Raw genomic sequence first — 57,671 nt, 5'->3', positions numbered from 1 at the left:
GTCGGCGCCCCGCCTGCTGTTGTTCAGCCATCCACTGGCCTGGCTCACTTGGCATCAGGCTGCCCTCCGCATGAGGGTGCACTGGCCTTCACGACACGCCTCGCACACCGGGCAGAAGTCCGCGCCCAACTGCCGGGCCTCGTCCAGAAGGGTACCCTGGGCCATCGAAAGGTTCGGCGCATCCATGGCCGATAGTGGGTTCGCTGACAGAGTGAGGGGCGGCAAGCCGCCAACGGTGACAGGCCGGCTGCTGAAAATGCCGCCCGCCTGGATAATCAGGTGCTCGCCCCCAGCCTTGAGGCTCAATTGTGCGCCCGCATCGATGACCAGGCTGGCGCCGGCCTTGAGGACGATTTGCTGCCCGGCCTGGATAACCAAGGACTGACCGATATGCGTCTGGCTGTCTCCCTGCACCTCCAGCCGATCGTTCGTGCCAAGCATGACAGTGCGGTCTCCGGTGATGTGTCGCTGCTCGCCACTTTCCAAGTGAACCGTGCTTAAACCGCGGATGATTTCCCGCCGCTCTCCCGCCACCTCAAGGCGACTGTCATGGCCGACCTGCTGTTCCAGGTCCCGTTGGGCGCGCAGATAGATGAGTTCCTCGCCGTGGCGGTCCTCGAGGTGCAGTTCGTTGGTCCCCCTGCCCCCCGGCACACTGCGGCTGCGCAACACGCTGCGTGTCTTGTGTTGCGGTAAAGGATAAGCCGGCCTGTGCAACGCATTGGGCAGGCAGCCGTTGATCAACGGCTGGTCCGGGTCGCCTTCCAGAAAGGTTACCAGCACCTCCATGCCCACCCGCGGAATCAGCATGGCGCCGAAGCCATCACCCGCCCAACCGGATGCTACGCGTACCCAGCAACTGCTGTTGTCATCCGTGGGGTCGAGGCGGTCCCAATGAAAACGTACCCTCACTCGGCCGTAGGCGTCGCAGTGCACCTCCTCGCCTGCTGGCCCCGTCACGATGGCGGTTTGGCTGCCATTGAGGGTAGGTTTTGGGTGTCTAAGGGGGGGGCGATGCACGGCGCGCCAGGGAGTTGCGCTAAACCGGTTGCGATAGCCATGGAATGTGCCCGCCACAGGCGCCGCTTCCTCCAGCACCTGCGGTTGATACCCCTCGTGATGCACCGACGTTAGCAACCACAGGTCGTTGCAGGTGGGGTCCGGGTGGTCACACAGCTCAAGAAAATGGCCGCTGCCCAGCACCGGTTGATCACTTTTACCCACGGCACGCTGGCGGTCGCGCTGATGCCGCTCCAGGCCCCTGTGCGCCAATTGCCGACCTCGCGCATGGTCGCTGAAACCAGCCGGGTAATGGTAGTCCTCAAGGCGCTGCGTCGATGCAGGCCCGGCCTTGTCTTCCAGGCGCAGCGACGGATGCTCGAAGTCATGATCACGGCGCACCGTCAGCTGGGTACGGGTCTCCAGACGCACGCCGAACTGCCGGATAGCTCTTGTTTTGGTCCGCTCGTGCGTCGAACAAAATCGCTGTGCAGCCAGGCGCCGAAACACCGTCTGGTCATCACCAAACACCAGCACGTGATTATCCGGGTCATGGCGAAAGTGGTAGTGAATCCCCTCCTCCTCGCACAACCGCTGGATAAAGTGCAGGTCGGTTTCCGCGTACTGAACGCAGAACGAACGGGGTGGGTAGGCCGCGGGGCCCAGTTCGAAGGCATAGGCGTCCGCCAGAATGCCGTGGTACTCAAGGACCGCCGCAATAATCTGCGGCACACTGCGTTGTTGGAAGATCCGCTGGTTGTGTCGATGGGCAAGGTACGCCAGGCGTGGTGCCAGGGTGAGACGATAGCGAGTGAGCCGAACGCCGGGCCCCTCACGGCCGATAGCGTAGATATGCCCATGCAGCCCCGCATCGGATTCGCCAAAGTCAAGGTAAGCCGGCTGGTGAAGCAGCGCCTCCAGATCCAGAGAGGGATTTTCGCTGACTAAATGCACGGTAATGAAGTAAGGCTGATCAAGGACTTCTCGGCCTTTGAAAGCGAGTACCTGAAAGTCATTGTTTATTTCTGGAAGTATCAACTTGAAACGTGGCGCGGCAGATATTTCAACCATCCCTAAGTTACCCGTCATCCATTATTTGACTGAAAGGCCTCCCCCCATCGGGCATTGATTGAACTGCCGGGAAAAAGCGCCTGAACCCAATAAATCTTAGCGACTTCAGGCGGAATTTGACCCCTTAAAAATAAAAAAGACGTTTCGCACAACGTGGTAGGACGCGTCTTTTACAAAATAATAAATTCGCAGAATTAAATAGCGCTCAACAACAAGAAACTTCTTACACCAACTCTAACCATACAACTAAACGATAAAGAAACGGCTGACACGTATTCAAGATATCAGCCACTTCTACTACTTTAGGCTTGCACGCATGCAGTCCCGAACAGACTGACGCTCAGCAGCGTTTCGGCCTCGCACTGTAAATGCACCGGCACTGTGCCACCCGGCATGACCACGGCCACCTCGCCGGCGTCAACCCAACTCGCGCGCCATGCCGCACAGGCAACTGCACTGGCGCTGGTACCCGAGGACGCGGTAGGTCCTTCTCCTCGCTCAAACACCCGTGCGATGACCCGATTGCCTGAAGAATGTACGGCCCATTGCAGGTTGACCCCAGCCGAACAAGGTTGGCCGCGCCCGCCTGGCGGCGCAAAGGCAATGGCCCGTAACGGCTCAAACAGTGCGGGCTGGTGCATCGACTGATTGTCCGGCAAGGCCTGGACATGCTCGACGAGCGTCACACAATGAGGATTGCCCACACGGACAAACTGGCTAACAGCCCATTGCGGATCGATCGCCGCCAGTGCAGCCACATGGCTGAAATCACGTTGCCCCAGCGTTACGGCATCAACACCGGTAGCGGCTACCGCTGCTGGCCCGAACTCCGGTTGCCCCAAGGCCAACCAGAAACCAGCAACCTGTTCAAAGGTCGCCGGCTGCGAATAGGTCGCCACCGGCGAGGCTGCATCGTGCTTGTCGTGATGCACGTGCAACTCACATCCCTGGGCCATCAAACCTTGATCCGTCAGCGCCTGGGAAAAAATCGTCAACCCGTTACCACTGCGTTCGGCGAGCGTGCCATCGGTATTGACGATCAACACGTCAAACGGCGGCGCAGACTGGAACGGCCCCACCAGCAAACCATCGCAGCGGTGCGCCTTGGCATTGCCCGCACGCGGTAACGTACCCCACTCACACTCCGAAGCGATCGCTGAGGCTGTCCATTCTTTTCGAGTGCTGGCAGCCAGGTTGGCAGACTCAGGCACTGCAATGCCTCTGCTGCGTAGATAGCCGGGGCTGACCACACCGTAAATATTGCCCCGCGCGTCATAGAACAGCGTCATAGCGATGCCTTCACAAGAATATTCATCGGCGTATTTCTCCGGTTGCTCACACACTTGGCAGCAGCGTATTACAGAAAGGCTGCGCAGTGGGCAGTGGACTGGAAGGTGGTAATCCAACGCAAAAACCTGGGGTTCATCCGTTCTCACGCAGATTACGCACCTTCCAGACCACCGCCGAAGAATCCGATAGCTTCTGTGTGGTCGCCACCGTCGAGGACGTTCCGCTCCTGTAACAATAAACCTGCACCTGGGTGTCAGGCCCTCGCTTGAAGGGAACCCGGCTCGCTCGACAGGGCCTGATGTGCAAGGATGTCGCGCCGGACATCGTTCGTTGAACGCAAAACCAAGGATTTTTCATGACTGCCATCCCCACCCCTGCGCCCGTGGTTCCCGGGCGGCTGGAACAAATGTCGACTCGTATCGCCTTTTTCATCGCCGGCTTCGGTATCGCAGCCTGGGCGCCGCTGGTGCCTTACGCCAAAGCACGCGCCAATCTGAATGAAGGTACGCTGGGCCTATTGCTGTTGTGCCTGGGCGTCGGATCGATCATCGCGATGCCGATGGCGGGTGCACTGGCCTCTCGCTTCGGCTGCCGACGGGTACTGACGGCCGGCACGATCATGATCTGCCTGGCACTGCCGATGCTCGCCACGGTCAGTTCGATCCCCTTGCTGATAGCCGGGCTGTTCCTGTTTGGAGCGGGCCTGGGCACTGTGGATTCGACCGTCAACCTGCAGGCCGTCATCGTTGAACGCGCCAGCGGCAAAACCATGATGTCGGGCTTCCACGGTTTGTTCAGCCTTGGCGGCATCGTTGGCGCAGCGGGGGTTGCCGGGTTACTGGGGCTGGGCTTGTCGCCGTTCCAGGCGACCCTGGTGGTGATCGTCATCATGGCGCTTGCGTTGCTAAAGGCCGGGCCTCATCTGCTGCCCTACGGCAGCGAAAGCTCTGGCCCGGCATTTGCCGTGCCACACGGTGTGGTGTTGTTTATCGGCTGCCTGTGTTTCATCGTGTTCCTGGCCGAAGGCGCCGTGCTGGATTGGAGCGCGGTGTTCCTCAGTGCAGAACGCGGTCTTGATGAAGCCTACGCCGGCCTGGGTTACGCGGCGTTTGCCTTGACCATGACCGCAGGGCGCCTGACCGGTGATTCGATTGTCCGCCGCCTGGGCGCCACCCGCGTGATCGTCATCGGCGGCGCGCTGGCCACTGCTGGCATGTTGCTCGCCACGTTATTGCCGGCCTGGGAAACGGCGCTGCTGGGGTATGCCCTGGTGGGTGCCGGCTGCTCGAATATCGTGCCGGTGCTGTACACCGCCGTCGGTAAACAAAAGGTCATGCCGGAACATATCGCCGTACCGGCCATCACCACGCTGGGGTATGCCGGTATTCTCGCCGGGCCTGCAGTTATCGGGTTTATCGCCCACGGCAGCAGCCTGAGCACGGCCTTTGTGCTGATTGCGTTGCTGCTGGCCGGGGTGGCCATCAGCGGTAAAATTCTCAAGGTGTAAAAGGCTCAACCTACAAAGCCAGGGGTTATCTGGCTTTGTAGGCTTCGTATTGTTCCAGCCAGCGTTCCAGGCTTTTGTTGCAAAGCCAGCCCTCGTGCCTGGGGCGCCCCAGCAAACGCATGTTGTTGGCACGTTCCAGCGAACGCAGCAGGCCTGGGCGCTCAATGATGTTCTTGGCGGTGTAGACGCAGTGTTCACTGTACTTTTTCCTCGGTAGCCCAGTCGCGGGCTCCAACAGCGGTCGGCCTTGCGAATCGAGGTCGTCAGGGTCACTCATCACGGTTTTGAGTTGGGTTATTTCCAGGTATTCAAACGTTTCAAAAAATACCGTGCGATCTTTGTGTATATCCCGCAATTGTTTGAAATAGCCTTGCAAAGCCTTTACGACCTCGGCGTTGCCCTGATCATGAAAAGGGTCCTGACTGAAGGCGGCAGGGGAGCTGTTACCCAGCAACGCCGCAGCGGCTGCGTTCAGGCTGTCACGGGTGATGTACCCCGCACCGTCGATGATTGCGTCGTTCAGCAGCGGGCGGTTGAGAATTTCCCTGACCAGCAGGATCATACGGTCGCGCACCTTACTCTCCACTCAAGGTTTGAGCTGCGATCTGGCGCAACGATGCCTGCGTCAAACGGCCTTCCTTTAAAAACCCGTGCAGCTCGCCAAAGTGTTTCTCCAACTCGCCCGCCAGTTGGCTATCGGTGGAGTTCGGACCCGGCGGTGTGGTGTTGGCGCGAGCCGTGGGCGCATTTTGCAGGGCCTGCTGGCGCAACGAAGACAAGCCTCCACGCCACAGCATGGGCCGCTGCGACGGCAAATCTCGCGTTGCAAATGGCTCATCGCCAGGCGAATGAAAAACGCGGGGCGATAAAACCCGACATACCTCTGGCCCGCCCACGCCGATTGGCTGCGCGCGCAGTAATGCACCCTCAATCTTCATGCTTCATCTCTCGCCTTTTGCAGATCCGTGCTTGCCTGAAAGTCAGTACCAGGGGCCCCGAATCATCGATTCACCCTCTGGGTAGCAAGCAACCGATATGTGGTTAGCGCCACGCGATAGTTCCGGGTGGCAGGAGAATCCCAATAACAGCATGTAACACTGGATCACCCAGGTGTTTGCCCTCGCCAACTGGCGGTGAGGCTGTTGAGCAGCGCGGCCCAACGGAAAGTGGGTTGCCTCAAACAGTGAGTGTCAGGACGGTTGGCAGGCTCTGGCGCAAGCAGCCCGCGGGCAAAATCATCTGCAACGGGCGCCTGGAATTTTTGCTGCCCCACGAACGCTTTCATGCGCAGCGTTTCGGCGGCGTACACCGTTGACAGGGCCGTGCTGTTGCCCTCCTCGCCTGGCAATGTCGAGCGGGCATCCCCACGCCAGCCATTAACGGTGCACCGGCCCTCGGTCGGGCCGGATTGAAACGAAGGTGAAGTCATGTCTGGCCCCTGGCTCGGCGTCTGAAAACGACCAGTACGATCAACGTCGCTGGTTACAACCTGTGTGGCGAATGCGCGCAAACAGTTCCTGCCAAGGCTCAGGCAGCTCGGTAAGTCCATGGAAAAAAGCCAAAAAAAATCGCCGCCCTTGAGCTGCGATTTTTCTTACACACGACCGATCAGAAACCAACGCTCGCCTGCACGAAGAACGTACGCGGCTGACCGAGGTACAACCCGGCGTTATTGTCACTGGAGCGCGTGTAGTGCTGCTGGTCGAAGAGGTTCTTCACGCCCACACCCAGTTTCAGGTTCGACAGTTGCGCACCGAAGTCATACCCACTGCGCACGTTGACCGAGACATAACCGGGGATATCGCCGTACTGGCCGTCGGCGGTACCCTGGGTGATGTAGGTGGTGCCGGTACCCGGCGCACGTTGACCGGACTGGGCATAGACGTCCAGGTTATGGGTCCAGTGGTTGATGTCGTAGCGCAGGCCCGCCGTCAACACTTCACGGGAATAGAGCGGCAGGTCGCGACCCTTGAACGGCACATCACCCTCGGCGGTAGCCTTGGTGTAGGTGAAACCCGCGTTGGCAGTCAAGCCGTCCAGACGTGGGTCCAGGTTCGACAGGTCGTAGTGAGCCGAGGTTTCGATACCCTGGTGCTTGGTGGCACCGAGGTTGGTCCAACCCACGTCGTTGCTCACATATTGCAGCTCATCCGAGAAATCGATGTAGAACAGCGTCACTTCGCCGCCCCAGACGCTGTCGTTATAGCGTGTGCCGATCTCGTAGGTCTTGGCCTTTTCCGGGTTCAGGCCGTCGGCCGTCTGGTTGACGCGACCGCCCTGCCCGATCTGCGCGTACTGCAGGCTGCCGAAGGAGGTTTCGTAGTTGGCAAAGACTTTCCAGGCATCGGAAATGTGGTACATCACGCTCAACGCCGGCAACGGCTCGTTACTATTGATCTTGCGATTTTTTTCCACGGTGCGCACACCGTTCAAGGCGACCACCGGGCGGTCATGCCAATTGGTTTCTATGTTTTCGAAGCGAATGCCCGGCGTGACGGTCCACTTGCCGATATCGATTTTGTTGTCGATATAAAACGCGTTGGCCACGGTACCGCCGGTGCGATCCTGGTAAACATGGCCGTCATTTTGACCGCCCGGTGTCGGCACGTTGTTGACCAGATTGAGGCTGCTGGCCTGTTCATGCATGCCTTCTTTGAGGTAGCGATAACCGACGCTGACTTCCTGGGTGCTTGGCCCTGCGTCGAACACATGGGACACCCGTGGCTCGATGCCGAAGGTGTAGTAGCTGCGCGGGTAGGAACCGATGGTCTTGAGGTCGCGGTTGGCGATGTTGCTGCCACGGAAGCTGTCGATGTAATAGGTCAGCACTTCGGCCTGGGTACGGTCGTCGATCTGGCGGATGTACTTGAAGGATACGTCCTTGCGACGGCCGCTGAAATTGTCCCAATCGCGCACCGATTGATACGGGTTGGCGTCAAACTGCTTCTGGGTCAGGCCGCCGGGCATATCGGCATTGGCATTGTAATAGTGGAGGTTCAGCGAGAAATCGTCTTGATCGGTCGGCGCCCAGTGGGTCTTGAGGATCACGTCGTCGATGTCGTTGGCGTTATTGCTGTTGCGGTAGCCGTTGCCATTCACCCCGGTATACAGCAAGGCCACACCCATGCCGTTATCGGCGGTACCGCCGACAAAAGCATTGTCGACGTGTTTCCAGCCGCCGTGGGCGGAGGTTTCCAGGGTGGTGCCGACTTCACCCAAGGCTTGCTCCGGAATAGCGCGGGTCACGAAGTTGATCACGCCGCCCACGTTCTGCGGCCCATAACGCACGGAACCGGCGCCGCGTACCACGTCGATGCTGTCCAGGTTACCGGCAGAAATCGGCGCCATCGACAGTTGCGGCTGCCCATACGGGGCGAACGCCGCCGGTACGCCATCAATCAATACGGTGGAGCGTGGTGACAGACGTGAGGTCAGGCCACGCACGCCGACGTTGAGGGAAATATCGCTGCCACCGGTGCCGTTGGCCTCTTGCACCTGCACGCCAGGGACGCGGCGCAGCACATCACTGATATTCATCGCCCCCTGCTCCACCATGGCTTCACGGCGGATCACGGTACGTGCGCCCGGATGGTTCTGCACCACTTGGGCATTGGCATCGCCCAGCCAGTCGCCGACCACTTTGATATCCGTGACGCCCAGCTCCAGCGGCGAACCGGTTTCACCCGTGCCGCCGCGCAGTGGGCGAAGGGTCACGGAACCGGCATCGATCTGGTAATCCAGGCCGCTGCCCTGGAGCAATTGGCGCAGGGCCTGTTCGGGCGACAGGTTGCCGTCCACTGCAGGCGCTTGTTTGCCCGCGACCATGTCAGGGCTGAAGAACACTTGCAGGGAAGTCTGCTGGCCCAGCTGACTCAGCGCAGCGCCCAGCGGTTGGGAGCGAATATGGATGCCTTCTGCCGCATAGGCCGCAGGCAGCGCGGAACTAACGGCAAGCGCCAGCGCCAGGGGCGCCCAGCGGGAGAATTTATTGTTGTTCACGACAAGTTTTTTCACGTCGAACCTAGTCCTGTGATCGCAAGAGTGTGCGGCTGTTAATGCAAACCAGTTGCAGTTGCAGAAGAAGACGAAGAACTCGAAAAAAACCTGAATGTCAGCGTGAAATAATTTCCTGGCTGCCGTCCGGCAAGGCGCGTACGGCCACTGGAAGGATATGCGGCAGCGCTTTGAGCAGCGCGTCCGTGTCGCTGGATTTGAACACGCTGGTCAGCCGCAGATTGCTCACCGCCGCCGTGTTGACCCGCAACGGCTGCTCGCGATAGCGCGATACTTCCCGCGCCACTTCGCCGAGGGTGGCGTTGTTGAACACCAACTTGCCCGTGCGCCAGGCTGTCAGTTCATCGGCATTCACCGCATACGCCGTAACGACTTGCCCGGCAGAATCGACATGGGTGCCGAGCCCTGCCGTGAGCATCACGACTTGATCCGACGCTCGCCCCCGCACTTTGACCGTGCCGGCCTCGACCACCACGCGGGTCTGGTCGTCATCGCGGCGCACATCAAAACGCGTGCCGGTGACCGTGACCTGCCCCGCCCCGGCGGCCACGACAAACGGGCGGCTGGTGTCGTGCTCGACGCTGAACATAGCTTCGCCCTGTTTGATGTCTACGCCGCGTCGGCCCTTTTCATAGTGCACCGCCACCACGCTGCGGCTGTTCAGGTCCATCACTGAACCGTCGGGCAATGCCACTTGGCGATGCTCGCCCAAGCGCGTGCTGAACTCAGCGCTATAGGGTTTGGGATGATCAAGCCCGCTGAACAGGCCAAGCCCCAAGGCGATGGCTACCACACTGGCAGCCACGGCGTAACGCACAATGGCGTGACGTATGGGGCGTTCGACCGGGGCCTCGCACAGCGCTTGCAAACGCGCCGTGGGCACAAGGTCGGCGGCGCTCCACAGGCCTTGCAGCACTTCAAATTCGTATTGATGCTCAGGCCGCTCGGCACACCACGCATCAAAACGCTGTCGTTCTTCGGGGCTCAACTCGGCGTCTTGCAGGCGTACAAACCATTGCGCGGCTTCGTCGCGAGCACGGCTATCCATCGTGGAAGATCCTGTTTCAAAACGGGCAGAGTTCATGGGGCCATGGCGTCCAGGCGGTCGCGCAGATGCCGCAAGGTGCGGATCATATACTTTTCCACCATGTTTTTAGACAGGCCCAGGCGTACGGCGATTTCCTGCTGGGTGAGGCCCTCGATTTTCTGCCAGATAAATACCTTGCGACAGTTAAGCGGCAACTCGGCCAAGGCCCGCTCGATGGAGTCGGCCAATTGGATCGCGTGCATGACATGCTCCGGGTCGCCGCTGTGGGGCGAACGCTGATCAATGGCGTCCAACGCCAGCGCCTCTCGCCGGTCTTCGCGGCGGTATGCGTCCACCGCGATGTTGCGCGCCGTTTGATGCAGATAGGCGCGCGGTTGCTCAACGTCGCTCGAACGCGACTCAAGCACCTTCACGAAGGTGTCGTGCGCCAGGTCTTCGGCCTGCTGACGGTTTCTCAGACGGCGTGCCCAGGTTCCGATCAACTCTTCGTAATGCTCGAAAAAGCCTGTTCTGCGGGGCGGCTGAGGAATCATCGCGTGAGCACTGGAAGGCGGGGCGTGAATAGTAATATTTCCTATTAAGCGGAGCAATTGCTTCCCGTCGCCCACCGTATTGCGTTGCAACTAAAGATGACCGGCCACCTGTTTGAGTCGGCTCAGCTTCTCTCGGCTGCCACACACACTCATCTGGCACCATTTGCGTTGTTTACTTTTGGAGAGGTCGAGAAATATCCAATCGCAATCGGTACAACTGCAGCTCCTCAACGTGTGAAGCTGGCTCGATACCAGCAGTTGCGTCGCGTCTGTGGCCAGGCGCGCTATCAGCATCGACGTCAACTCTTGCGCAGAGCTGCAGGTGCGCCAGCCCCACGCGGGCACCCCGTCGATGGAGCGCAACACTCGCCACCCCGTGCCCTGCTGGTAGTGCAGATTGATCTGCTGTAATGCCTCATCGGTGACACTTTGGCGTAATGACAGCGTATGGAAGACGCCGTACAGAAGCTCTCGCAAAGCAATAATGGCGTCCAGGTCTGGCTGGAAGGAAATAGCCGAGTCAACCACCATAGGTGTGTAGTCAGCGTACTCTTGCTCAGAGAGCAAAGAGGCGTGTAATGCCCATTCCATGAAGAACTTGAAACTGGTGAGTCGTTCTTCCCGAACCTTGAGTGCGGAGTGCGGCCTGCGACCATTAGTGGTATTGATGAAGTCCAATACCCGGGCCCCGCCGATCAGCCGGATTGATTTTGCAGTGCCCGTGAAATGTGTCATTCCAACTCCCGAAAGAACCTGCATGCTCCGCCCTGGCAGAGAATACCTCGTTTCCTGGAGTCGAAGTCACTGCCCCGCGGCTAGAAGACCAATGGCTGAACGGGGTCCTGCGCACGCGCCATCCAGTCAAGAATAATCCCGACCGATTGTTCAACCGAAATCACGTCAGTCGGCAAATGCACTTCAGGAAACAACGGAGTGTCGTAGTTCGAATCAATCCCCGTAAAGTTCTTGAGCAGCCCCGACCGCGCCTTTTTATACAAACCTTTAGGGTCTCGCTGTTCGACAGTTGCCAGTGGAGCGTCCACGTGAACTTCGACAAAACGCTCGTTGCCAATAATCGAGCGGGCGTAATGCCGACTGGCCGATGACGGCGAGATCAGCGCGACGATGACGATAAGTCCCGCCTCCACCATCAAACCCGCCACCTCCGCGACCCGCCGAATGTTTTCATCCCGGTCGCTGTCGGTGAACCCCAAGTCACGACACAGCCCACTGCGTACCGAGTCGCCATCAAGGATGCAGGTAAACCGGCCTTGGGCCCGTAAGGCAATATCCAGCGCATTGGCAATGGTCGACTTCCCGGAGGCCGAGAGCCCCGTCATCCAAATGACCCTGGGTTTGTGCTTCATTCGCGACTGTTCGGCACGCACGTGATTGAACGCAGACGCATGCAAATTCTGTTGCGGTTCTTGCGCAAAATAGCTCATGGCCGTTCTCCCTCCGTCAGCGAAACAGACTGTTTGCCCAACATGAACACCATCACGCATTGCAAAAACAGAAGCAGTGAAACCACCCAATAGACTGTTGAGAACGAGCCTGTCAGGTCTTTGGACAGCCCGCCCAGGAAGTTACCGCACACGCCACCCAGGCCAATCAGCACATTGGCAATGCCAAATGCCTGCGTCAGTCGGTTGACCGGAACGATTTGTCCGATATAGCTGGGGACCAGCCCAAAGATGGGGTAGAACGCCAGCGCAAACAAAAAAGCCGCCAAATAGAACAACGCGATAACGTTAAAACTGAACACCAGCATGGCTGCCAGACCCGCACTCAGAAAGCACATGGCCAAGGCCGTCCTGGCACCCACTTTGTCCGCAATCCACCCCACCAAAAAGCCCGACGCCATCCCCACAGCGCCGATCGTCGTCCAGATAAACCCTGCGTCCTGTACCGAAACGCCTAATTCATCGCGAAGGTAAGGTGCCAGGTAAGTCTGAAACGGCAGCAGTGCCATCCCATTGAGAAAGGCGATGCCCCAGATCAGGTACAACGAACGGCTCAGCCAAGGCGTCTGGCCATCGAACGACCGCGAGCGCTTACCTGAAAAACCAGCCGCCTGGTCAGCCCCCATGTTACGCAACAGAAACCAGGCCACGAAACAGAGGCCCAATGACACAAGACCGGCCGTCAGCCAGATCGAGCGCCAGCCACCCTGCAAGGTGAGAAATGACACCAGTAACCCGTTGATAAACACGCCGTAGCTGGTGCCACTGGAGATCAACCCCATGACCCGGGAGCGATTACCTGGGCTAAAACCCTTGGTGACGATTTCTGCCAGCGGGATGTAAACCGAAGCGGAGCACCCTCCCAGCAATATCAACAACCCACCCGACAACCAAATATTGTCGCTGACGCTCAAGCCCAGCAGGGCCAGAGACGTCACCACGGTGGACACCAGGCTGATTTTCCAACCTTCGAAAAAACGACTGATGTAACTGGTGACTGAAGAAAACAGCAGGAAACCTATTTGTGCGCCCCCGGTGATCAAGCCCACAGTGGTGTAGCCAAAGCCGATATCTCGGCGCATATCAACGACCAGGTTGGCGAACAAATAAACGCCGAACCCGTAGGTACTGGCCACAAACCCTGTCAGTACGACTGCCAACACCACGCTGTCCAGCACGCGAGGATTATTCTGTACGAGTGTGCTCATCATGACGCCCTCAAACGGCGCGGGCAGTGTGGATGACAAAATCACAATTCATCCCGTCGAAGACAGGCTGAAAATCGCCGTATTCCTTATGGGCAGAGAAGCCGCTGACCCGAATCTCGTCGGCCAGATCCGCAGGCAATAACGGATACACTTTCAGGCTGTAGCGTTGTTTATCGTCAAAGTCGTAAATGAACTCGCACACCTGTGCATCGACCCTGCCCAGGCTGACCGACGCGCTCGCACCGCAGTAATAATAATTGCCGCTGGATTTGAACTTGCCCGCGCGAATAGCACGGAAATTACGCTGATCAACAATCAACACACCGCCTGGCTTGAGCAAGGCCCTGAACGTGCGCAGCACGCTTATACGGTCGCTGGCCTCAAACACGTGGCACAGTGAACTGCCCAGACACACCACGGCATCGAACGTGCCCAGCACGTCCGGGTCGAGCTCAAGCCACTCTTTGTGGTGGGATTCAATTGCCAATTTACGCTCAAGAAAGTTTTGTCGGGCTTTGTTCAGCATCGTGCCGCTACCGTCCGTAGCGACCACCTCGAAACCTGCCTGCTTGAGTTGCACGGCATGAAAACCACTGCCCGTGGATACATCGAGTACTGATTTCACTCCGTGACTTTTCAGCAACTGCTCAAAGAACCCCTGTTCGCCGGCCTTTCTTTTTTCCCAATCAATCAACGCGTCCCAGCGCTCGACAAAGTCTGGCGAATACTGCGTTGAGTAATGGGCTACTTCCTCGTGTTCATACCCCAGGATTTGACTCATGGCACACCGCCCCTAGCCGATTGAATTTTTGAAAGACAGGTACTTTCCCGCCAACTCCCGAGCACAGTCCGCAGACTGCTGAACCGACATGATGTCCTTGGAGTACCCCAGCATCGTCTGCATGATTGCCATGCACCTGGGGTTGAAGGTGACCGAGCCGTCGCAATGGATTTCGTCGATACCATCGTGGCTTTGGCAAATGCTGTTGAGGCGCACCGCGTCGTCGTAGGGGCACTCGTCGGAGAACTGCACATTGATGCGTCCATCCTGAAGCCAGACCGGATAGCCCCCCGGAAGCCCCAGCGGGCCTGGCGCGTGCACCAGTACCGGCGTCGGGGAGAACAGCCCTTCGATCACAGTGACCGCAGAACACGCGGTTAGAAACTGCCCATCAACCCCGCCCAAGCGACGAAACTCGTTTTTCACCGTAGAAAAAATCACCTCATTAGACAGGCGAGCGACCTCACGCCGGCCGCGAACCTCATACAGCAAGCGATAGCTGGCACGTGGAGGCAAGCCGCCGCGTGGCACGTAGTGGCTGAAATAATGCTGGGCATACAGCATCACCTCCACGTCAGCGGGAGAGCACTTGAGCAATCGCGCGATGGAAAAACGCACGGCCGGAATCAGGTTGGCGACATTGCCCACGCCGATATCAGGGGCCAGCCCGACCCTGGCCAGGATAGGGTTGACGGCATCGGGAAAGGCCGCATTGACGGTCAGGGTGGCAATACCGGAGGCCTTCACGGCTTGCATCAAGTCATGCATCAGTGTCAGGTGCATGGGTAGCCAGGGACCGAACTGTGCCTGGTCAAGCTGCTCGAACGAGCGTTTGGGCAACCCGGTGATCACTCTCCATGACTGCAACGAGGCGCAGTTCACGATGATGTCCGGCGCGTGCTCCCGGAGCACCTGGGTAACGCTGCCGATATCGGTCAAGTCAGCGATCACCGGCGAGATAGCAACATACTGTTCCAGTTGTGCGCACGCCAGCGTCACCAGATTGCACAGCCTGATGGTCGCTTCTTCGTTGCGCCCCAACACGACAAACTCGAACCTGTTCCTGGGCGCCAGAATCTTGAGAATTTGCAGGCACAAGTTACCGGCGCCCACCAACAGCAACTTTTTTTTCGCTATGGACTGGTTCACCGTGGGTAGGCTCCGTTATCAACCGGGATAACCTTGCCGGTCATATGCCGCAAACCTTTACCGACCAACAGCAGGATGACCTCGGCCACACCACTGGGCAGGATCGGGTCTCTGAGAATTTCCTGGCGCGCGTACTCCGCCCGCCGATACTCAGGAATAGTGTCGTAAATAGCGGTGTCGTGAATCAGTGCGGGCGATACCGCGTTTACCCGCACAAAAGGCGCGAAATTCCAGGCATTGGCCTTGGTCAAGCCGATCACGGCAGCCTTGGTGGCGCCGTACAGGGCGTCACAACTGCCCACTTCCCCTGCCACTGAGGTGATATTGACGATGCTGCGCGGCGCTTCGTGCTTCATTTCCCGTTCGGCGAAGTCTTTGGAAAGATAAAGTAATGCTTTGAGGTTAACGTTAAGCATTTCATCCACTTCGTTATCGGAATAGGCGTAAATACTTTTGCCGTGATACAGCCCTGCATTATTAACTAACCCATAGAGCGTGGAATGACGCTCATACAGGCTTGGCATAAAGCCCTTGATCACCGCATCATTGGAAAGATCGGCAACATGACTCTCTAATACACTCGAACCGTAAGTCTGTTGCAGCCGGTTAAGGGCGTCCGCGTCCCTATCCACGGCAATGACAAAGTAACCTTCAACAATCGCCTGCTCCAGGTTGCCCGACCAATTCCATTCGCGGCACCGGTAATCACCAACTTTTTCATGCCCTGCTCCCTATTGACAGAATTCGTTCATGCGCGCGTAAAAAACCCGGTGATAGTCATACATCGCTTTTAACGCGGGTATATTTTCGAGTTCCTCTTTATTGGGGCGAGGCTCACTCGACGGAATAATGCACTCACTGTTTTCTGCTGCGACGTGCCAACTTCTCCAGGTTTTCCATTGGGGTGGGCACTCGCGCTTCCACATCATGGCTTGCGGCAGGAATTCAATACCCAAATAGTCACACAGTTTGCCAATCACCCGTTCCGGATCTGCCGCCAGGTCATCAGCATTAATCACATAGGGCACTTTGCCAGTAAGTTTGGTGACCACACAAAAGATTTCGTACAAGGCTTTATGCCCAATGGCTTGCAGCGGCATATTGGGGTGTACGCGATAATGCGAAAGAATGCTGCTGGCGGGCTCGCGAACAAGAAAGATATTGTCCTGTTGTGCCAGAAACTCCACGTCAACTTTCAAGTCATCGAGGCAGTGATAACACATGTCTTTGTGAAATACGTTGGCCGTTTCCCTGGTCTTTACCAGTCGTTCTTTTATTCCCTGATAAGTGGTTGGGAAACTGTGATCCCATTCATCCGACGGAATTTCAGAATCGGCAGAAAATGCCATATGGGCAAACGGCTCGTGGAAAACTTCGAAGTCTCCGCGCTCGATAAACACGCGTTCCAACACCGTGGATCGCGAACGGGGGTGCGCCCATAAGCCGACCATCTTGTTCATACCAGCACCCCGTATTCGGCCGCCATGATCGGACTGAGGGAGCGGCTGAAAGCGTGCGCAGGGGGGCAGAGTCGAGTGCAGAAGTCGGCCAGGCGCCGGTGCGCACTGTTGGCCTCATTGCACGTGTTGATAAAAGCCTCATGGTTGCAAAAGTCATAAGGCTCGATGCCGTCCAGAAAGTAGGCTTCGCAGAAATATGGAATACGCAACAATTTCGCGAGTGTCGAAGCCGGCGGTTTCAAGGGTTCCCCCGCAGGAAATACCGGTTTACCGCGACTTTCGCGCACAACCAAAAACTCAACCACTTCCGGCGTCAGTGTGTAGCACGTCGCCAACAAGCCGGTCTTCTCCAGGTGCCAGCAGTGCCTGTTGCCACGCTCGTCGACATCGACTTTTATACTGGAAAGCAGGGTTTTGACCGGCGCGGCCGACGCCGAGACCAGCGCCTGTACCTGCTCATAAACCAACAACTCGGCCCAGCGCAGGTCCTCCGGGCTCAGCGCCAAGCCACGCTCTGCCGCTTGTAACGCAAACTCGGGCTGACAGGCAAAGCGGCCGATCATGAACGTGATCACATACTTGCAGCGGCGTGTGTCGACACCCTTGCTGCGTGCAGTCACCCTTCCACGTTCTATGGCCTCGATGCCTGCCTGGAACTGCGAAACCGTGAAGCAGAAGGTGATGTTCACTGAGCTGCCTTGCGCCACTAAATGCTCAACCGTCGCAAGGCCCTCCAGGCTTGCGGGAACCTTCACCATCACATTCGCAGCCAACTGACGCAGCGCCACTCCCCTTGCAGTCATGCGTTCGGCACAGCGCACATCGACAGGATCGACTTGCGCGCAAATCCAGCCTTCACGCTGGCCGGATTGAACCCAACGCTGCTTCAGATCCGAAGCGCCCTGCACGATCACTTCGTCGTACAGCTTCCTGCGCAACTCTTGGGGCGCCAGCTTGGCGAGATTGAACCGCGACAACCAATAGTCACGTTTTTCAAGAATCACCGCCGTTACCAGACGAGGGTTTGTCGTTACATTACTGAACCCGCCGGGTTGCGCAAACGTGTCGGGCATTAACTGTTCTATGGAACTGAAGGCTGCGGGGTATTTTTCAAGCAAGTGTTTCTTATAAGCTACATAGACGGCCGGCGACGAATCCCACCACACCTCCGAACGTTGATCATTACTCTTTAGTCGCTCTGTATAACCTGAAATCTTCACAACGCCTCCTCCTTGAGTAGTCATATCACGCTAGTAACGTGCGTAATTCACGCATATCAGAAAAAGGTAACGCCCCGGCATCGGCCAACATTGAATGTCTGTCTACTGGCCCAAAACCCAACACACTTATATTGGCTGCAACCGCCGCGTGAATACCGGCAATACTGTCTTCAATAACCCATGCATCACAGGGGTCGACGTTATAAGCAGCGCACGCTGTTAAAAACACCAAAGGGTCCGGTTTCCAACGGCCTAATTCGTAACAACTGAATAGGTGCCCCTCAAAATAAGACCACAGCTCCGTGAGGCGTAAACAGTGTTCTATTTTATTAAGGGGCGCACTGGAGGCTACGCAAAAAGGCAGCGTCAGACCTTCCAGCACTTCAAGGATTCCATCGGTAGGTTTTAACTTCGCCGTCAAATCGAGCCGTGCTGTTTGGCGAAAGGTTTGTTCAAACTGACTGTCCAGGCAAATATTAAAGCGCTGCTCAGCTTCACTTAAGCAGTCGGCAATCTTGCGCCCACGAAAGCGCTCAATGAATTCTACTGAGTCAAGACCCTTAGCCTCTGGCGCGTCACGACGTGCTTGTTCATTCAGCAGGGAAATCAATACAGACAGGGTGATTTCTTCGCTTTGCACTAATACACCGTCGCAATCGAAGATCACTAACTTAGGCACGCCCACGCGGACAGGCGCTGCCTCCTGAACTGGTAGTTCCCCTATAAAGGCCAATGGGTGCATAGGCATCTCTTATAGGTATATCCGCGATGACTTCTGAACTACCAGCGGAGCACATTGATGAGTGCCTATAAGACGCTCAGAGCAAAATCCTGTCAAACGATTCTTAGTAGATTATTAATTACTTTTAATTATTTATAATGTGTTTTTTATTCCGATAGATGCATCATCACCACAGAAAAACCCATTTGAGCTCGCTGAACTTCTACCGACGCGTGTCAGTCAGCACAAAGGACTCTCATAAAACGGTGGGCGGGCAATGCAGATCTCCTTGCAGCAACAAGTGGCCCTGGTCACCGGCGCCAGCTCCGGCATCGGCGCAGGTGCGGCCAAGGCGTTGGCCGAGGCCGGGGCGGCCGTGGTGCTCAACTACAATTCTCAGGCGGCGCCGGCGCAAGCCCTTGCCGCTCAGATCAACGCAGGCGGCGGGCGGGCGATTGCCATCGGTGGCGACGTCTCCAAAGAAGCCGACGTGGAGCGTTTATTTGCAAAGACCCTCGAGGCCTTCGGCCACCTGGACATTCTGGTGGCCAACTCGGGCCTGCAAAAAGACGCCAATCTGGTCGACATGACCCTTGATGACTGGAACACCGTGATCGGCGTCAACCTCACCGGCCAGTTCCTGTGCGCCCGCGCCGCCGTACGGATCTTCAATCGCCAAGGCATCCGCGATGGCGTCTCGCGGGCGGCCGGCAAAATCATCCACATGAGTTCGGTGCACCAGGTCATCCCGTGGGCCGGGCATGTGAATTACGCAGCCTCCAAGGGCGGCGTGGAGATGCTGATGCGCACCCTCGCCCAGGAAGTCAGTGAACAGCGCATCCGCATCAATGGCATCGCGCCAGGGGCGATTCGCACGGCAATCAACCGTGCGGCCACTGAAGGCGCGGCTGAACAAGAACTGCTCAAGTTGATTCCCTACGGTCGCGTTGGCGACGTGGAAGACGTGGCCAACGCGGTGGTCTGGCTGGCCAGTGATGCCTCCGACTACGTGGTGGGCAGCACCTTGTTTATTGATGGCGGCATGAGCCTTTATCCGGAGTTTCGCGGCAATGGTTGATTTCAAGAACGAACCGCAAAGCGCCATCGATGCCCATGGCATCATCGGCGATATGCGCAGCGCAGCGCTGGTGAACGACAAAGGCAGTATCGACTTTTTCTGCTGGCCGGAATTCGACAGCCCGTCGGTCTTCTGCTCGCTGCTGGACTCGCCCGAGGCCGGTGCTTTCCAACTCACCCCCGACCTGCCCAACGCGCGTCGCGAGCAAATCTACCTGCCCGACACTAATGTGCTGCAAACCCGCTGGCTGAGTGATGAAGCGGTGGTGGAAATTACTGACTTGCTGTCCGTCGGCGAAGACGTCGACGACCTGCCGTTGCTGATTCGCCGCGTGCGTGTAGTCAGCGGCAAAGCCACCCTTCACCTGCGTTGCGCTGTGCGCCATGACTACGCCCGCGCAAAAACCCAGGCGACGGCCGACAACGGCGGTGTGCTGTTTACGGCTGACGGCCAGCCTGGCTTGCGCCTGGTCGGCAGCCACCCGCTGGACCTCGAAGACCAGGCGGCGGTCGCACGCTTTAGCCTGAGCCAGGATGAAGGCGCCGAATTTGTCCTCGGTGGCGCCGACGACCCACGCGTCACCAACGACTGCACCGACCTCTACCTGGAACGCACCCTGAAGTTCTGGCGCGGCTGGATCGCGCAATCCAATTACCGTGGGCGCTGGCGCGAAATGGTCAACCGCTCGGCGCTGGCCTTGAAGCTTTTGACCTCACGCAAACACGGCGCGATCATCGCCGCCGCCACCTTCGGCCTGCCCGAGTCTCCCGGCGGCGAACGCAACTGGGATTACCGCTACACCTGGATCCGCGACGCCTCGTTCACCGTCTACGCGTTTATGCGCCTGGGCTTTGTCGAGGAAGCCAACAGCTACATGCGCTGGCTCAAAGGCCGGGTCAGCGATTGCTGCGGGCAGCCGACCAAAATCAATATTCTCTATGGCATCGATGGGCGTCAGCAGCTGCCGGAAACCACACTCGACCACTTGAGCGGGCATGGCGATGCCAAGCCGGTGCGCGTCGGCAATGAGGCGTTCGACCAGATCCAGTTGGATATCTACGGCGAACTGATGGACGCGGTGTACCTGGTCAATAAATACGGCGAGGCGATTTCCCACGAAGGCTGGAAACACACGGTGGAAGTGGCCGACCAGGTCTGCGAAATCTGGAACCAGAAAGACGTGGGCATCTGGGAGATGCGCGGCGAGCAGCATCACTTCCTGCATTCGCGGCTGATGTGCTGGGTGGCGCTGGACCGCGCGATCCGCCTGGCCTCCAAACGCTCGTTGCCCGCCCCATTCGCACGCTGGGACCAGACCCGCCAGGCCATCTACGCCGACATCTGGAGCAACTTCTGGAACGAAGAGCGCGGCCATTTTGTGCAACATATCGGCAGCACCGCATTGGATGGCTCGATGCTGCTGATGCCGCTGGTGCGCTTCGTCGCGGCCACCGACCCGCGCTGGCTGTCGACCCTGGAAGCGATCCAGAAAAGCCTGGTGCGTGACGGCATGGTCTATCGCTACCGCAACGACGACAGCCAGATCGACGGCCTGCAAGGTACCGAAGGCGCCTTTACTGCCTGCTCGTTCTGGTACGTCGAATGCCTGGCCCGCGCCGGCCAGGTGGAGAAAGCCCACCTGGAATTCGAACAACTGCTGCGCTACGCCAACCCGTTGGGCCTGTACGCCGAAGAATTCGACAGCCAGGCCCATCACCTCGGCAATACGCCCCAGGCGCTGAGCCACTTGGCGCTGATCAGCGCGGCGACTTTTTTGGACCGCAAGCTCAGTGGGGTAAAGACCGTGTGGCAACCCTGAGGCGGGCTGGGCACAATGGCCAGACGCGTCGTTCGATTGTGCGCAAAACATGGAGGTAGAGGTGGGGCGGCATCCTTTAGTCAAAATCGTTGATCGCGATCCGGTTTTCGCGACCCTGGCGCCATGAGCGGATTTCCTACCCTCGCAACCCCACGCGTGCGCCTGCGAGAACTGCAATTAACCGACGCCCCCGCGCTGTTCGCCATCCACGCCGATGCCGCGAGCATGCGCTGGTTCGGCGCCGACCCCATGACTGACGTCGCCCAGGCCGAAGCCCTTATCGACACCTTCGCCCAGTGGCGCACTCACCCCAACCCAGGCACCCGTTGGGGCCTTGAACACCAAGGCAAATTGATTGGCAGTTGCGGCCTGTTCAAGTGGAACCGCGCCTGGAACAGCTGCGCTTTGTCCTGCGAACTCGCCCCTGCTGCTCGCGGGCAAGGCTTGATGCGCGAAGCCTTGCAGGCCATGCTCGATTGGGGCTTTAAGCATATGCAGTTGCATCGGGTAGAAGCGATGGTGCACCCTCAAAACACTGCTTCTCTAGCGCTATTGAAACGCCTGGGTTTTAAAACCGAAGGCACATTGCGAGAGGCCGGATTCTGGAATGGCCAGCGGCATGACCTGACAGCACTGGGATTGTTGGTGCGCGAGTGTCCAGACAAGTAAGAACATTGCCTTCGATCGTTCGATCTCCCGTCACAGCGTTCGACTAAAGTTTTCACCTTTGGCCAGCTACGAGAAGACCGTCATGACCCCACTCGCCCCACTGCTCTACGTGCGCACCTCCATGCTCGACGTGGCCTATGAAGCCCACGGCCCTGAAGACGGTGCGCCGATCATATTGCTGCATGGTTTCCCTTACGACCCGCGTGGCTACGATGACATCGCGCCGGTGCTGGCCGAGCGTGGCTACCGCGTGCTGGTGCCCTACCTGCGCGGCTATGGCCCGACGCGGTTTATCAATGCGCAGGTCATGCGCTCCGGCCAACAGGCGGCGTTGGCCAAGGACCTGCTGGACTTCATGGATGCCCTGCACATCCCGCTAGCCACGTTGGCGGGTTTTGACTGGGGTGGCCGCGCCGCGTGTATCGTCGCCGCGCTGTGGCCCGAGCGCGTACGTGGGTTGGTGACGGGAGATGGCTACAACATTCAGGACATCGCCCATTCACTCAAGCCGCGTGCGCCCGACACAGAGCATCGCCTGTGGTATCAGTTCTACTTTCACACCCAGCGTGGCGTGGACGGCTTGAGCGCCAATCGCCGCGAGCTGTGCGAGCTGCTGTGGACGCTGTGGTCGCCGACCTGGGCCGAAGGGCCGAGCCTCTACGCCAAGACCGCGCCGTCGTTTGATAACCCGGATTTTGTCGAGGTGGTCATTCACTCCTATCGCCATCGCTTCATGTACGCCCCCGGCGACCCGGCGCTGGAAGCCATCGAGCAGGCACTGGCGCTGCAGCCGCCGATTTCGGTGCCGAGCATCTCGCTGTGCGGCGCCGATGATGGCGTCGGCCCGGCACCGGTCGAGGACGACGATGTGGCGTGCTTCAGCGGCGTGTATCGGCGCCAGGTGTTGCCGGGCGTTGGCCACAATGTGTTCCAGGAAGCGCCGCAGGTGACCCTTGAGGCGCTGTTTGAACTACTCGACAGAACGTGAGAGCGCCGCCGCGCTCCTGAAGCTGAAGACACTGCCCTGCCCCACCACGCTTTCTGCCCAAAGCGAGCCGCCGTGGGCTTCGACGATGCCATGGCAGATATACAAGCCCAGGCCGCCGCCATTGGGGTTGCCCTCGCGGGACGTCCAATAGCGGGCTGCGCAGGTCATGGGAAACCACCGCCACCAGCTCATCCCGCGCCCGCACGGCTGCATGCTCGCGCTGTACCTGGCGCGCCAGGTCATGCTCGAGGGCGTTACGGCGCAGGCTCTCCACGGCCTGTAACTCCGAGGCCGAAATTGCAGCGCCTTGGCGTCCACCTGCTGCTTAAGTTTTCATTCAAACCGGTTGGCAGAAGCGTTCCCGGTAGGCTTGGGGCGTGACATCCAAGGCCCGCAGAAAACTGCGCCGCAGGGTTTCCTCACAGCCAAAACCGCATTGCACCGCAATGCGTTTGATCGATGCCGTGCTGTCGGCCAACTGCCGCCGCGCTGTTTCCACGCGGATCAGTTCGACGGCGCGGGCCGGGGTCTGGCCGGTTTCGGTGCGGTAGTGGCGCACAAAGCTGCGCTCGCTCATGCCGGCCTGGGCGGCCAATGTAGCAATGTTCAAATCCAGGGTGAGGTTGTCGGCCATCCAGGCGTGTAAGTCGGCAAAGCGGCTGTCGCCCTTTTGCAGCGATAACGTCGCGCTGAATTGCGATTGTCCGCCCGGACGCTTGAGGAATACCACCAAATGCCGCGCCACTTCCAGGGCGACGGCGCGGCCCAGGTCTTCTTCCACCAGGGCCAGGCACAGGTCGATGCCGGCGGTGACGCCGGCGGAGGTCCACACCGCACCTTGCTGGATGAAGATCGGGTTGGACTCCACCGTCAGTGCGGGAAACTTGCGCGCCAGTTCTTCACAGCGGGTCCAGTGGGTGGCCACACGGCAGCCGTCGAGCAGGCCGCTGGCGGCGAGCAAAAAAGCCCCGGTGCACACCGACGTCATGCGCCGTGTGTGCCTGGCCTTTTCGCGCACCCACTGCACCAACGCAGGGTCTTCGGCGGCGCCATACACGCCCCAGCCGCCGGCAATCACCAGCGTGTCGCAGGGTGTATCCGCCGCGGGCAGCGGCTCGGCCACCAACGCCAGGCCGGCAGAGGTCATCACCGGCGCGTCCTGCGCGGCGACTACCGAGACCGCGTAAGGCAACGCCAGGCCGCGCTGGCGCGCCAGGTCATTGGTCGAGGCGAACACCTGCAACGGCCCGGTCACGTCGAGCACCTGGGCATTATCAAAAGCGAGAACGTGAATGATCCGGGTCATGATTGGCGTGATTTGTGGGTTCAATGGCGTATTCGCCAAAGCCTAGGCCTCTACAGTGAAGCCGTCCACCCCTTTATCGGAGCTTGATTCATGACCTTGCAGATCGGCTTTCTGTTGTTTCCCGGCATCCAGCAACTGGACCTTACTGGCCCCTATGACGTGCTGGGTTCGCTGCCGGATGTGAAGCTGCACCTGGTGTGGAAAGACCTGGCACCGGTCACTTCCAGCACCGGTTTGGTGTTCACTCCGACCATGACGTATGCCGACTGCCCGCGCCTGGATGTGATATGCGTGCCCGGCGGTTCCGGCGTCGGCGCCTTGATGGAAGACCCGCAAACACTCGACTTCCTCAAAGCCCAGGCACAGACCGCCCGCTACGTGACCTCGGTATGCACCGGCTCACTGGTGCTCGGCGCGGCCGGTTTGCTGCGCGGCCGCAAAGCCACCACCCACTGGGCCTACCACGACCTCCTCGCCCCACTGGGCGCTATCCCGATCCAGGCGCGCGTGGTGCGTGACGGCAACCTGTTCACCGGTGGCGGGATTACTGCGGGGATCGACTTTGCGCTGACCCTGGCCGCCGAGCTGTACAGCGAAGCCGCCGCACAGCTTGTGCAACTGCAGATCGAATACGCGCCGGCACCGCCGTTTGACGCGGGCAGCCCGAGCACCGCGCCTGAACATGTGCTGGAGGAAGCCCACAAGCGCACGGCGGAATCGCGTCGGGTGCGCGGTGAAATTGTGGCGCGTGCGGCGGCGCGGTTGGCCTGATGGCACCTGCGCAGCAAATTCTGTAGCGGTAGTGCTGTTATGGCGGTGGGTCAGGCAGGTCTGGACATCACCGCTAACCGCGCCGCCAATAGCATCAGCACGCTCGCAAGGCCCCATTTCTGTAGCCTGGCGCTGTGGCGACTGCCCGCAAACATTCGGCTGATCGCCCCGCCAAAAATGCCCAGCAAGGCATGAAAAACCCCGGCGATCAGGGTTAGAACGCCGCCCAACACCCACAGTTGCATTGCGATGGAGCCGGCCTCGGGCCTGACGAATTGGGGCAGGAACACCATGAAAAACAGCAACGCCTTAGGGTTGAGCAAACTGTTGAGCATGGCCTGCGCAAATACATGCCGCAAACGCACGCGACGGACCTGGGTCATGTCCAGGCCGGTGTTTTTTTGCAAGGTCTTGAACACCAGCCACAGCAGGTAGATCACCCCGGCGTAACGAATCAAATCAAACGCCGGCGGCCAACTGGCGACTAAGGCGGTCACCCCGCTGGCCGTCAAGGCGGTCAGCAGCAAATCCGCCACGCAGATCCCCAGGCTTGAAGCCACGCCACCGCGCCAGCCATAACTCACGCCATGGCTGATCACAAACGCCATGTTCGGCCCCGGCGACAGCAGCAACAGCAAAACAGCGCCGGAAAACACCGCGAGGGTTGCGAGGTCGATCATGCTCAAGCCATCCACCAGAGAAAGCCTGCAGATTAAACGGCGCGCCGTGCGGCAACAAAAAATTGTGCTGGATACATTCTTCGCCAACGGTCATGTCGGGTGATTGCTCAGTGCCATAACCAACGATTAGAATGCGAAACATTATCAATAAGACCCTGCGTCAGGATGCCCCTGTTGAGCGACCATCCCCTGGACTCCGCCGCCATCGGCCAGCTCTACCATACCCATTCTTCCTGGTTGCGCGGCTGGTTGAGCCGGCGCACGGGCTGCCGTGAACATGCCGCTGATCTGGCGCAGGAAACTTTTGTGCGTCTGCTCAACATGCGCAAACAACAGACCTTGCACCAACCGCGCGCTTACCTGAGCAGCATTGCCCGCAGCCTGATGATCGACCAGTACCGGCGCCGCGAGCTGGAGCGCGCCTACCTTGAAAGCCTGGCGCACTTTCCGGCACTGGAAGTGCCGTCGGAAGAAACTCGCTTGCTGATCCTCGACAGCCTGGAGCGCATCGACCGCTTGCTCGATCAACTTAAGCCGCGGGTGCGCGAAGCGTTTTTGCTGGCGCAACTGGACGGCCTGACCTGCGCACAAATCGCCCTGCGTTTGGGCGTCTCCAAGGCCACGGTGGAGCGCGACCTGGCCAAAGCCCTGCATGCCTGCTACCGGTTACGTTATGCAGAACTTTGACCCACGCCTGGTCGACCAGGCCATCCAGTGGATGATCCGGCTGCGTTTCAACGTTGCCGACGACGTCAGCACCGCCGCGTTCGAACAGTGGCTGCAAAGCAGCCCCGAACACCCGTTGGTGTGGCAACGGGTGGCAACCATGAGCGATGAGCTCAGCCACGTGCCCGCCGGTGCCGGGCGCCATGCCCTCAACGGCGCACGCCAGCGCATCAGCCGCCGTGACACCTTGAAGATGCTGGGTCTGTGTGCCGGGGCCGCTGGTCTCACCTGGCTCGGGCGCGACTACACGCCTCTGCCTGAGTTGATGGCTGACTACCGCACCGCCACCGGTGAGCGACGTTGGGTGACGCTCAACGATGGCAGCCAGATCCAGCTCAATAGCGCCAGTGCGATCGACGTTGCGCTCAGTACCGAACGGCGCCGGGTACACCTGCGCCAGGGTGAAATGCTGATCAACACCGGCGCCGACAGTCGACCATTCTGGGTGCAAACCCGTGACGGCTACCTGCGTGCCCTCGGTACGCGCTTTCTGGTGCGCGAAGAAAGCCAGGGCACGTTGCTCGCCGTGCAACAAGGCAGCGTGGCGGTGTATGCCGACCAGCACGACAGCAGCGCGCGCCAGCTGATCAACCCCGGCGAACAGGTGCTATTTGACCGCAGCCACCTGCGCCCACCGATCGCCAACGGCCTGGACCCCTGGGCCTGGAGTGACGGTGTTATCAGCGCCCATGACATGCGCCTGGATGACTTTCTCGCCGAACTGAGCCGCTACCGCAACGGCTTGGTGCGCTGCAGCGAGACCGTGGCCGGGTTGCGCGTGTCGGGCACTTACCAGCTGGATGACACCGACCAAGTGCTCAACCTGGTGGCGAGGTCGCTGGCGGTGAACGTCACCTATCGCAGCCGTTATTGGGTCACGGTCACGCCCCGCGTTTAAGGCTTCAAAAATAAATGAGGTTATTTCTCATTGCCGCTCGACCTGTAAGGAAAGGCCGATCAACAGGCCGGTTCTGTTCACCTTCCTTAAAGGAGCATCCCGCGGTCATGCAAGCGTTCCCTTCCCGTAGTTCCCCCCTCAAGCGCGCGGTGCAGGCCGCCCTGCTGGGCGCCTGCCTGAGCGGCGGCGCCCTGCCGCTGGCCGTGATGGCCGAAACACTCGCCAACGACACCCAGGCACGCGATTGGCAGGTCGCCCCAGGCGCGCTGGCCAACGTGCTGGACCAGTTCGCCCGCCAGGCCGGTATCAGCCTGTCCTACGACGCTACCAGCGTCGCCAACAAGTCCAGCCCAGGCTTGAACGGGCACTTTGACCGCGCCCAAGCCTTGGGCGAACTCTTGCGTGGCCAGGGCTTACAGGCACAACGTCAAGGCGCTAGCACCTGGCTGCTATTGCCCTACATGGCCGATAGCGGCGCGCTGAACCTCGGTGCCACCACGGTAACGGGCGAGCATCTGGGTGCTACCACCGACGGCACCGGTTCCTACACCACAGGCGCGGTCACCATCGGTAAAGGCCAACACAGCCTGCGTGAAACCCCGCAATCGGTCAGTGTGATGACCCGCCAATTGCTCGACGACCAGAACCTCACCACCATCGAAGACGTGATGGAACACACCCCGGGGATCACAGCCTACGCATCGCCCATGGGCGGCAAATACTTCTATTCCCGTGGCTTCAAGATGCTCGGCCAGTACCAGTACGACGGCGTACCGCTGGACATGGGCAAAGACTACGTACAGGCCGACAGTTTCAGCGCCAACATGGCGATCTACGACCGCGTTGAAGTGCTCAAGGGCGCGGCCGGCATGCTCAAGGGGGCCGGCACCGCCAGTGGCGCGGTCAACTTTGTGCGTAAAAGACCCCAGGCCAAGCCGACCTCCAGCCTGTCGCTGGCCGCCGGCACCTGGGACAACTACCGCGCCGACGTCGACACCGGAGGCCCCCTGAATGACAGTGGCACCGTGCGCGGCCGCGCAGCGTTCAGCCAGCAGGATCGCGGCTCCTACATGGACATTTCCAAACGCAAGGACCAGGCCTTCTACGCCGCGCTGGATGTCGACCTCAACCCCGACACCACCCTGGGGCTGGGCGCCAGCTACGAAGACATCGACGCCAGCCCGTGCTGGGGCGGAGTGCCGCGCTACAAGGATGGCAAGAGCGCCAAACTGAGCCGCTCCACCTGCCTTGGCCAATCCTGGAACGACTGGCAAAGCCAGCGCGCCACCTTCTTCGCCGACCTCACCCACCACTTCAACGACGACTGGCAACTCAAGGTCGCGGCCGTGCATAGCCGCAACCTGCAAGACACCAAGTACGCCGCCAGCGAAGGTACTATCGCCTATGGGGACCCTGCGCCCACTGCCAATTCCTACGCCGCGCTGATGGACTACGATCACAAGGACTTCGGCCTCGACGCCTACCTGGACGGCAAGTTCGAAGCCTTCGGCCTGGAGCATGAACTGATCATCGGCGCCAACGGCAGCCGTGGCACCCAGGACGACGTCTACGCGATCCGGAACCTGCCGACGCGCCAGAGCATCTACCAACCCGACCACCACTTCCCGGAGCCGGCCAACGACACCTTCTGGCCGAATATGTACCGTGGCGGTACAGTCAAGGAAACCGCCACCCAGTACGGCACCTATGCCACCTTGCGCCTGCGCCTGGCCGAGCCGTTGATGTTTATCGTCGGTAGCCGGGTAAGCTGGTACCAGAACCGCCGTCAGTCCAATAACCTGGCCTGGGGCGAATGGGCCGTGCAGGATGCACGCACCAAAGAAACCGGCGAGGTCACGCCGTTTGCCGCGCTGATCTACGACCTCGACGATCACCTGTCGGTGTACGCCAGCTACGCCGATATCTTCCAGCCGCAAAGCTCGTATGCCACCGTGGATGGCGCGGCCCTCAAGCCCCTGATCGGTGAAAACTACGAGCTGGGCATCAAGGGCGAATGGTTCGACGGGCGCCTCAACAGCTCCCTGGCGCTGTTCCGTGCCGTGCAGAAAAACGCCGCCGAAACCGACTACCTCAGCTTCTGCCCGACCTCCTCCGATGGCTATTGCTACTCCGACAGCGGCAAGACCCGCGCCCAGGGCGTCGAGGCCGAAGTGAGCGGCGAACTGCTGGAGCGCTTGCAGGTGTCCGGCGGCTACACCTATACCCAGACCAAATCCCTGAAAAACATCGACAGTGCCATCGAAGGTGGCGTAGGCAACAGCTACGTGCCACGGCACATGCTGCGGATGTGGGCCGACTACCAACTCGACGGCGCGCTGTCGAAATGGAGCGCGGGCACTGGGGTCAACGCCCAGAGCAGCAACTATCGCGTGCAGGGCATCAAGCTCGAACAGCCCGGCTACGCCCTGTGGAGTGCGCGGCTGGCCTACCGGGTGGATGACACCTGGACCGTGGCGCTCAATGGCAACAACCTGTTCGACAAACATTATTACCAAACCGTCGGCACTGCCGCCTGGGGCAATTTTTACGGCGAACCGCGCAATTTCACCGTGAGTTTGAAAGGCAACTTCTAACCCCTGCACACCCCGCAGGCAGGGCGCTGAGGGCGCCCTGCCAACCTCCCGTTGTCCCCTTTTCCTACGTCCCTTCGAAAAAGGTTTTCCTGTTGAACAGGAAAATTCCCATATTTGTTCCTACACTCAAAATCACACCCCAAGACCGAGTGCATGAACAAGGAAGGTCAAGAACATGACACATAAAAACACCTATCAACGTGTCTGGAATACCACCTTCGCTCCACAGTCAATTTTCTGATCAAGCCAATAAAAGGAACACTCCTTTAGTCACTGCCCCTGCCAATTTCCTCCATTTGGAAGGTTGCACGTGGATGAAATAGTTGCGTTTTACCCAGCATAGCCGTCGTTCGATTTGTCCTCTTATCAAGCAGGGTGAAGTAGCCGAACAGAGAGTCTGGAGTGCAATGAGGGATGTTTTATGCGAGAAAAGTCGTCAGTCGATAGCCTGTTTCTGACCCGTGCTGGATTTGTTGAATTTTTTGTTGTTTTCGTCAAGTTGGTACATGGCCTGACTGCGATTTTGCCGCCGCTGGTGCTGGTGTTGTTCCTTGACCCGCTGGAACCAGAGATGCGCTCCCACTTTCTCGGTCTGCTGCTGTTTTTCGCAGTCCTGAGTATTATTCTGTTTCAGGCCCTGGGGATTTACTCCGAAGAGCTGTTCAGCAATCGCCTGCGCCTGCGCACCAGTATCGTCGCCTGGTCCGCTGCGTTCTGCATCTTGCTGTTCATGTACCAGATCCTGCAGTTTTTCCCGCAATTGACCCCGCGCAACCTGGTGGTCTGGTACATCGCCAGCCTGGGTTTGTTTTGCGTAGAGCGCCTGGTGATGCTGCGCCTGTATCGCAACCTGATGCGCAAGGGCAAGTACCTGCAACGCACGGTGATCCTGGGCTTTACCGACACCGCCGTACATATTGCCGACCACTTGCAACGCAATGGCGATATCCGCTCCGGCCTGATCGGCTTCATTGACGACCGCACCGAGCGCATTCCCAAGGAATTGAGCAACCTGCCCTTGCTGGGCAACACCCGTGACCTGGAGAAGCTGATCCGCGCCGAGCAGGTCAACCAGGTGATGATCTGCCTGCCATGGGCCGCCGAGCAGCGTATTCACGTGCTGGTCAACCGCCTGCGGCAGATGTCGGTGAACGTGATGCTGGTGCCCGACATGGCCGCCCTGCGCTACGGCCACAGCCGCATCACCGACGTGGGCGGCATCCTGATGTTCAATACCTCGCAGTTGCCATTGCGCGGCTGGTCGCCGTTTATCAAGCGCTGTGAAGATTTACTGCTGGCCAGCCTGGCCCTGGTGGCGTTGTCGCCGGTGATGCTGCTCACAGCCATCGCCATCAAGCTCGACTCCAAGGGCCCGGTGCTGTTTCGCCAGAACCGCTATGGCTACAACGACAACGAAATTCGCGTGTTCAAGTTCCGCTCGATGTTCACCGACCAGAGCGACTTCACTGCCGAACAACAGACCACCCGCAAAGACCCGCGCATTACCCGCGTGGGCCGCATCATTCGCAAAACCAGCATCGACGAGCTGCCGCAGCTGTTCAACGTGCTGCTGGGCAACATGTCCATGGTCGGCCCGCGCCCGCATGCCACGGCCACCAAAGCCGCAGGCATACCCTTCGAGGTGGCGGTGAGCGAGTACAGTTCGCGCCATCGCGTCAAGCCAGGCATCACCGGTTGGGCGCAGATCAACGGCTATCGGGGCGAGACCGATACCCTGATCAAAATCCAGAAACGTGTCGAGTACGACCTGGAGTACATCTCCAAGTGGTCGGTGTGGTTTGACTTGTACATCGTCTTCATGACGGTCCCGGCCGTCCTCTCCACCAAGGAAGTCTATTGATGAACACCCTCAACGGATTAATTCCCTGCATCATTTCCGGTGGTTCGGGCACGCGGCTGTGGCCGGTCTCGCGGCAGAACATGCCCAAGCCCTTCATGCGCATGCGTGACGGCCAGAGCCTGTTGCAAAAGACTTTCCAGCGCGCAGCCAAGCTGCCCGGCGTGGAAAGCGTGCTCACAGTGACCAACCGCGACCTGCTGTTTCGTACCCTGGATGACTACCGAGGGGTCAACAAGGCCCACTTGCCCCTGGACCTGCTGCTCGAACCCTTCGGGCGTAACACCGCAGCGGCCATCGCCGTGGCGGCCTTGCATGTGCAGGAGCATTTCGGTGACAGCGCACAGCTGCTGGTGATGCCCGCCGACCATCTGATCCTCAATGAAGTCGCGTTCGCCGAGGCGGTGACCCAGGCGCGCGACCTGGCTGAAGCCGGCTACCTGGTGACCTTCGGCATCCAGCCCGATCACCCCGAAACCGGTTTTGGCTATATCGAAAAAGGTGACGCGCTGGGCACCGGCAACCGCGTCAAACGCTTTGTCGAAAAACCCGACCTGGCCACCGCGCAGGCCTACCTCGACGGCGGCAAGCACCTGTGGAACGCCGGCATGTTCTGCTTCAAGGCCGGCACCCTGGTGGACGAACTCGCCGCCCATGCCCCCGAGGTGCTGACCGCTGCCAGAGCCGCTTTGGAGCACAGCCATGGCCTGCAAAACAAAACCTCACGCCAGCGCGAACTCGATGCGGATGCGTTCGGCAGCGCGCCGGACATTTCCATCGACGTGGCCTTGATGGAGAAGTCCAAGCAAGTCGCCGTGGTGCCCTGCGATATCGGCTGGAGCGACATCGGTTCCTGGGAAGCGCTGCGCCAGCTCACGCCCAGCGATGCGCATGGCAACCAGGTCAATGGCGAAGCGATTTTGCATGACGTGCACAACTGCTACATCGACTCGCCCAAGCGCGTACTCGGCGCCGTCGGCGTGCGCGACCTGATCATCGTCGACACCCCCGATGCGCTGCTGATCGCCGACGCCAACCGCAGCCAGGATGTGCGCTACATCGTCGCCGAACTCAAGCGCCAGAACCACCCGGCGTTCAGCCTGCACCGCACCGTCACCCGGCCGTGGGGCACCTACACGGTGCTGGAGGAAAGCAGCCGCTTCAAGATCAAGCGCATCGTGGTCAAGCCCCAGGCTTCGCTGTCGTTGCAGATGCACCATCACCGCAGCGAGCACTGGGTGGTGGTCAGCGGCGCCGCGCAGATCACCAACGGCGAGCGTGAGTTTTTGATCAATGCCAACGAGTCCACTTACATCCCGGCCGGGCACAAGCACCGCCTGACCAACCCCGGCATCATCGACCTGGTGATGATCGAGGTGCAGAGCGGCGAGTACCTGGGCGAGGACGACATCGTGCGCTTTGACGACATCTATGGGCGTGCACCGGCGCAAGTGAAGAAGTGATATGCGCACCTCGTTGATCATCCCGACCCGCAACGCGTCCAGCCACTTGGCGCGACTGCTGCCTGCGCTGAACATGCAGACGCTGCAACCGGACGAGATGCTGGTGGTCGACAGCGCGTCCAGCGATGACACCGTGGCGCGTTTTCGCGAATTCGGCGCCCGGGTCGAGGTGATCGATGCGCGTGATTTCAACCATGGCGGTACACGCCGCTGGGCCAGTGAGCAGGTGAGCGGTGACGCACTGATCGTGATGACCCAGGACGCGATCCCCGCCGATGCCGAGACCTTCGCCAACCTGCTCGATGAACTGCAGCAAGACCCACTCACCGGCGTGGCCTACGGGCGCCAGTTGCCACACCCCGGCGCCGGCGTACTGGGCGCACAGTCGCGGCACTTCAATTACCCGGACCAAAGCCGCACCAAGCGCATGGCCGACGCGCCCACGCTCGGGATCAAAACCTGCTTCAGCTCCGACTCGTTTTGCGTGTACCGACGCAGCGCCTTGCAGGCCGTCGGCGGCTTCCCCGCCGATGTAATCGGCAGCGAAGACGCCTACGTCGCCGCACGCCTGCTGCTCGAAGGCTACACCGTGCGCTACGCCGCCACGGCGCGGGTGTACCACTCCCACGATTACCGACTCATGGATGAGTTCCACCGCTACTTCGACATTGGCGTGTTCTACGGTCGCGAGCCGTGGATTCGCCAGGCGTTTGGCGATGCCGGCGGTGAAGGTAAACGCTATGTACTGGCTGAGCTCGCGGCATTGCGCGCAGCCGGTGCATTGCACCGCGTGCCCGAAGTACTGGTGCGCAGCGCGTTCAAGTTGCTCGGCTACCGGCTGGGCCATCTGGAACGTCGGCTCCCCCTCGCCCTCAAGCGGCGCATCAGCATGTTCCCCGGTTATTGGAGGTGAGCATCATGACCTACAGGAAGTCCCCCTTGATGAAACGAACCTTGCTCGTCCTGGCCATGATGGCGTTGGCCGCCTGCAATACGCCCGCACGCATCGTCCCGCCGGACGACCAGACCGTTGAAGACGGCAAACGCGCCCTCGACCAGCTTGCGCAACTGCCGCCGGCGGTGGAGCGCATCCGCATCGGCGACCAGTTGCGCATCGTGCGGGATGCCGGGGAAATGCCGACGCTGTCGGCGTTCAACGTCAGCACCATCTATGAGCTGACGCTGTACACGGTGCAGACCGACGGCAAGATCAACTACCCGTTCCTGGGGCCGATCCAGGTCGCCGGGCGCCAGCCCTCGGAGCTGGCCACCGAGCTGAGCAACAAGCTCGCGCCGGTGTATCGCGAACCGCGGGTGACAGTGAATATCAACCAGGCCCCGGGCAACTCGGTGATCGTCGGCGGCGCGGTGAATAACCCCACCGCCGTGCAGCTGGGTACGGCCAACACCCTGGAACAAGCCATCGTCGGTGCCGGTGGGGTCAACCCGTCGGGCAACGCGAGCATGGTCGCGCTGCTGCGCGAAGATGCCCAGGGCGCCTATCACGCCTACTTCCTGGATTTCAGCCAATACCTCAAGCCCGGCCCCAACGGGCGTAAACCGGTGCACCTGCAACGCGGCGATGTGGTGTTCGTGCCCAAATCCAACGTCGGCGAGCGCATCCAAGGGGTGGATACCTACTTGAACCAACTGATCCCGTTCACCAAGTCGATCGGGGTTGGCTACAACTACACCCGAACCAGCGGCGGCAATAACTGAAGGAGCGACATCCCATGATCGAGATCCGTTCTTTTCGTGATCTTCTGCGCCTGTTCTTCATCTTTCGGCACGAGTTCAAACTGGCGGCCATCGCGGCGCTGGTGATCATCTTGCTGGGGGCCTTTTTGCTGCCGGCCAAGTACGAATCCACCGCGCGCCTGCTGGTCAAGCCGGGGCGTGATTCGACCTTGCCGATCGAGATCAGCAACCGCCAGGCCATCGTGATGCCCAGCACCCAGCGCGACCCGATTGTCGACGAAGAGCGCCTGCTGACCGGGCGGCCGATTGTGCGCACGGTGGCCGAGCATTACCTGGAAGTGATCGCCAACGCACCGCCGCCGGAAGGCTTCTGGAAGCGCACCAAGTACTACGTCAAGGAAGGTGTGGGCGCGGTATTCGACGGGATTCGCGTGGTACTGGAAACCGTCGGCATCCTGGAAAAAACCACCCCCGTGGAGCGCCTGGCCGCCAGCCTTGAGAAAAACTTCGAGGTCAGCCACGCCGCGGGTTCCACGGTGATGGACATCAGCTTTCGCTGGGGTGACCCGCAAATCGCCCAACAGGTGGTCAAGGATTGGGTCGAGACCTACATCGCCGAACGCACCCAGGCATTGGGCCGCAAGAGCCTGTATGCCTTCTATGAAGGCCAGGTGAACACCAGCGCCACCGAGATCAAAAGCTACAAGGAGCAGATCCTCAAGCACTTGAACGAGATCGGCGCGGCGAGTATCACCGACCGCCTGGAGGACTTGTCCGAGCGCATCAATGTGCTGCGTGGCGAGACCTTCAACACCACGCGTCTGATCGCTTCTTCCGACAGCGCGATCCAGAGCACCCGCGACCAGCTCAAGGGCCAGCCCAAGGAAGTCACCACGGTGCGCCAGATCGCACTGAACCCTCAGCAACAGGATTTGCGTCGCCTGCTCAACCAGAAGCTGCTGGAAAAAGCCGACATGATGCGCACCTACACCGATAACGCGCCGCCGGTCAAAGCCCTGGATGCGTCGATTCGGGCGATGCAGGCGCAGGTGGCCGGTGAAAGCAACACGGTGCAAAGCTCGGAAAACCGCGCGCCGAACACCCTCGAAATTCACTTGCAGCGCGTGCTGCTGGATGAGTCGAGCAATAACCTGGCGCTGCGCACCCAACTGGTTCAGCAGCAGAAACAACTGGTGAACCTTGAGGCGCAACGCAAGGAGGCGCTGGAGATTGAACCGGAGCTGACCCGTCTTTCCCGCGAGCTGAGCGCCACCGAGCGCAACTACGCGCTGTATGTGGACAACCTGGAAAAATCGCGCATCGACCGTGAGCTGGACAAGAGCCAGATCAGCAACATTGCAGTGATCGAAGAAGCCACCCTGAACCCAGGCCGGATCTTCCCGAAAACCCTGCTGATGCTGCTGTTGGCGATTCCGTTCTCGATCGTCGTCGGCCTGCTGGTGATTTACCTGTGCTACCTGCTGGACCAGCGCATTCACGATGGCGGCTTGGTGGAGCGCAAGTTCGGCCTGCCGCTGTGGACTACCCTGCCGGAGCTGGACACCAGCACCGCGCAGGGTACCAACGCGTTCAATGCGAGCATTTACCGCCTGTATGGGCTGCTGCAGTTGGAGCGGATTGCCGAGCGCGGCATGACGTTGGGGCTGACCTCGGCACGCCATGGCGAAGGCGTGACCTTTGTGGTCGAACAACTGCGCCAGTTGCTGCAAGAGAACGGCATCAACGTGCGGGTCGGCGGCGCGCAACCGGCGGCGCCCGGCGAGCTGGTCCTGCTGGATGCCTCGGCGCTGCTGGATAACCGCGATGCCTTTATCAACCTGCGTCGCGCCGACCTGATCGCTTTGGTGGTGGAAGCGCAGAAAAGCACGGTGCCGGTGGTGGAACACGCGCTGTCGATTCTTAACACCGCGTTCGGCAAGGTGGACGGCATCATCATCAACCGGCGTAAATTCGAAGTGCCGGCCAAGGTGCTCAAAACCATCGCCAAATACCGGGGAGCGTTCTGATGCGCATCGCCCTGCTCGCGCCTTTGCCACCGGAAAAAAACGGGATCGCCGATTACGCGAACCATTTCAAGACGGCCTTGGAGCAGTTGGGCGTGACGGTGGCGACACCGTTGAGCGGCGTGGAAGGCAGCAGCGCCGCGATCCGGCAGGCGATCGCCGGGTTCGACTGGCAACGCGTGGACCTGGTCCACGCCGAGCTGGGCGGCGGGCGGTTGGGGGAGTTCCTGGCCCTGCGCGAGTTGCGCAAGGCCCATCCCACGCTGCCGCTGACCGCCACCGTGCATGACCCCGAACGCATGGTCTGGCGGCGCGAGCACCTGCCCTTTCCACTGAACCTGCTGGAGCGTCTGCCCAGCCCATTGCCACAAGCGGCCGTGGTGCTGGCCGACCCGCTGACCTTGGGTGAGGAACGCCAGGTCGCCCAAGGCCTGACGCGGCTGATTACCCTCACCCGACTGGGCGCCGATTGCTTGTCACAGCGCATGCAATTGCCGGCCGGCAAAGTGGCGGTGATCAACCACGCCAACCTCGCGATTACGCCGGCACCGTTGCCGTCGCTGGACACCTTGCACCTGCTGTATTTCGGTTTTATCTACCGTGGCAAAGGCATTGAAGACCTGTTGCAGGCGTTGGCCGATGCCTTCAAGCAAGCCCCCGAATTGCGTGACCGTGTGCGCCTGACCCTGGCCGGTGGCACGGCCGCCGAAATGGCGTTTGGCGCAGGCGGCAATTACCTGGAGCAGTTGAACGGCCAGATCGCCGACCTCGGCCTGGCGGGTGCCATCGACTGGCGGCTGAACCTGCCGGCGGGCGAGATTGCGCAGACGATCCAGGCGCACCATGTGATGGTGCTGCCGTACCGCGAATCAAAAAAGCTTGGCCTGCTGGGGCGCCAGCGTGGCACCAGTGGCGCGCTGTCCTGGGCCGCAGCGTGCGGGCGCGGGGCGATCACTTCGGATGCGCGCGCGTTTGCCGAAGAAGTCGCCAGCGGCAATGGCGCGATTTATCCCCAAGGTGATGTGGCGGCCTTGAGTGCACAGCTGCTGCGCCTGGCGCGCACACCGACCCTGGCCCGCGACTGGGCCGAACGCGCCGGTGAAATCGGCCGCGAGCGCCTGTGGCCATTGACCGCGCAGAAGTTCAAGCAGCTCTTTGAACAGGCCATTGCGGGAGCACCTTATGGCAGCTAAACGCACGTGGTTAGCTACCCTGGCCGTGGTCGCGGCAATCGGCCTCAGCGTCTTTATGTGGGGGCGCCAGGCCGACGCCGAAAACCATGTGCTCAAGGGCAACAAGGTGGTGGTGTGGAAGGACTTCCTGGGGGTGAATGCGCAGTTCCTGTGGTTCAGCCCGACGCTGTATCAGCTGCAAATCAACCGTCTCAAGGCCCTGGGCCTGCAATGGGTGCGCCTGGATCTGCATTGGGACCAACTGGAGCCCGCTGAGGGCCAGTATCAGGTCGCGACCCTGGATCAGTTGGTCGCCAACCTGCAAACCAACCAGCTCAAATCGGTGTTCTACCTGGTGGGCTCGGCGCCTTTCGCCACCACCGCGCCGGTCGGTGCGCCGTATCAGGACCAGTACCCGCCCAAGGACCCGAATGTGTTCGCCAACCGCATGGCGTTGTTGTCGCAACGCTACCCCAGCGTCGATGCCTGGCAAGTCTGGAACGAGCCCAACCTGCTCGGCTTCTGGCGCCCGGTGGCCGACCCGGCCGGCTATGCCAACTTGCTCACCGTCAGCGCCGCCGCCTTGCGCGCAGTGAATGCCAACAAACCGGTGGTGGCCGCCGGCATGGCGTTCTTCAGCGAAATGCCCAACGGCCAGACCATGCTGTCGGCCCTTGGCGCATTGGGCGTGGCGAGCTTGAACACGGTGATTTCCTATCACCCTTACACGCAGTTGCCCGAAGGCAACGACCCGTCGAACCTGGACTTTATCGCCAAGACCACGGCGCTCAACCAGTCCCTGCGCGCCGCTGGCGTGCACACCCTGTGGAGCACCGAGTGGGGGTGGTCGACCTACCCCGGCCCCAAAGACGCCCAGGACCTGATCACTCTGCAAGGCCAGGCCGACTACGTGGTGCGCCGCGTGGCGCTGATGAGCGCGATGGATTTCGACAAAATCTTCCTGTTCACCTTGAGCGACCTCGACCAGCGCGCCAGCGTGCGCGACCAGTCTTACGGCTTGCTCGACATCGACGCCAACCCCAAGCCGGTCTACACCGCCTTGAAGAACTTTCTCGACGTCAGCGGCCCGCAACTCACACCCGGCGACCCGCCCACCGCCGATCAAGTGCCGGACGGCTTGTTCAGCATCGGCTGGACCCGCGCCGACGGCCACAAACTCTGGTATTTCTGGTCGGCCCAGGGCGGCAACGCGCACTTGCCCGGCCTGACCGGCGCGACCCTGTACGACCCGCTGCGCGGCACGCAAACCCCGCTGAGTGGCACCGACGGCCTGACCGTACCGGTCAAGTCGAACCTGCAAATTCTGTTATGGGATTGAGGCCTGCCATGCGCATTTTATGGATCCTGCCCTACTCACCCTGGCCCGCCACCAGCGGCGGCAAGACCCGCCAGTTTCACCTGCTGCGCAGCCTGGCCGCGCGGGGGCATCGGATCACCCTGCTGCTGCATGACAAGCACCCGGTGTCGCTGACCGACCGCCAGGTGCTGGAAGCCTTCCTCGAGCAAGTGATCATCCTGCCGCGCCGCCCGCTGCGTAGCCTCAAGACCCTGGTGGCCGGGCTGTTGGCGCCCTACCCGCTGCTGGCGAGTGTGAATGGCCTGTCGGCGGGCTTGCAGGACACCTTTGAGCAACTGCTTAACGAGCATTGGGACGTGGTGCAGATTGAGCACACCTACACCTTCCAACCCTACGAAGATGCGCTGGCACGCAAATCCCGGCCGTTCGTGCTGACCGAACACAACGTGGAGTCGGCGTTGGGCGCCGCCACCTATGACCGCCTGCCGCGCTGGGCGCTGCCGTTCATTCGCTACGACCAATGGCGCTACAGCCGCTGGGAACACCGGGTGATGCGCCAGGCGGCGCAGGTGGTGGCGGTAACCGAAGCGGATGCGCAAGTGCTGGCCAAAATCGCCGGCAAACCGGTGCCGGTGGTGGTCAATGGCGTGGACTGCGATCACTTTGCCGCCGCCCATCCCGACCCGTCGACCCGCCGTGTGTTGTTCCTCGGCAACTATGAGTACGCGCCCAACGTGGACGCCATCGAGTGGGCGCTGGATGAGATCCTGCCCAAAGTCTGGGAGCGCTGCCCGGATGCGCGTATGAGCGTGTGCGGGTTCGGCATGCCTGGCAGCTGGCGCGAGCGTTGGAAAGACCCGCGCATCGAGTGGCAAGGGTTTGTGCCGAACCTGTTGAACCTGCAATCGAGCTGCTCGGTATTCCTGGCGCCGCTGCGCCATGGCGGCGGCTCCAAATTGAAAGTGCTCGAAGCGCTGGCCGCCGGGTTGCCCCTGGCAAGCACCGAGCAAGGTGTGTCGGGCCTGGACCTGGTGGAAGGCCTGGACTACCTCGGCGGGCAAAGTGCCGACAGCCTGGCGGATGCCGTGGTGCGCCTGCTGCAATTTCCCGAGGCCGCCGCGCCCATGGGTGAAGCCGGCCGCGCCTATGTGCGCCGGGCCCATGACTGGAGTGTCGCCGCCAGCCAGCTGGAGCAGGTGTATGGCTCGCTGGCGCCACTCAATCAAAAGGAAACCGTATGCGTGTAGGCCTGGATTACCGCACCGTCGGCACCTCACCGCAATCGGGCATCAGCCGCCAGGTGTATGCGCTTGAAACAGCCTTGCGCAGTTTGCCCGGCATCGAGCTTGAGCGCTTCACCGTGGCGCCGCTGGGCGATGAAACGCGCTTGCAGGCCCACTGCCCGGCGTGGGGCTGTGCGAAGACGGCCATGCATCAGCCGCAGAATCGTTTGAGGTTCGAGGCCGGTTTCCTGCCACGGGCCTTGCGTGAACAACAGATCGACCTGTACATCAGCACCTTCAATATGGGCCTGCCACTGCCACCCAAGCCCAAAGGCTTGCGCACCGTGGTATTGCTGCACGACCTGTTCCAGATCACGTTGAACAACTACCACGCCAACCGTTTAAAGGCGTTGATCTACAAAACCAGCGATCGCCTGTCGATCAGCTATGCGGTACACAGCGCCGACCGAGTGTGGACGCCGTCGCAGTACAGTGCCGATGAAACCACGCGGTTGTTTCCCAAGGCCGCCGGCAAGGTGCGCGTGCTGCCCAATCAGGTCGATGGTTTTATCGAACTGGCGGCGGACCTCACCGCGCGCCAGCTGCCGCCGCGCTATTGGCTGTTGGTGGGCACCCGCGAACTGCGCAAGAACGTGCCGTTTCTGGTGGACGCCTGGCAACAAGCGCGCAGCCTCTCCCCCGCCGTACCGGAGCTGGTATTGGTCGGCAGCCTCGACCACCTGCCCGAAGCCCAGCGCAGCCTGCCGGGGATTCGCGCCCTGAGCGGCGTGTCGGATGCCGAGCTGCACGCCTTGTACCGCCAGGCCTCACGCCTGTGGCAGCCGTCCTATGCCGAAGGCTTTGGCTTGCCGGTGATCGAAGCGCTGAGCGTCGGCACGCCGGTGGCGGTGGCCAGCGGCACCTCGCTGGATGAAATCACCCCGCCGTCGGCGCCGCGTTTTTCGCCCACCGATGGCCCGGCGCTGGTGCAATGGATGCTGGCCCTGAGCGATCAGTCGGATGAAGATTCACCCGCGCAACGTCGGCAATGGGCACAGCGTTACAACCCGCTTGCCTATCGCCAACGCCTGGCCGAACTGATCGAGGAATTGAAATGAGATTCTCCCTGGCAAGCCTCGTCGCCATCCTGTTCGGCCTGCTGTTTGGTGCACTCGCCTTGATGCTGTCACCGGCCAAGGCGTTTCTCGCGGTGATCGGCCTGGCCGCTGCGGTGACCATTTTGCGCTTTCCGTTCTGGGGCTTGCTGCTGTTCGCCGGGATGGCAACCTTTATGCCCTACTCCACGCTCAACCTGGGTATTCGCAGTACGGTCAGCGAAGCAATCCTGGCGCTGACCTGGGGCGCGGTGCTGTGGCACAGCTTTCTGGCCCGCGTGCCGGCCACACCCCGCCTCACTCGCCGCCCCACCGACCAGATGCTGCTGTGGCTGATGCTGTTCAGCGTGTTCCCGTTTATCGTCGGCCAGGTCACCATTCACGCCGACAGCAGTGGCGTGGCGAACTGGCTGCGTTGGTTGCTGAACCTGTCGGGGGTGTTTCTGGCCGCCAAGTTGCTGGTGGACCACAAGCATCGCGAAACGCTGGTGATCGCCCTGTTGCTGGGCACCCTGGCGATGCTGGTGCTGTCGATTGCGGTGTTCGTGCGCACGCGCTCGGGCGCCGGCATTGCGCCGGTGCTGGCGCTGTTCAATTACGGCAACTTCGACACCCTCAAATTCGGCCTGGAGGCGATGTCCTCGCGCATGGGTTCGCCGTGGATGCACCCGAATGCCATCGGCGGGATCATGGCCCTGCTGCTGCCCTTGGCCTTCTGCTTCGGCATGACCGAACAGGGCTGGAAGCGTGGGTTGGGCCTGGGCGTGGCGTGCCTGGGGGCCGCCGCCTTGCTGCTGGCCAGTAGTCGTGGGGCGATGGTCAGCCTGGCGTTGGTGCTGATCTGGATGGCCACGCGCCGCGTGCCGTATACCGGCCGCTTGTTGATGATCGGTGCGGCGCTGACCGTGGCGCTGGTGATGGCTTATCCACCGTTGCAGGACCGCCTGGCGACGATTTTCTCATCGGATAACGCCAGTACCGCAATCCGTTTCGACGAATACCGCATGTTCCCCCAGGCGGCGGCAGCCTACCCGTTCGGCATCGGCTTCAAGGTCGACCCACCGGTGCCGGGCACGCACTTTCTGGGGATCTCCAACCTGTGGCTGAACTACGTCTACAAGATCGGCATTGTCGGCATGCTGTTGTTTATTGCCGTGACAGTGCGCTGGTGGCGTGAAGCGCGCCCGGAAAAAGGCCCGATCCGCCTGACCAAAGACAACGCGCTGTGGCTGGGCAGCACGGCCGGGATTCTGGCGGCGCTGGTCAGCGGCCTGTTTGACCACTACTTCAGTTTTGCCGTGGTGATGGTGTCGCTGTTCTGGCTGATGGTCGGCATCAATGTGCTGGAGGCCCGCCGCCTGTTTCCGGCGCGCCTGCCGCAGGTCAAGACCGTGGTGTACCGCAAGCCACTGCTTGACGGCGTGCGGCCTTAATCATGCTCGGCTCTGCCGTCTGGCTGACGCTTGCGACCTTGCTGGGCCTGTGCCTGGGGTTCGCCCGCGAATGGCTGCTGGTGGCTGCGTGGGGCGCCGGAGAGCGCAGTGACGCCTTCCTCATCGCGCTGTTTTTGCCCGAGGCGTTGCGCATGTCGTTGGCCGGTGGCGTATTGAGCGCCGCCGCGCTGCCACTGTACCTTGCGCGCAAAGACGGCGAGCGCCTTGACTGGCTGGCGGTGCTGTTCCCGGCCTTGATGTTGATCGCGCTGGTCACCAGCCTGGTGCTGACGTTGCTGGCGCCGTGGCTGGTGCAATTGCTCGGCCCGGGGTTGGCGGCCAGTGCTACGGCGCTGGCCGCCAGCAACCTGCAAATCGTCGCCTGGTGCGTGCCCGGCTTGATGCTGCATGCGCTGTTCAGTATTCCATTGCAGGCCAGCGAGCGGTTTGTGCTGGCGGGGTTGGGCTCGTTGCTGTTCAACCTGCCGCCGGTGACCTACCTGGCGTTGGCGGGCACGGCCACGCAACCGCATTCCCTCGCCTTGGCGTGCCTGGTCGGCAGCCTGTTGATGCCGCTGGCGTTGCTGCCGTCGATCTGGCGCCAGGGCTGGCGGCCGTGGCGCTGGCGACTGGCCTTTGCGCCGCTGCGCGAACTGGGCCAGCGCATTGGGCCGCTATTGCTGAGTAACGGCGCCAGCCAGGGCTTGGCCTTGATCGAACGGCTGGTGGCGTCGCTGCTCGGCGAAGGCGCGGTGACTTGGGTCAACCTCGCCCGCAAGCTGATGAACCTGCCGCTGATTGCGCTGATGAGCCTCAACCAGGTGCTGCTGGGCATGATGAGCCGACGCCAGGGCGATGAGCGCCTGGCCCTGCTCAAGCGCGGCCTCGAAACCGCCAGCGTGCTGACCCTGCCGGCAGGCGTTGGCCTGGTAGCCGCGGCGCCGAGCCTGGTGGCCCTGCTGCTGCCCAAACAATCGGCGGACTCACCGTTGCCGCTGCTGCTGGCTTGGTTTGCCGTGCCGCTGGTGTTCGGCGCCTGGAATGCCTTGCTTGCGCGTTATGCCTACGCCGCCGGCGATACGCGCCAGCCGCTGCGTTGCGAGCTGCTCGGCAGCCTGGTCAATGTGCTGCTGCTGGGCGTGCTGCCGTTTGTGTTTGGCCTGGCGGGTATTCCCTTGGCCGCATTGGCAGGCGTGATATGCACCGCACTGCTGCTGATGCAACGCCAGGCACTACTCAATGCTTTGCCCTGGACGCGGCACTGGCTGCTCAGTGCGCTGGTGATGAGCCTGGCGGCGCTGTTGCTGTTTCCAATTCAAGGCGTGTGGCTGCAACTGGGGCTAAGCACCCTGGCCGGCGCCGTGGTGTTGCTGGGCATGGGGCTGTGGCTCAAGCCATGGCGCAAGGCATGAACGATCGGTCGGGGGCAGTCGGATGAAACATCGTTGGATTCAAATGGATATCGCCAAGGGCATCGGCATCCTGCTGATCGTGTATGGCCACAGCTGGTTCGTGGCCAACTCCCTGGAGTTGCAGTATCCGATCATCGCTTCGTTCATATTGCCGCTGTTCTTTTTCCTCTCCGGGGTGTTCTTCAAGCCCGAGCAACCCTTTGTGGAGATGGCAGTGCGCAAGGCCGACGGCCTGCTCAAGCCGTTTTTCTTCACCATGCTGGTGTACGTGCTGGTGCGCGATGTACTGCGCGGCCAACCGCTGCTGCCGGATGTCGGCGGCGTGTTGTATGCCTCGGTGGACACCATCCCCTGGCAGGCGCTGTGGTTTCTGCCGCACTTCTGGGTGGCGATTCTGTTCAGTTGGCTGATGCTGCGCCTGATCCAGCGCCTGAAGCTGTCACTGCCCGTCAGTTGCCTGCTGATCGTGGTGCAACTGCTGATCGGCATCTGGGTTTTGCCGTGGTTCTGGCAAATACCGGTGACGGTCGGCGGGCAGACCTGGACGCTGCCTGGCTTACCCTTCGGCCTCGAGATAACCCTGATCAGCAGCACTTACTTCATCTACGGCTACCTGCTGCGCGACTGGCTGCGCAGGCATGAGGGTTCGCTGCTGACGCTGGTGATTTCGGTGGTGTTGTTCGCCGCGGTATTTCTCTACAGCCACGACACCATGGACCTGGCGCAGCGGCGCTACGACCATTGGCTGTGGACCAGCCTGCTGGCGGTGATCGGTGTGTACGCGAGCTGGTCACTGGCGCGGGTGCTGATGGCATCGGCGGTGATCACGCGGGTGATGACCTATATCGGGCAGTCCACTTTGATTCTGTTGATTTTTCATGGAGAGATTCAGCATAAGACCGTTGACCTGATGGAGCGCGTGGGCCTGCATCCGCTGCTGTCGGCGTGTATCGGTTTGGTGGTGGCGGTGGTGGTGCCGTTGCTGATCGGTGAAGTGATCAAGCGGGTGGCGTTCTTGCGGTTTTTCTACTTTCCGTATCCAGTGCGTAAGGCGCCAAAACCTGTGGAACAGCGCTGAACCCATGTAGGAGCTGGCTTGCCTGCGATGGCATCAACTTGGTTTACATGACACACCGAGGTGTCTGCATCGCAGGCAAGCCAGCTCCCACAGAAAAACAGATCCCAAGTGTATGCGAATCCGCTTTCGCTTGTGATCCAACCACTCAGGTCGGCTTTCAGGCCGCCGTGCTCTGCTTTTGATCTTGATCTGCTTTTGATCTGAGAATCGCCCCGTCAACCACGCTGGCCGAACGCAGGCTTGAATCCGTGGGTAACCCGGCAGGACGCCGGGTTAGCCGCGCTGGGCCAAGGATGGCCCATCGCGGCGGCCCACGGATTCAAGCCGGAGTGCGGGCATGCCGAGCCTAGGCGAGGCACCGAGTGGTGGGGCGAAGACCTTTTGGTTACTTTTGTGTCTTTACAAAAGTGACCCGCTGTAAGAGCGGAACCCTAGGCCGCCGTGACCGCAGCAACGGATATGTACACCGACAACCAGCTCCCACATTGGCTCATGTATGTCAATCATCGAGTTGTGAGGCGGCGGGTTTGCTGCCGGCCTTTGCGGGCTTGGCAGGTTTACCATTCTTGGCAGGCGCCGCTGCAGCAGCAGGCTCAGGCTCAACCGGTGCGGCGAGGTCTTTTTCAGCCTGGGGCATCTGGTCAATGGTGCTGAAGAATTCCTTCAAGTCGAGGGTATCCGGTGGCACGGTCTTCTCGAGTTTCTTCTCACCGTCCTTGCCCACCAGGATCACCTTGGTGCCACTGCCAGCGCCCAGCTTGAGGGCACGAATCAGCGCATTGGTCTCCGGCGGCGTGAGCTTCTTGTTGTCCTTGGCATCCTTGGCGAATTTCTCGCCTTCAGCGCCGATACTGCCGAACTTAACGGTGTAGAACACCATGTTGCGTTCTTCAAAGGACTGCTTGTTGGCAGGCTCGTCCAGCTGTTTCTTGAGGGTCGCCAATGTTTCGTTGCCGGAATCAAGTTCCACCACCACCAGTGGGCGGGACTTGTTCAAGTCCTGCTTGAGTGGGTTGATATCATCCGCGGCCAACAGCGGCCCCGTAAAAGCCATCAAGGTAGCCAGGGTCAGCGACCGGATGAGCATGCGCACCTCCTTTGAATTCCATGCAGGGTTCTTGAGTTTCATGTCTGCGACAGTCAATTTCAAGGATGATTCCTACACCTCGTTAAGAAGCGTAGGTCAGTAAGCCTGCCACGCAAGGGCGCAAATGGGGTTATCAGTCATTGTTTCTTCTGATTGCGACGGCCCAGGCAGCCAGTTTTTCACACGCATCCAGGGCGACCTGCTGGTCGGTTTTATCTCGATAGTGCCGGTCCACGGCGTCGCCGGCGATCAGCCCGGCAATCAACGGCGCACCCACGGCGTCGGTCAAGTCCAGCCACTCACCCCAATTGGCCGGGGCGTCATACCAGCGCAAGTAACCGTCCCTGGAGACCGGCCACCAGCGTTCTTCGAATTGCAGCACCACCTTTTCCAAACGGCCCATGGTGAACAGTTCAAGGGCCTGGCGATACGCCTGGGGCAAGCCCGGTGAAAAGTGCATCTGCTTGAGCACCGGGATCGGTACGGTGCAGATGCACGCATCAGCGCGCAAGCCGTTGACCTGCACACCGTGGGCATCCCAGGCGATATGCTGCACGGCATGCTTGAGCCGGATATCCAGGCCGGCGCCGGCATCTTCGAGCAATTGCCCATAACCCTGGGGAAGGAACTGGTCGCCATGACCCACACCCTCTTCGTCCAGCGTATGGGCCGACAACTGCTCCAGGGGCAAGCCAGCTTCGAGAATCAGGTTGGCATCGATGGCATACCGGGCAACACGCTGCTCATCAGCGCCCAGCGTGGCCAGATAACGCTCGACACCAGACGCCAACGGCTGGGTCCGATCCACGGCAGCTTTCAATCCCTCGTAGGCGCGATTGATATCCGGCAATGGGCCGTCCCAGGCAGCCGCCAGCGGCTGTGAAAAGTCTGTGGGTCGGCGCTCCAACCCCAGTTGCTCGGCCCGGCGCGCCAGGGGGTTGAGCGCGTATTGCTGCAACCAGGCGGCGCCGACATCCACGCAATGACCACCGAGCGAGGCACTGTGCACCCGCCCGCCAATGCGGTCGCGCGCTTCAAGCACATAGGCCTCCACACCTTGAGCCTGCAAAGCACGCGCAGCGCCCAAACCGGCAAATCCGGCCCCAATGACGATCACCTTGCGTGCCTGGGTAGCAGCTACGGCCTGCGCCGCGCGCAGGCCGCTGTCCCAGGCGCTGTGTGTCATGGCCGCGTGCGCGTGGTTGAAGGCCTCACCCGCCAGAAACAGGCGATTGTCGATGGGCGTGGACAACAGGTGCCGCAGGCTCACATCACCGCCTGGCAGCAGCGCACTGTAGGCGCCCTGGCTATACGGGTCGTCGCACCAGCGCGTAACGTGCCAGGCAAGCGGGCGTGGCGCGCTCATTGCTGGGGCCAATGCCGTGCAAACACTGGCGCCACCACCGGGTCGGCATCCACCCGTGCCAGCGTTTGGGCAAAGCCTGGCGCGAGGTTGTTCAACACCTCCCGCGCCGCGTCCCAACGCGACACCGCAGCCGCCATAATGCCCAGCGCGTTCGGCACATTGCCCGGGGCGAACAACTGGTCGGCAAACTGCTCGGCGAACACCACCCAGGCCTGGTGCAGGTAACGGCGCGTGCCGCTGACCAGTTGCGCCTGTGCGGCGTCATCCACATGGCCCAGCCAGCGTTGCGGGTAGTCGATGATGCCGACCGCCGAATAGCAATTGGCGGCGATATATACCAGCCCGCGCAGGATCTGCGCACGGTTGCCGGCGAGCAGCTCGGAGGCGGGAAATTCCAGGCCCAGGTGGATCAGGATCGCGGCGCTTTCGGTCAGCACTTGCCCATCGGGCGTCACCAACGTGGGGATTTGTTTGAGTGGGTTGATGCGGGCCAGGGCATCACTGCCTTCGCTGTCTTCCCAGGAACTGGCGTCGATTCGCCGCCACGGCACCGCGCAACGCTGCAGGGCGATTTCGATCATGCAGGAACCGGATTCGTCGATGCCGTAGAGCGTGTACATGGGCGGTATCTCCTTAGCGCCGCAACTTGGCTTGCAAGCTGGCCTTCACCTGCGGCCATTCCGAATCGATGATGCTGAACCGCACCGAGTTGCGCTTGCGCCCGTCGGGCATGATGCGCTCGTGGCGCACAATGCCCTCTTGCACGGCGCCAAGGCGCAGGATCGCAGCGCGGGATTTTTCGTTGAGTTCATCGGTGGTGAATTGCACCCGCACACAGTCGAGCACTTCAAAGGCGTAGGTCAGCAACAGGAGCTTGGCTTCGGTGTTGATGCCGGTTTTTTGCGTGGACTCGGCCAGCCAGGTGTGGCCGATTTCCAGCTTGCGATTGACCCGGTCGACCTTCCAGAACCGCGTGCTGCCCACCACCTGGCCAGTGCCTGCGCGCACCAGGGTGAAGGGGATCATGCTACCCGCGTCGCGGCCGGCCAAGGCCGTGTCGAGGTAGGTGTCGATGGTGCCCGGGCCTGGCACGTTGGTGACCTTCAGGTTCCACAATTGGCCGTCGGCAGCCGCTTCAAGCAAGGCGGCCTTGTGCTCGCGTTGCAGGGGCTGGAGTTCGACCGTGCTGCCGGTCAAGGTGATCTGAGTCATGGGAGCTGCGCCGCCTGAGGGTGTCGTCAGAGGCCAAGAGTGCAGGCTCGCCCCACGTGCAGGCAAGCGTTTTAAAACAGGCCCATTTGCCCGCCGACCAGCGTGCCGAAATCATCATTTACGAACGGCAGGATCGCATCGGCCACCGGCTGCAATTGCCGGGTGACGTAGTGGTCGTAGTCGATCGGCGCCTGGCGCACTTCCAGCGGCTGCGGGCCGTTGACCGTGATCACATAGCTGATCCAGCCGCCGCGCTGGTACTGGCGCGGGCGCCCCAGGCGGTCGTTGTATTCATCCGCCAGGCGTGCAGCGCGCACATGCGGCGGCACGTTGCGCTCGTAGTCGTCGAGTGGGCGGCGCAGGCGTTTGCGGTAGATCAGCAGGTCGTCGAGTTCGCCGCTCAAGGTACGCCGCACATAGTCGCGCACGTAGTCTTGATACGGCTGGCGATGGAAGATGCGCTGATAGAGTTCCTGCTGGAATTGCCGGGCTAGGGGCGACCAGTCGCTGCGCACGGTTTCCAGGCCTTTGTAGACCATTTCTTCGCTGCCGTCGCCGCGTACCACCAGGCCCGCATAGCGCTTTTTGCTGCCCTCCTCGGCGCCGCGAATGGTCGGCATCAGGAAGCGGCTGAAGTGGGTTTCGTATTGCAGCTCCAGGGCGCTTTGCAGGCCGAATTCGTTGTGCAGATGTGCGCGCCACCACTCGTTGACGTGCTGCACCAGTTCGCGGCCGATGCGGCTGGCGTCATCCGCAGCATGCGCGCTGCCGAGCCAGACGAAGGTGGAATCGGTGTCGCCGTAGATTACGTCATACCCCTTGGCCTCCACCAGTTCACGGGTCTGGCGCATGATCTGGTGCCCACGCATCGTGATCGAAGACGCCAGCCGCGTATCGAAAAACCGGCAGCCGCTGGAGCCAAGCACGCCGTAAAACGCATTCATGATGATTTTAAGGGCCTGGGACAACGGCGCGTTATGTTCACGCTTGGCCACTTCGCGGCCTTCGGACACCCGCGCGACAATCGATGGCAGGCAATGCCGGGTGCGGGAAAAACGTGCGCCGCGAAAGCCCTCTACCGACTCGCTGTCGTCCGGGTGCTTGAGGCCTTCGACCAGGCCCACCGGGTCGATGAGAAAACTGCGGATGATCGACGGGTAAAGGCTTTTGTAGTCCAGCACCAGCACCGATTCATAGAGGCCGGGACGCGAGTCCATCACGAACCCGCCGGGGCTGGCCTGGGGCGGTTTGTCGCCCAGGTTTGGCGCGACGAAGCCCTGGCGGTGCATCAGCGGCATATACAGGTGCGTGAACGCCGCCACCGAGCCGCCATTACGGTCGGCCGGCAGCCCGGTGACGCTGGCGCGTTCGAGCAGGAATTTGAGCAGTTCGGTCTTGGCGAAAATCCGCGTGACCAGCTCGCAGTCCTTGAGGTTGTAGCGCGCCAACGCGGGCTTGTCCTCGGCGAACATGCGGTTGATTTCGTCCATGCGCTGGTACGGCGTGGAGATGTCCTTGCCTTCGCCGAGCAGGGTTTGCGCGACGTTTTCCAGGCTGAAGGATTCGAAACTCCAGGTGGCCGAACGCAAGGCCTCGATGCCGTCGATAATCAGCCGCCCGGCTGCGGCGGCGAAGTAGTGGTTGCGGCTGCCATGTTCGCGCCAGGCCATGACCTCACCGCCACGCCCGAGCAGCAGCGGCACGTTGAGACGCTGGGCATGTTCGTGGAGCACGCGCAGGTCGAATTGCACCAGGTTCCAGCCGATGATTGCATCGGGGTCGTGGGCGGCCAGCCATTGGTTGAGGCGTTCGAGCAGTTGGGCGCGGGTATCGCAATAGTCGAGCTTGAAGTCCACTGCATCGGTTTTGTTTGGCGGGCCGAGCATATATACCTGGCGCTCACCGCAGCCTTCCAGGGCAATGGAATACAGATCGCCTTGGGCGGTGGTCTCGATGTCCAGGGACACCAGTTTGAGCGGCGGGCGATAGTCCGGCGCAGGTTTCATCTGCGCCTCAAGCAAGGTGCCGCTGGCATCCGGCGTGCCGCCGAACCACACGGGCGCGGTGATGAAGCGCTCCATCATGTAACGCTCGGGCGGGCGCACGTCGCCTTCGTAGACGTCGACACCGGCGGCGCGCAGGCGCTTTTCCAGGTCCATCAACTGGCGGTGCTGGCGGGTGTAGAGACCCAGGACGGGACGATGGTGAAAATCGCACAATTGCAACGGGCGCAGTTCGATGTCGCGCTCGCCCTTGAGCAACCAGTCGAGCGGCTTGCGATGGGCTTGCGGGATAAACATCACCGAGGTTTGCACGGGTAGGCGCACACAGCGTGGGCCCTGGTCGGTGGCCAGCCAGAAACTGACTTCCGTGCCCGCCGCCGTGTCGCGCCAATGCCGGGTCAGGACAAAACCCTGCTGTAAATCCACCGTACCGCACCTCAGGAATCGCTCTCAGGGCGTGATTCTACTCGGCATCCGGGCAAACGCGATGGGCGATGGCATTTACCTTTGCGTTTGTACTCAGCGCCTGGTCCATCGCCCTTGCCCAGACGGCCGACGACGCGTCTGCCGCACGCACCTCTGCCGCCGCTGGTCGGCAGCTCGCGCCTGCGCGGACAACGATTTCACAAACTGGTTGCGAAACATTAATGACAATTACTATCATTCGCGTCGGAGTCGTATCCGCGCAGTGAGGAAGCGCAACGTTGTTGCCCTTTTCCTCACATTGACGGTTCGCCGTCCGGATCGACCATGCCCACCTGCAACCAAATTTCTGCGCCGTTTCGCCCTACCCTGCTTGCCCTTTGCTGCTCCCTGAGCCTTGCTGCTCATGCGGCAACCCCAGATGCCAACAACCACCCGGACGGCAATGCACTGGAATTGGGGGCCACCACTGTCAGCGCCGACGCACCTGCACCGAATGCATTGCCGCCGGTTTACGCCGGTGGCCAGGTCGCGCGCGGCGGCCAGTTGGGCGTGCTGGGTAACCAGGACATCATGGACGCGCCGTTCAGCATGTCCTCCTACACCGAGAAGTTGATCCGCGAGCAGCATGCGCAAACCGTCGGCGATGTGTTGCTCAATGACTCGTCCGTGCGCCAGGCATCGGGCTATGCGAACCAGGCTCAAGCCTTTGTGATTCGTGGCCTGCCGCTCAACGGCGACGATATTTCGTTCAACGGTTTGTACGGCATCCTGCCACGCCAGATCATGTCCACCGATGCCCTGGAACGGGTTGAAGTGTTCAAAGGCCCCAACGCGTTCATCAACGGCGTCACACCCAGCGGCTCCGGCATCGGCGGCGGCGTCAACCTGCAACCCAAGCGTGCTGATGATGTGCCTTTGCGCCGTTTGAGCACCGATATCAGCAGTGATGGCCGGGTGGGTGAACACCTGGACATCGGCCAACGCTTCGGCGAAGACAACCGTTTTGGCGCGCGGGTGAATATTTCCCAGCGCGAAGGCGACACCGCCATCGACGACGAAAGCCAGCGTTCGAAGCTGTTTTCGGTCGGCCTGGACTATCGCGGCGATGCCCTGCGGGTGTCCGGCGACTTTGTTTATCAGAAGCAGCAGGTCAATGGTGGACGCAACACGGTGTTGCTCGGCAGCGGGCTGACCCATATCCCGAATGCGCCGTCGGCCGACACCAACTACGCGCCGAACTGGGGCACCACCAGCCTGGAAGACACCTTCGGCATGTTGCGCGGCGAGTATGACCTCAACGATAACTGGACCGCCTACATCGCCGGCGGCGCCAAGCACACCAACGAGCTGGGCCGCTATTCGTCGGTAACCTTGAGGGACACACTGGGCAATGCCACAGTCAGCGGCTCGAACATTGCGCATCAGGAAGACAACACCAGCCTGATGGCTGGCCTGAACGGCAAATTCCAGACCGGCGCTGTCAGCCACAAATTGAACCTCGGCTTGACCGGCATCTGGACCCAGACCCGCAACGCCTTTGACTTTGCGTCCGGCAGCCAGCCGACCAACATCTACAACCCGGCTGACGTGACGGCACCGGCCAAAGGCGGTTTCACCTCCGGCAGCGACCTGAACGACCCCGGCATCACCGCCAAGACCTTCGCCCGCAGCGCGGCGGTGTCGGACACCTTCGGCTTTATGGATGACCGCTTGCTGTTCACCGCCGGCCTGCGTCGCCAGGAGCTGGTGGTTCAGGGCTACGCCTACGGCACCGGCACACGCACGGCCAACTACGCCAAGGGCATCACCACGCCGGTGTATGGCCTGGTGTTCAAGCCGTGGGAGCATGTGTCGCTCTACGCCAACCATATCGAAGGCCTGGCGTCAGGGCCGACTGCACCGTCTACCTTCAGCAGCGCCATCGTGACCAACGCCAACCAGACGTTTGCACCCGCGCGCTCGAAACAGACCGAGGCCGGCGTCAAGGTCGACATGGGCACCTACGGCGCTACGCTGGGTGTATACCGAATCGAACAGCCAACCCAGGGTTTTTCCCAGCTGAATGGGGACGGCACCGCGACTTTTGTCTTCCAGGGCGAGCAAGTCAACAAAGGTGTGGAGCTGAACGTCTTCGGCGAACCCGTCAGCGGCTTGCGCCTGCTGGGCGGCGCGACGATCATCCACACCGAAGTCAACGGCACGGCAAACGGCGCCAACGACGGCAACCGCGCCATTGGCGTGCCGTCCTTCCAACTTAATGCCGGCGTGGATTGGGATGTGCCGGGCCTGCAAGGCGTGAGCGTCAATGGTCGTATGCTACGTACCGGCGGCCAGTACGCCGATGCGGCGAACAACCTCAGCCTGCCGGCCTGGAATCGCTTCGATGTGGGCGCCCGCTACAACTTCAAGGTGGCCCAGCGTGATGTGAGCCTGGGCGCGACGGTGGAGAACGTGGCGAATACCAAATACTGGGAATCGGCGCTGGGCGGTTACCTGACCCAAGGTGATCCACGTGTGGCCAAGTTCTCGGCGACGGTGGATTTCTAAATACGCAATAACCTGGGAGTCAGCAGATTTGCCCATCGCTGACTCAGCAGTGGACTCAAGACGTCTGACAGCAATGAGAACGGGCATCTTCACGATGCCCGTTTTGGGTCAGGCGCTGCGTGCCTGGTTCAGGTAATTTTCGATGTTGCCCATTTGCTCGTCCCAGCCTCGGGAATTCATCCTGAAGGCTTTTTGGCGACGGGCTCCGGGCACTGCGTCAAAACCGGATTCGACTACCCGCAGCACGATGCCGGGCGCGCGGTCTTCGAGGGTGAACTCTACCAGGGTCGGTGTTTCGTGGTCGTAGTCGACGCCCTTTTCTACAGCGTAAGGGTGCCATTTGAATGAGAACAGGGTTTGGGGCAGGATGCGCACGATTTCCGCCTTCCACACCACATGTTCGTAGCCTGGGTAGGTGATCGGCGCCTCGATGGTTTGTCCAGCGGTAAAGATTTTACCCTTGAGGGCGATCCCGAACCATTCGCCAAATTGCTCGGCATTGGTGAGCGCTTCCCAGATTTGTTTGCGTGGTACGTTGAGCAGGACTTTTCGTTCGATGCGATCTAACACGTGCATAAGTCACCTCCTCCATTGAAAGTAGGCGACAACAAACAATGCGCAACCTCAGGTTGTAAGCAATGATGATTGTCCCCGTCCTTAATCAGGCAATACGTGTATGACTGACCCGCTGAATGGAAGTTGCTTCTGCAAAGCCGTGCGCTATCAAATCGACAGCTTGGACATGCCCATCAGCCACTGCCATTGCGACAGTTGCCGAAAGGTGCATGCAGCCGCATTCGTGGCCACGGCCGGGGTGATGCGCGAGCACTTTCGCTGGATGCAGGGTGAGGCGCTGCTGTCGTCGTTTGAATCTTCACCGGGCAAGCTCAGGCATTTCTGCTCGCGCTGCGGCTCACACCTGATGGCTGAGCGTGGGCATCAGCCCCATGTGATTGTGCGAGTGGCGACGCTGGATGATGACCCTGGCGTGCGGCCCACCTCGCACATCTGGACGGCCCATGATGTGCCCTGGCTTGCTTACGCAGGCGTAGAGCACTGGGATGAGTGGAAGACTTGACTAGACGTGCGGGTCACCGGGCGCCTTGGCGGGGGTCGCATATTGCGGCTTGAGATGGCCTTCCTGATCCAGCAACCAGGCGTCCATGATCTGCCGCACTACCGGGCCTGCCACGCGGCCACCGGCCTCGCCGTTTTCGATCATCACCGAGATCACAATTTTCGGATGTTCGGCCGGCGCAAAGCCGACGAACAAGGCGTTGTCGCGATGGCGTTCCAGGGTCGTATTGCGGTTATAGCGCTCACCCTGCTTGATCGCCACCACCTGCGCAGTACCACTCTTGCCGGCGATCCTATATTGAGCACCGGCGGCTGCCGCACGGGCGATACCACGCGGGTCGTGCATCACCAGTTGCATGCCGTGGTTGACCTGCTCCCAATCACGCGGATCCTTGAGCACCACGTTAGGCATCGGGTTTTCGTCCACCGGCGGCACGCCGTTGATGGTCTTGGCCAGGTGCGGCCGGTTCCACACACCTTTGTTGGCGATCAATGCAGTGGCTTGGGCCAATTGCAATGGCGTGACCTGCATATAGCCCTGGCCAATGCCGAGAATCACAGTTTCGCCCGGGAACCAGGGCTGGCGCCGCGTCGCACGCTTCCAGGCCTGGGAAGGCATCAGGCCGGCTGATTCTTCGAACATGTCGAGGGAGACTTTCTGACCGAGGCCGAACTCGGCCAGGTAGTCGTGCAAGCGATCGATACCCAGCTTGTGGGCCAGGTCGTAAAAGTAGGTGTCGTTGGAGCGCATGATGGCTGCGTCCATGTCCACCCAGCCGTCACCGCTGTGGTTCCAGTTGCGGTATTTGTGGTCAAAGTCGGGCAGTTGGTAGTAACCGGGGTCAAACACTCGGGTTTGCGCGGTCACCACGCCACTGTCGAGGCCGGCGATGGCCACTTCCGGCTTGATGGTCGAGCCGGGCGCATAAAGCCCGCGTAGCACACGGTTGAAAAGTGGCCGGTCGATGGAGTCGTGCAGCGCGGCATATTCCTTGAAGCTGATGCCGGTGACGAACAGATTCGGGTCGAAACTCGGCTTACTCACCATGGCCAGCACTTCGCCGGTTTGCGGGTCGAGGGCCACCACCGAACCACGGCGATCGCCCAAGGCCTCTTCCGCGGCTTCCTGGAGCTTGACGTCGAGGCTCAGCACAATGTTTTTGCCGGGGATCGGATCGGTATGCTTGAGCACGCGCAACACGCGGCCCTGAGCGTTGGTCTCGACCTCTTCATAGCCGACATGGCCATGCAGCTCGGACTCGTAGAAACGCTCGATACCGGTCTTGCCGATGGACTGGGTACCGCGGTACTCCACCGAGTCGAGGGCCTTGGATTCTTTTTCGTTGATTCGACCAACGTAGCCAATCGAGTGGGCAAAATGCGCGCCCAACGGGTAATGCCGCACGAACTGCGGTTCGACGTCGACGCCCGGCAAGCGGAACTCGTTAACGGCCAGCACGGCAATCTGCTCTTCGGTCAATTCGTAGAACAGCGTCACCGGCACAAACGGATGACGGGCTTGTTTCAACGCCTTGTCGAATACCGCGCGGTCTTCGGCGGGTAAATGCAACAGGCTGACGATAGCGTCCAGCTCGCCCTTGAGGTCAGTGGTGCGCTCACGAGTGATGGTCAGGTTGTAGCTGGGACGGTTGTCGGCCAGCACCACGCCATTGCGATCATAAATCAGCCCGCGCGTCGGCGTTATCGGCAGTACATGAACCCGGTTGTTCTCGGAAATCGTCGAGTGATAGTCGTACTGCACCACCTGCAGGAAATACATGCGCCCGACCAGGGCGCAAGTAATACCAATCACCAACAGCGCGCAGGCGAGCAAGCGCTTGTTGACCAGGCGGTTTTCTTTTTCGTGATCCTTGATCGGTATCGGTTCAGGCATTTCTACAGCATCTCGTTGAAGAAGGTCGACGCCGCATCCTGCGGGTGAAATATCCATCCTTGTGAAAATGTGCTGCACCTTACCAAAAATGCAGAAACACTTTGCATTGATTTCCCCAACGGCATGTTGTTTTGTCAGACAAGCACCGACTTTGTGCTCGAAAAAGGCCTCAATCCCGGAAGTGCGATCACTGCGATGCCCTTCCAGTGTTGTGCAGGGTGCGTGTGAGGATGGCGACCTGGAGGGTGCCGATTGAGCTGATCAAGGCGCGG

49 protein-coding genes and 2 pseudogenes (1 of these 51 cut by a window edge) are annotated in these 57,671 nt (G+C 60.7%); 23 read left to right on the top strand and 28 right to left on the bottom strand.

Annotation, left to right across the window (positions count from 1 at the left end):
- From PSH96_RS10290 to PSH96_RS10280, 3 genes are all read right to left on the bottom strand, one after another.
- A protein-coding gene (locus PSH96_RS10290; RefSeq protein ID WP_305459003.1) for a DUF4123 domain-containing protein crosses the window boundary here: on the bottom strand, nucleotides 1–55 show its 5' portion. It extends 770 nt beyond the left edge of the window; 55 of the gene's 825 nt are visible here — the first part of the coding sequence; its start codon is at nucleotides 53–55; the stop codon falls past the left edge of the window.
- The gene (tssI, locus tag PSH96_RS10285; RefSeq protein WP_305459001.1) at nucleotides 55–2,070 is read right to left on the bottom strand and encodes a type VI secretion system tip protein TssI/VgrG; all 2,016 of its coding nucleotides are present in this window, start codon (nucleotides 2,068–2,070) and stop codon (nucleotides 55–57) included. Before tssI ends, PSH96_RS10290 begins: the two co-directional genes overlap by 1 nt.
- Before the next feature lie 302 nt (nucleotides 2,071–2,372).
- On the bottom strand, nucleotides 2,373–3,359 hold the full coding sequence (locus tag PSH96_RS10280) for a diaminopimelate epimerase (protein ID WP_305458999.1): 987 nt from the start codon (nucleotides 3,357–3,359) through the stop codon (nucleotides 2,373–2,375).
- A gap of 356 nt (nucleotides 3,360–3,715) precedes the next feature.
- On the opposite strand from PSH96_RS10280, the gene PSH96_RS10275 reads away from it, so the two are divergent.
- Nucleotides 3,716–4,867 (top strand): MFS transporter, encoded by a 1,152-nt coding sequence (locus PSH96_RS10275; protein ID WP_305458997.1) that lies wholly within the window; start codon nucleotides 3,716–3,718, stop codon nucleotides 4,865–4,867.
- Nucleotides 4,868–4,892: 25 nt separating this feature from the next.
- On the opposite strand, the gene PSH96_RS10270 is transcribed toward PSH96_RS10275, so the two are convergent.
- From PSH96_RS10270 to PSH96_RS10200, 15 genes and pseudogenes are all read right to left on the bottom strand, one after another.
- Nucleotides 4,893–5,441: a type III secretion effector protein gene (locus PSH96_RS10270; RefSeq protein ID WP_305458995.1), complete on the bottom strand. Its 549-nt coding sequence runs from the start codon at nucleotides 5,439–5,441 to the stop codon at nucleotides 4,893–4,895.
- Nucleotide 5,442: 1 nt separating this feature from the next.
- Nucleotides 5,443–5,664 (bottom strand): hypothetical protein, encoded by a 222-nt coding sequence (locus tag PSH96_RS10265; RefSeq protein WP_305458993.1) that lies wholly within the window; start codon nucleotides 5,662–5,664, stop codon nucleotides 5,443–5,445.
- Nucleotides 5,665–5,969: 305 nt separating this feature from the next.
- Nucleotides 5,970–6,296: a type III secretion protein gene (locus tag PSH96_RS10260; protein ID WP_305458992.1), complete on the bottom strand. Its 327-nt coding sequence runs from the start codon at nucleotides 6,294–6,296 to the stop codon at nucleotides 5,970–5,972.
- A 179-nt stretch (nucleotides 6,297–6,475) separates the two neighbouring features.
- Nucleotides 6,476–8,881 carry a TonB-dependent receptor gene (locus PSH96_RS10255; protein ID WP_305458990.1) on the bottom strand — a complete coding sequence of 802 codons (2,406 nt, stop codon included), beginning with the start codon at nucleotides 8,879–8,881 and terminating at the stop codon, nucleotides 6,476–6,478.
- 97 nt (nucleotides 8,882–8,978) lie between these two features.
- Nucleotides 8,979–9,929 (bottom strand): FecR family protein, encoded by a 951-nt coding sequence (locus tag PSH96_RS10250; protein WP_305458988.1) that lies wholly within the window; start codon nucleotides 9,927–9,929, stop codon nucleotides 8,979–8,981.
- Between the two features lie 32 nt (nucleotides 9,930–9,961).
- Entirely contained in the window at nucleotides 9,962–10,462 is a 501-nt protein-coding gene (locus PSH96_RS10245) for a sigma-70 family RNA polymerase sigma factor (protein WP_305458986.1), read from the bottom strand.
- 90 nt (nucleotides 10,463–10,552) lie between these two features.
- Complete coding sequence (locus PSH96_RS10240; RefSeq protein ID WP_305458984.1) at nucleotides 10,553–11,197, bottom strand: ABATE domain-containing protein; 645 nt, start codon at nucleotides 11,195–11,197, stop codon at nucleotides 10,553–10,555.
- 80 nt (nucleotides 11,198–11,277) lie between these two features.
- Entirely contained in the window at nucleotides 11,278–11,907 is a 630-nt protein-coding gene (gene cysC / locus PSH96_RS10235; RefSeq protein ID WP_305458983.1) for an adenylyl-sulfate kinase, read from the bottom strand.
- A complete protein-coding gene (locus tag PSH96_RS10230; protein WP_305458981.1) occupies nucleotides 11,904–13,133 on the bottom strand; it encodes a nitrate/nitrite transporter in 1,230 nt (409 codons plus the stop codon). The genes cysC and PSH96_RS10230 overlap by 4 nt, the downstream gene beginning before the upstream one ends.
- A 10-nt stretch (nucleotides 13,134–13,143) precedes the next feature.
- Nucleotides 13,144–13,914 (bottom strand): bifunctional 2-polyprenyl-6-hydroxyphenol methylase/3-demethylubiquinol 3-O-methyltransferase UbiG, encoded by a 771-nt coding sequence (locus PSH96_RS10225; RefSeq protein ID WP_305458979.1) that lies wholly within the window; start codon nucleotides 13,912–13,914, stop codon nucleotides 13,144–13,146.
- A 12-nt stretch (nucleotides 13,915–13,926) separates the two neighbouring features.
- A complete protein-coding gene (locus tag PSH96_RS10220; RefSeq protein WP_305458977.1) occupies nucleotides 13,927–15,063 on the bottom strand; it encodes a hypothetical protein in 1,137 nt (378 codons plus the stop codon).
- Nucleotides 15,060–15,784 (bottom strand): annotated as a pseudogene (locus PSH96_RS10215) (SDR family oxidoreductase). Before PSH96_RS10215 ends, PSH96_RS10220 begins: the two are co-directional and overlap by 4 nt.
- Before the next feature lie 10 nt (nucleotides 15,785–15,794).
- Complete coding sequence (locus PSH96_RS10210) at nucleotides 15,795–16,523, bottom strand: sulfotransferase family protein (protein ID WP_305458974.1); 729 nt, start codon at nucleotides 16,521–16,523, stop codon at nucleotides 15,795–15,797.
- Nucleotides 16,520–17,596: a transaldolase family protein gene (locus tag PSH96_RS10205; RefSeq protein ID WP_370694358.1), complete on the bottom strand. Its 1,077-nt coding sequence runs from the start codon at nucleotides 17,594–17,596 to the stop codon at nucleotides 16,520–16,522. The genes PSH96_RS10210 and PSH96_RS10205 overlap by 4 nt, the downstream gene beginning before the upstream one ends.
- 172 nt (nucleotides 17,597–17,768) lie before the next feature.
- The gene (locus tag PSH96_RS10200) at nucleotides 17,769–18,485 is read right to left on the bottom strand and encodes an HAD family phosphatase (RefSeq protein ID WP_305458971.1); all 717 of its coding nucleotides are present in this window, start codon (nucleotides 18,483–18,485) and stop codon (nucleotides 17,769–17,771) included.
- 256 nt (nucleotides 18,486–18,741) lie between these two features.
- Here PSH96_RS10200 and PSH96_RS10195 point away from each other — a divergent pair, with 256 nt between their 5' ends.
- From PSH96_RS10195 to PSH96_RS10180, 4 genes are all read left to right on the top strand, one after another.
- Nucleotides 18,742–19,542 carry a glucose 1-dehydrogenase gene (locus PSH96_RS10195; RefSeq protein ID WP_305458969.1) on the top strand — a complete coding sequence of 267 codons (801 nt, stop codon included), beginning with the start codon at nucleotides 18,742–18,744 and terminating at the stop codon, nucleotides 19,540–19,542.
- Nucleotides 19,535–21,361, top strand: coding sequence for a glycoside hydrolase family 15 protein (locus tag PSH96_RS10190; RefSeq protein WP_305458968.1), 1,827 nt, complete (start codon nucleotides 19,535–19,537; stop codon nucleotides 21,359–21,361). The genes PSH96_RS10195 and PSH96_RS10190 overlap by 8 nt, the downstream gene beginning before the upstream one ends.
- 123 nt (nucleotides 21,362–21,484) lie before the next feature.
- A complete protein-coding gene (locus PSH96_RS10185; RefSeq protein WP_305458966.1) occupies nucleotides 21,485–22,030 on the top strand; it encodes a GNAT family N-acetyltransferase in 546 nt (181 codons plus the stop codon).
- Nucleotides 22,031–22,112: 82 nt separating this feature from the next.
- Nucleotides 22,113–23,018: an alpha/beta fold hydrolase gene (locus tag PSH96_RS10180; protein WP_305458964.1), complete on the top strand. Its 906-nt coding sequence runs from the start codon at nucleotides 22,113–22,115 to the stop codon at nucleotides 23,016–23,018.
- On the opposite strand, the pseudogene PSH96_RS10175 reads toward PSH96_RS10180, so the two are convergent.
- Both PSH96_RS10175 and PSH96_RS10170 read right to left on the bottom strand, forming a co-directional pair.
- Nucleotides 23,001–23,171 (bottom strand): annotated as a pseudogene (locus PSH96_RS10175) (ATP-binding protein); the annotation flags it as partial. The gene PSH96_RS10180 and the pseudogene PSH96_RS10175 sit on opposite strands and share 18 nt — an antisense overlap.
- A gap of 184 nt (nucleotides 23,172–23,355) precedes the next feature.
- Nucleotides 23,356–24,324 carry a GlxA family transcriptional regulator gene (locus tag PSH96_RS10170; RefSeq protein WP_305458963.1) on the bottom strand — a complete coding sequence of 323 codons (969 nt, stop codon included), beginning with the start codon at nucleotides 24,322–24,324 and terminating at the stop codon, nucleotides 23,356–23,358.
- 90 nt (nucleotides 24,325–24,414) lie between these two features.
- On the opposite strand from PSH96_RS10170, the gene inhA reads away from it, so the two are divergent.
- Nucleotides 24,415–25,095, top strand: coding sequence for an isonitrile hydratase (inhA, locus tag PSH96_RS10165; RefSeq protein WP_305458961.1), 681 nt, complete (start codon nucleotides 24,415–24,417; stop codon nucleotides 25,093–25,095).
- Nucleotides 25,096–25,145: 50 nt separating this feature from the next.
- Here the strand turns inward: inhA and PSH96_RS10160 are convergent, their stop codons facing one another.
- On the bottom strand, nucleotides 25,146–25,775 hold the full coding sequence (locus PSH96_RS10160; RefSeq protein WP_305458959.1) for a LysE family translocator: 630 nt from the start codon (nucleotides 25,773–25,775) through the stop codon (nucleotides 25,146–25,148).
- 165 nt (nucleotides 25,776–25,940) lie between these two features.
- Between PSH96_RS10160 and PSH96_RS10155 the strand changes: the two genes are divergently transcribed.
- From PSH96_RS10155 to PSH96_RS10085, 15 genes are all read left to right on the top strand, one after another.
- On the top strand, nucleotides 25,941–26,462 hold the full coding sequence (locus PSH96_RS10155) for a sigma-70 family RNA polymerase sigma factor (protein WP_370694333.1): 522 nt from the start codon (nucleotides 25,941–25,943) through the stop codon (nucleotides 26,460–26,462).
- The gene (locus tag PSH96_RS10150) at nucleotides 26,449–27,399 is read left to right on the top strand and encodes a FecR domain-containing protein (RefSeq protein WP_305458957.1); all 951 of its coding nucleotides are present in this window, start codon (nucleotides 26,449–26,451) and stop codon (nucleotides 27,397–27,399) included. The genes PSH96_RS10155 and PSH96_RS10150 overlap by 14 nt, the downstream gene beginning before the upstream one ends.
- 107 nt (nucleotides 27,400–27,506) lie before the next feature.
- Nucleotides 27,507–29,993 carry a TonB-dependent receptor gene (locus tag PSH96_RS10145; protein WP_305458955.1) on the top strand — a complete coding sequence of 829 codons (2,487 nt, stop codon included), beginning with the start codon at nucleotides 27,507–27,509 and terminating at the stop codon, nucleotides 29,991–29,993.
- A 421-nt stretch (nucleotides 29,994–30,414) separates the two neighbouring features.
- A complete protein-coding gene (locus tag PSH96_RS10140; protein WP_305458953.1) occupies nucleotides 30,415–31,854 on the top strand; it encodes an undecaprenyl-phosphate glucose phosphotransferase in 1,440 nt (479 codons plus the stop codon).
- Entirely contained in the window at nucleotides 31,854–33,314 is a 1,461-nt protein-coding gene (locus PSH96_RS10135; protein ID WP_305458951.1) for a mannose-1-phosphate guanylyltransferase/mannose-6-phosphate isomerase, read from the top strand. The genes PSH96_RS10140 and PSH96_RS10135 overlap by 1 nt, the downstream gene beginning before the upstream one ends.
- A 1-nt stretch (nucleotide 33,315) precedes the next feature.
- Nucleotides 33,316–34,227, top strand: coding sequence for a glycosyltransferase family 2 protein (locus PSH96_RS10130; RefSeq protein ID WP_305458949.1), 912 nt, complete (start codon nucleotides 33,316–33,318; stop codon nucleotides 34,225–34,227).
- Between the two features lie 29 nt (nucleotides 34,228–34,256).
- Complete coding sequence (locus PSH96_RS10125; RefSeq protein ID WP_058420822.1) at nucleotides 34,257–35,033, top strand: polysaccharide biosynthesis/export family protein; 777 nt, start codon at nucleotides 34,257–34,259, stop codon at nucleotides 35,031–35,033.
- 14 nt (nucleotides 35,034–35,047) lie between these two features.
- Entirely contained in the window at nucleotides 35,048–37,039 is a 1,992-nt protein-coding gene (locus tag PSH96_RS10120) for an exopolysaccharide transport family protein (protein WP_305458947.1), read from the top strand.
- Nucleotides 37,039–38,229, top strand: a complete 1,191-nt coding sequence (locus PSH96_RS10115) for a glycosyltransferase (RefSeq protein WP_305458946.1) — start codon at nucleotides 37,039–37,041, stop codon at nucleotides 38,227–38,229. The genes PSH96_RS10120 and PSH96_RS10115 overlap by 1 nt, the downstream gene beginning before the upstream one ends.
- Nucleotides 38,219–39,547 carry a beta-galactosidase gene (locus tag PSH96_RS10110; protein ID WP_305458944.1) on the top strand — a complete coding sequence of 443 codons (1,329 nt, stop codon included), beginning with the start codon at nucleotides 38,219–38,221 and terminating at the stop codon, nucleotides 39,545–39,547. The genes PSH96_RS10115 and PSH96_RS10110 overlap by 11 nt, the downstream gene beginning before the upstream one ends.
- 8 nt (nucleotides 39,548–39,555) lie before the next feature.
- Nucleotides 39,556–40,773 carry a glycosyltransferase family 4 protein gene (locus PSH96_RS10105; protein ID WP_305458942.1) on the top strand — a complete coding sequence of 406 codons (1,218 nt, stop codon included), beginning with the start codon at nucleotides 39,556–39,558 and terminating at the stop codon, nucleotides 40,771–40,773.
- A complete protein-coding gene (locus tag PSH96_RS10100; RefSeq protein WP_305458939.1) occupies nucleotides 40,764–41,867 on the top strand; it encodes a glycosyltransferase family 1 protein in 1,104 nt (367 codons plus the stop codon). Before PSH96_RS10105 ends, PSH96_RS10100 begins: the two co-directional genes overlap by 10 nt.
- Complete coding sequence (locus PSH96_RS10095) at nucleotides 41,864–43,297, top strand: O-antigen ligase (RefSeq protein ID WP_305458936.1); 1,434 nt, start codon at nucleotides 41,864–41,866, stop codon at nucleotides 43,295–43,297. Before PSH96_RS10100 ends, PSH96_RS10095 begins: the two co-directional genes overlap by 4 nt.
- Nucleotides 43,298–43,299: 2 nt before the next feature.
- Nucleotides 43,300–44,709 (top strand): lipid II flippase MurJ, encoded by a 1,410-nt coding sequence (locus tag PSH96_RS10090; RefSeq protein WP_305458934.1) that lies wholly within the window; start codon nucleotides 43,300–43,302, stop codon nucleotides 44,707–44,709.
- Nucleotides 44,710–44,731: 22 nt separating this feature from the next.
- The gene (locus tag PSH96_RS10085) at nucleotides 44,732–45,787 is read left to right on the top strand and encodes an acyltransferase family protein (protein ID WP_305458931.1); all 1,056 of its coding nucleotides are present in this window, start codon (nucleotides 44,732–44,734) and stop codon (nucleotides 45,785–45,787) included.
- A 499-nt stretch (nucleotides 45,788–46,286) separates the two neighbouring features.
- On the opposite strand, the gene PSH96_RS10080 is transcribed toward PSH96_RS10085, so the two are convergent.
- From PSH96_RS10080 to PSH96_RS10060, 5 genes are all read right to left on the bottom strand, one after another.
- Nucleotides 46,287–46,874, bottom strand: a complete 588-nt coding sequence (locus tag PSH96_RS10080) for a DUF4174 domain-containing protein (protein ID WP_305458929.1) — start codon at nucleotides 46,872–46,874, stop codon at nucleotides 46,287–46,289.
- A 133-nt stretch (nucleotides 46,875–47,007) separates the two neighbouring features.
- Nucleotides 47,008–48,240: a flavin monoamine oxidase family protein gene (locus PSH96_RS10075; RefSeq protein WP_305458927.1), complete on the bottom strand. Its 1,233-nt coding sequence runs from the start codon at nucleotides 48,238–48,240 to the stop codon at nucleotides 47,008–47,010.
- Entirely contained in the window at nucleotides 48,237–48,860 is a 624-nt protein-coding gene (locus PSH96_RS10070) for a glutathione S-transferase (RefSeq protein ID WP_305458924.1), read from the bottom strand. The genes PSH96_RS10075 and PSH96_RS10070 overlap by 4 nt, the downstream gene beginning before the upstream one ends.
- A 13-nt stretch (nucleotides 48,861–48,873) precedes the next feature.
- Entirely contained in the window at nucleotides 48,874–49,452 is a 579-nt protein-coding gene (locus PSH96_RS10065) for a GNAT family N-acetyltransferase (protein ID WP_305458922.1), read from the bottom strand.
- 71 nt (nucleotides 49,453–49,523) lie between these two features.
- A complete protein-coding gene (locus PSH96_RS10060; protein WP_305458921.1) occupies nucleotides 49,524–51,881 on the bottom strand; it encodes a DNA polymerase II in 2,358 nt (785 codons plus the stop codon).
- A gap of 324 nt (nucleotides 51,882–52,205) precedes the next feature.
- On the opposite strand from PSH96_RS10060, the gene PSH96_RS10055 reads away from it, so the two are divergent.
- Entirely contained in the window at nucleotides 52,206–54,428 is a 2,223-nt protein-coding gene (locus PSH96_RS10055) for a TonB-dependent siderophore receptor (protein WP_305458919.1), read from the top strand.
- 108 nt (nucleotides 54,429–54,536) lie between these two features.
- On the opposite strand, the gene PSH96_RS10050 is transcribed toward PSH96_RS10055, so the two are convergent.
- Nucleotides 54,537–55,004, bottom strand: coding sequence for an SRPBCC family protein (locus tag PSH96_RS10050; RefSeq protein ID WP_305458917.1), 468 nt, complete (start codon nucleotides 55,002–55,004; stop codon nucleotides 54,537–54,539).
- Between the two features lie 100 nt (nucleotides 55,005–55,104).
- On the opposite strand from PSH96_RS10050, the gene PSH96_RS10045 reads away from it, so the two are divergent.
- A complete protein-coding gene (locus PSH96_RS10045; RefSeq protein WP_056858819.1) occupies nucleotides 55,105–55,506 on the top strand; it encodes a GFA family protein in 402 nt (133 codons plus the stop codon).
- On the opposite strand, the gene mrdA is transcribed toward PSH96_RS10045, so the two are convergent.
- On the bottom strand, nucleotides 55,507–57,399 hold the full coding sequence (gene mrdA, locus PSH96_RS10040) for a penicillin-binding protein 2 (protein ID WP_305458914.1): 1,893 nt from the start codon (nucleotides 57,397–57,399) through the stop codon (nucleotides 55,507–55,509).
- Between the last annotated feature and the right edge of the window lie 272 nt (nucleotides 57,400–57,671).

The organism is Pseudomonas sp. FP2338 (genome assembly GCF_030687515.1).
Classification (GTDB): Bacteria; Pseudomonadota; Gammaproteobacteria; order Pseudomonadales; family Pseudomonadaceae; genus Aquipseudomonas; species Aquipseudomonas salomonii.
The sequence above is the reverse complement of the archived record's forward strand: the minus strand, read 5'-3'. Positions and strand labels throughout refer to the sequence as shown.

Bases quoted from the DNA above. Each gene is read 5' to 3' on its own strand.
- tssI (WP_305459001.1), bottom strand. From the start codon at position 2,070: ATGGTTGAAATATCTGCCGCGCCACGTTTCAAGTTGATACTTCCAGAA.
- PSH96_RS10280 (WP_305458999.1), bottom strand. From the start codon at position 3,359: ATGACGCTGTTCTATGACGCGCGGGGCAATATTTACGGTGTGGTCAGC.
- PSH96_RS10275 (WP_305458997.1), top strand. From the start codon at position 3,716: ATGACTGCCATCCCCACCCCTGCGCCCGTGGTTCCCGGGCGGCTGGAA.
- PSH96_RS10265 (WP_305458993.1), bottom strand. From the start codon at position 5,664: ATGCTGTGGCGTGGAGGCTTGTCTTCGTTGCGCCAGCAGGCCCTGCAA.
- PSH96_RS10260 (WP_305458992.1), bottom strand. From the start codon at position 6,296: ATGACTTCACCTTCGTTTCAATCCGGCCCGACCGAGGGCCGGTGCACC.
- PSH96_RS10250 (WP_305458988.1), bottom strand. From the start codon at position 9,929: ATGGATAGCCGTGCTCGCGACGAAGCCGCGCAATGGTTTGTACGCCTG.
- PSH96_RS10245 (WP_305458986.1), bottom strand. From the start codon at position 10,462: ATGATTCCTCAGCCGCCCCGCAGAACAGGCTTTTTCGAGCATTACGAA.
- PSH96_RS10240 (WP_305458984.1), bottom strand. From the start codon at position 11,197: ATGACACATTTCACGGGCACTGCAAAATCAATCCGGCTGATCGGCGGG.
- cysC (WP_305458983.1), bottom strand. From the start codon at position 11,907: ATGAGCTATTTTGCGCAAGAACCGCAACAGAATTTGCATGCGTCTGCG.
- PSH96_RS10230 (WP_305458981.1), bottom strand. From the start codon at position 13,133: ATGAGCACACTCGTACAGAATAATCCTCGCGTGCTGGACAGCGTGGTG.
- PSH96_RS10225 (WP_305458979.1), bottom strand. From the start codon at position 13,914: ATGAGTCAAATCCTGGGGTATGAACACGAGGAAGTAGCCCATTACTCA.
- PSH96_RS10210 (WP_305458974.1), bottom strand. From the start codon at position 16,523: ATGAACAAGATGGTCGGCTTATGGGCGCACCCCCGTTCGCGATCCACG.
- PSH96_RS10205 (WP_370694358.1), bottom strand. From the start codon at position 17,596: ATGCCCGACACGTTTGCGCAACCCGGCGGGTTCAGTAATGTAACGACA.
- PSH96_RS10200 (WP_305458971.1), bottom strand. From the start codon at position 18,485: ATGCACCCATTGGCCTTTATAGGGGAACTACCAGTTCAGGAGGCAGCG.
- PSH96_RS10195 (WP_305458969.1), top strand. From the start codon at position 18,742: ATGCAGATCTCCTTGCAGCAACAAGTGGCCCTGGTCACCGGCGCCAGC.
- PSH96_RS10190 (WP_305458968.1), top strand. From the start codon at position 19,535: ATGGTTGATTTCAAGAACGAACCGCAAAGCGCCATCGATGCCCATGGC.
- PSH96_RS10185 (WP_305458966.1), top strand. From the start codon at position 21,485: ATGAGCGGATTTCCTACCCTCGCAACCCCACGCGTGCGCCTGCGAGAA.
- PSH96_RS10180 (WP_305458964.1), top strand. From the start codon at position 22,113: ATGACCCCACTCGCCCCACTGCTCTACGTGCGCACCTCCATGCTCGAC.
- PSH96_RS10170 (WP_305458963.1), bottom strand. From the start codon at position 24,324: ATGACCCGGATCATTCACGTTCTCGCTTTTGATAATGCCCAGGTGCTC.
- inhA (WP_305458961.1), top strand. From the start codon at position 24,415: ATGACCTTGCAGATCGGCTTTCTGTTGTTTCCCGGCATCCAGCAACTG.
- PSH96_RS10160 (WP_305458959.1), bottom strand. From the start codon at position 25,775: ATGATCGACCTCGCAACCCTCGCGGTGTTTTCCGGCGCTGTTTTGCTG.
- PSH96_RS10155 (WP_370694333.1), top strand. From the start codon at position 25,941: ATGCCCCTGTTGAGCGACCATCCCCTGGACTCCGCCGCCATCGGCCAG.
- PSH96_RS10150 (WP_305458957.1), top strand. From the start codon at position 26,449: ATGCAGAACTTTGACCCACGCCTGGTCGACCAGGCCATCCAGTGGATG.
- PSH96_RS10145 (WP_305458955.1), top strand. From the start codon at position 27,507: ATGCAAGCGTTCCCTTCCCGTAGTTCCCCCCTCAAGCGCGCGGTGCAG.
- PSH96_RS10140 (WP_305458953.1), top strand. From the start codon at position 30,415: ATGCGAGAAAAGTCGTCAGTCGATAGCCTGTTTCTGACCCGTGCTGGA.
- PSH96_RS10135 (WP_305458951.1), top strand. From the start codon at position 31,854: ATGAACACCCTCAACGGATTAATTCCCTGCATCATTTCCGGTGGTTCG.
- PSH96_RS10130 (WP_305458949.1), top strand. From the start codon at position 33,316: ATGCGCACCTCGTTGATCATCCCGACCCGCAACGCGTCCAGCCACTTG.
- PSH96_RS10125 (WP_058420822.1), top strand. From the start codon at position 34,257: ATGAAACGAACCTTGCTCGTCCTGGCCATGATGGCGTTGGCCGCCTGC.
- PSH96_RS10120 (WP_305458947.1), top strand. From the start codon at position 35,048: ATGATCGAGATCCGTTCTTTTCGTGATCTTCTGCGCCTGTTCTTCATC.
- PSH96_RS10115 (WP_305458946.1), top strand. From the start codon at position 37,039: ATGCGCATCGCCCTGCTCGCGCCTTTGCCACCGGAAAAAAACGGGATC.
- PSH96_RS10110 (WP_305458944.1), top strand. From the start codon at position 38,219: ATGGCAGCTAAACGCACGTGGTTAGCTACCCTGGCCGTGGTCGCGGCA.
- PSH96_RS10105 (WP_305458942.1), top strand. From the start codon at position 39,556: ATGCGCATTTTATGGATCCTGCCCTACTCACCCTGGCCCGCCACCAGC.
- PSH96_RS10100 (WP_305458939.1), top strand. From the start codon at position 40,764: ATGCGTGTAGGCCTGGATTACCGCACCGTCGGCACCTCACCGCAATCG.
- PSH96_RS10095 (WP_305458936.1), top strand. From the start codon at position 41,864: ATGAGATTCTCCCTGGCAAGCCTCGTCGCCATCCTGTTCGGCCTGCTG.
- PSH96_RS10090 (WP_305458934.1), top strand. From the start codon at position 43,300: ATGCTCGGCTCTGCCGTCTGGCTGACGCTTGCGACCTTGCTGGGCCTG.
- PSH96_RS10085 (WP_305458931.1), top strand. From the start codon at position 44,732: ATGAAACATCGTTGGATTCAAATGGATATCGCCAAGGGCATCGGCATC.
- PSH96_RS10080 (WP_305458929.1), bottom strand. From the start codon at position 46,874: ATGCTCATCCGGTCGCTGACCCTGGCTACCTTGATGGCTTTTACGGGG.
- PSH96_RS10075 (WP_305458927.1), bottom strand. From the start codon at position 48,240: ATGAGCGCGCCACGCCCGCTTGCCTGGCACGTTACGCGCTGGTGCGAC.
- PSH96_RS10070 (WP_305458924.1), bottom strand. From the start codon at position 48,860: ATGTACACGCTCTACGGCATCGACGAATCCGGTTCCTGCATGATCGAA.
- PSH96_RS10065 (WP_305458922.1), bottom strand. From the start codon at position 49,452: ATGACTCAGATCACCTTGACCGGCAGCACGGTCGAACTCCAGCCCCTG.
- PSH96_RS10055 (WP_305458919.1), top strand. From the start codon at position 52,206: ATGCCCACCTGCAACCAAATTTCTGCGCCGTTTCGCCCTACCCTGCTT.
- PSH96_RS10050 (WP_305458917.1), bottom strand. From the start codon at position 55,004: ATGCACGTGTTAGATCGCATCGAACGAAAAGTCCTGCTCAACGTACCA.
- PSH96_RS10045 (WP_056858819.1), top strand. From the start codon at position 55,105: ATGACTGACCCGCTGAATGGAAGTTGCTTCTGCAAAGCCGTGCGCTAT.
- mrdA (WP_305458914.1), bottom strand. From the start codon at position 57,399: ATGCCTGAACCGATACCGATCAAGGATCACGAAAAAGAAAACCGCCTG.